The sequence below is a fragment of the Streptomyces sp. NPDC051173 genome (assembly GCF_040689515.1).
GTDB lineage: Bacteria > Actinomycetota > Actinomycetes > Streptomycetales > Streptomycetaceae > Streptomyces.
This window is the reverse complement of sequence record NZ_JBFBBD010000029.1, coordinates 1-55,241: the sequence shown is the minus strand read 5'-3', so window position 1 is coordinate 55,241 and position 55,241 is coordinate 1. Positions and strand designations below refer to the sequence as shown.

The window sequence follows — 55,241 nt, the reverse complement described above, 5'->3', positions numbered from 1 at the left end:
CCCTTCCGGGCGGGACACCGACCCCCGCGCAGCAGGAGCTGGTCTTCGCCCGCAAGACCTACCGCTTCTACGAGGGCGGCCCGGTCGGGAAGGCCGACATCCTCCGGCTGCTCGGCAGGAAGGTCACCGGCATCGCCCCGCGCGACGTCGGGGACCTGAGCCTGGCGGAATTCGGGGAAATCCTGCGGTACTTCGGGCAGTACCCCAGCGACGAGCGGCTCCTGCCGAAATACGGCTATGCCTCGCCGGGCTCGCTGTACGCGACGCAGATGTACCTGGAGCTGTCCGGGATCGCCGGGATCGAGCCCGGCTTCCACTACTACCACCCCGTGGACCACCGGCTGGTGCTGATCGGCAGGGTCACCGAGAGCGACACCGAGAGCGAAACGCCCCGGATCAAGGTCCACTTCATGGGGAAGAGGCGGGCCGTCGAGCCGGTCTACAAGAACAACATCCAGGAAGTCCTGGAGATCGAGACCGGGCACATGGTCGGCCTCTTCGAGGAGATCCTCCCCGCCCATGGCCTGAACATCCAGGACCTGGAATTCACGCCCGCCGTCCGCGAGCACCTGGAGTGCGCGGAGGAGGACTACTACCTGGGGACGTACGAGATATCCGGGCGGGCCGTGCCGCGCCCGGACGACCTTCTCGACATCTATGTGCAGGCCCACCCCGGAAAGGTCGCGGACCTCCCGGCCGGGCAGTACCGCTACCGCGACGGCGACCTGGAGCGGATCTCCGCGGAACTGGTCCTGAAGAAGCACGTCATCGCCATCAACCAGCAGGTCTACGAGCGGGCGAGCATCGGCCTCACCGTGCTCGGCCGCACCCCCGAGGACTGGCGGAGCTACATCGACCTCGGCCGCGTCCTCCAGCGGCTGGAGATGAACGACGTGGACCTCGGCTTCATGTCCTCCGGCTACAGCTCCAAGACCGGCAATCCCCTCCCGTCGGCCAAGCGGATCGACGCGATCCTGAAGGCGAGCGGCAGGGAATCGGGCCCCTCCTATTTCTTCGTCGGCGGCCGGGTGAGCGAGGAGCAGCTGCGCGGCCGGGGGATGAAGGAGGACACCGTCCACATGAAGGGCCCGGCCGAGCTGGTCCGGGACGACCTGGGCAATTTCCTGCCGGACTACATGATGCCCAACCGCGTCCTGGTCCTGGACCGGATGCCGCAGACCGCCAATGGCAAGGTCGACTTCAAGGCCCTGGCCGAGCGGGACGTGGAGCTCGCCGACCGGCCCTTCGTCGCCCCCCGCACCGGGACCGAGAAGCGGATCGGCGAGCTCTGGCAGAAGGGCATGAAGCGGGACTCCGTATCGGTCCAGGACGACTTCTTCGAGGCCGGCGGCAATTCGCTCATCGCGGTCGCGCTCATCAACAGGATCAACCGTGAGTTCGGCTGCTCGCTGCCGCTCCAGGTGCTCTTCGAGTCCCCGACCGTCGAGAAGCTCGCGCGCAGGGTCGACGGCGAGAGCGCCGGGACGTCCTCACGCCTCGTCCGGCTGCGGCGGAAGGGCTCCCTCAGCCCCGTCTTCTGCTGGCCCGGCCTCGGCGGCTACACCATGAACCTGCGGCTGCTGGCCGGCCGTGCGGAGACCGGCCGGCCCTTCTACGGCGTGCAGGCACACGGCATCAACCCCGGCGAGACGCCTTACGACACGATCAGGGAGATGGCCGCCGCCGACATCGAGGAGATCCGGCGGCAGCAGCCCGAAGGCCCGTACACCCTCTGGGGATATTCCTTCGGGGCCCGCGTCGCCTTCGAGACCGCCTACCAGCTGGAGCAGGCGGGCGAGCGGGTCGAGAACCTCTTCCTCATCGCGCCCGGCAATCCGAAGGTGCGGACGGCGGAGCTCCGCAGGGAGTCCACCTACGCCAACAAGGCGTACGTGACGATCCTCTTCTCCGTCTTCGCGGGCGCCATCTCCGGGCCGCTGCTGGAGAAATGCCTGGAAGTGGCGCACGACGACGAGAGTTTCGCGGCGTTCATCGGCGAGAACTCCGAGGGCCTCGACCCCGCACTCGTGCGCCGGGTGACCAGGATCGTGCACCGGACGTACTCCTTCGAGTACGCCTTCCACGAGCTGGCCGAGCGCCGCCTCGACGCCCCGGTCACCCTCTTCAAGGCGCGCGGCGACGACTACTCGTTCATCGAGAACAGCAGCGGATATTCCGCGACGGAGCCGACCGTGATCGAGCTCGAAGCCGATCACTACAGCTTGCTCAAGGACCCCGACATCGCCGAACTCACCGACGGGATCGGCCACCGGCTGCGCGCCGGGAGGGAGCAGGAGAACTATGCCGCACATTAACCTCAAGCACTTTCCCGCACCGCTCACCGAGGAGCGGCGGAGCGAGCTGGTCGCGGATCTGACCGCCGCGGTGCGACGGGCCTTCGGGTGCGACGAAGGGGTGATCTCGATCGGCCTGGAACCGGTCGCGGAAGCGGACTGGAACGAGCGGGTCTACGCCCCCGAGATCGTGGGCCGCAAGGACCTGCTGCACAAGACGCCGAACTACTGACGAACCACCCCGGGGGACGGCCGGACGCCCGGCCCGGCCGTCCCCCGGAACCGCAGCCCCATGACGCGAAACGAGAAGTGACAGTGCGCAACAACAACGCGAACGTACCGCTGGTATTCACCGAAGAGGTGTCCGACGCGATCGGCTCCGGACTCCCTGTGGTGGCCCTGGAGTCGAATGTCATCACCCACGGGCTGGCCTATCCGCACAACGCGGAGACCGCCCGGAAGGTGGAGGCCGCGGTGCGGGCCGGCGGTTCGGTCCCGGCGACGATCGGCATCGAGGACGGCCGCATCCTGGTCGGGATGACCGACGCGGACATCGAGCGCTTCGCACAGGCCCCCGGCATTCCCAAGGTCAGCAGCCGCGACATGCCCGTGGCCATCGCCCGGGGCGGCATGGGCGCCACCACGGTCGCCTCCTCGCTCGTGGCCGCGCGGCTCGCGGGCATTCCCTTCTTCGCCTCCGCGGGAATCGGCGGGGTGCACCGGGGCGCCGAGCGGTCCATGGACATCTCCTCGGACCTGATCCAGTTCACCCGCTCCAAGGTCGCCGTCGTCTGCGCCGGGGCGAAGAACATCCTCGACCTCGGGCTCACCATGGAATTCCTGGAGACGCACTGCGTTCCCCTGGTCTCCTACAAGTCCGACGACTTCCCCGCCTTCTACTGCCTTTCCAGCGGATACCGCAGCCCGCACCGGATCGACGACGAAAAGGTCATCGCCCGGGCCATCGAGGCACATTGGGCCCTGGGCAACGACAACGGCTTCCTGGTCACCAGCCCGGTCGACGAGAAGGACGCCATCGACAGCCGCGAGGTGGAGCAGGCCATCGAGGACGCCGTGCTCGCCGCCGAGAAGGAGGGCGTGCGCGGCAACGCCCTCACCAAATACCTGATGCACGCGGTCGACAGGGTCACCGAAGGCCGGTCCGCGAAGGCCAACATGGCGGTGCTCATCAGCACGGCGGAGGCTGCCGGCCGGATAGCCGCCGCACACGCCGAACTGCTTCGCGAACGCGGCTGATCCGCCCGCCCCCCTTTACCGGACCGCCTCACATTCTTAGGGACCGACTGAAATGACAGACGTCGTAGTCTTCGATCTGGACGGCACGCTCGTCGACACGCCCCGCGCGATCGTGGAGACCTTCACGGCGGCTTTCGCCGCCATGGGCGTGGCCGCGCAGGACCCGTCGGCGGTGCGCGCCACCATCGGCCTGCCGCTGGAGCAGGCGTTCAGCAAGCTCATGGGCATACCCCTGGACGACGCCCGGGTCGCCGAGGGCGTCCGGCAGTACCAGCGGCTGTTCCGGGAGATCATCCTTCCCCGGGCCGGGGAACTGCTCTTCCCCGGAGTCGCCGAGGGCCTGATATCCCTGCGGGAGAAGGGACTTGTGCTCGCCGTCGCGACGAGCAAGTTCTACGCGAGCGCCGACGCGCTGCTCACGGCCGCCGGCCTGCGGGACCTCTTCGCCGTCGTGATCGGCGCGGACCAGGTGAGCAAGCCGAAGCCCGACCCCGAGTCCGGCCGCGCGGTCATGGAAAAGCTCCAGGTGACCGCCGGGGAAACGGTGATGGTGGGCGACACGACCCACGACCTGCTGATGGCCAGGGCCGCCGGAATGCGCTCCATCGCCGTCACCTACGGAATCCACGGCATCGAAGAACTGCGGTCCGCCGGCCCGACCTGGATCGCCGACTCCTTCGACGACGTCCTGACGTGCATCGCCGCGGCATACCCCGCCACGGGCGAGGGCCGGTAATCGTGCTCGGACGGTCGAAGGACCGGCTTCTGGACGCCCGGCGCGCTGCGCGCCCCGGGCGTCGTCATCGTCATCGCCGGAACGTCCTTGTCCAGGGTGACAAGCGCGGCCCGGGAGAAAGGCAAGGGAAATGACTGACGCCACTGTGGTCGAGCAATTGCTGAACGACCGTACGTACCACATCGAGTTCAACGGTCACCTCAGCAACCACGTCAAGCACGCGGTCATCGCCCTCGACGGCCTCGGCGCGAGCCCCGAGCAGATCAAGGCGTACTACGAGAACTACGCGCGGCTGACCACGTACGGCTACGGCCTGGAACCGCCGAAGGAGTCGAAGTACGAGATCACCGAGGAGAACTGGCGGGAATTCCTCGGACAGCGCACCAGCTTCTCCGCCTATTGCGCGTTCTTCGAGCGGCGGGAGAAGGAGCTGGGCACCGACGAGCTCCTGCGCCGGTACGTCCCCGCGCTGCTGCCCGGCTGGGTGGGCGCCTTCACGCACGCCACCATCCACCTGGGCTGGGCGATCGACGCGAAGAACCGCTGGATGACCGTCGAGGGCCTCGCGTACATGGCCTTCTCGTACGTCTCGTGCCACCCGGAGCGGGCGGAGGACGGCGGCGCCGGGGGCGAGCGCGCGGTGGACTCCCTGCTCCGCGTCGCGGGCGCCTGGGAGGACGACCGGGACGCCCTCCAGAACTGGGTCCGGGAGCTGGTCGGCGACACCGCCGTCGGCATCGCCGAGGGCATCCACCCCGAACTCGCCCGGTCGGGCCTGCAGTACCGCATCGCGCGGCTGCTGGGAGCCGGACACCCGCTGATCCACCGCACGCCCGCCTGGATCGACGAGCAGGACGCCGAGGAGAGCTGGGAGCAGCTCCACTATGTGGTGTCCCTGCTCTATCTGGCCGTGCCGGGTGACTTCGTCCTCCTGCACCTGATCACCTCCCTGCACGCGATGGAGCAGATCGCGAGCCGGCTGCCCGCCGAGCAGCGCAAGCACGTCGTCAAGTGCTTCTGGACCGGCATGCTGTGCGTGATCTTCTCCGGCGCCGACTTCCCGGCCCGCGCGAAGCTGGCGGGCCTGCACGCGGCCTTCCGGGACGCCGTCGACGCGGACGTCCCCGAGGTGTGGGACCAGGACTGGCGGCACACGGTCCTCCGCGCCTTCGAGGAGGACGAGGAGCACAACCCCAAGCTGGTCTACGTGATGCGGCGGATGTGGCGGCGCACGGGCCGCCGGTCCGTCTACCGCGTCACCGCGGGGCAGTTCACGGTGACGCCGGGCCTGCCGCCGTCCTTCGAGCAGCCGCCGACGGAATAGCGAACAGAGCGGGACGGCGCCGTACGAGGCGCCGGAGAACACATCCGACTGCGGGGAGAGAAGCCATCATGTCCAGCACGACCACAGCGACGGAGCCGACCGTGTCGATCGAGAAGTACCTCGGCGAAAATGTGCACCTGCTGCCGCAGACGAAGCAGCTGCGGGCCCTGCACACCGTCATCCGTGACCGCCACGCGCGCCGGGAGGACTTCGTCTTCCATTCGGAGCGGATCATCCGCATGCTCATCGAGGCCGGTCTCGACCTGCTGCCCTTCGAGGAGCGCGTCGTCGAGACGCCCGTGGGCCGCGAATACCACGGCCTGCAGTTCTCCGGAAAGCTCTGCGGCGTCCCGATCATCCGCGCCGGGGAGAGCATGGAGGGCGAACTCCGCGCCGTGTGCCGGGGCATACGCATCGGCAAGATCCTGATGCAGCGGGACAAGGTCACCAAGCTGCCGAAGCTCTACTACTCGAACCTCCCGGACGACATCGCCGAGCGGCACGTGCTGCTGCTGGAGCCCATGCTGGCCACCGGCGGCACGGCGCTCGCCGCGATCCAGCTCCTGCTCGATCACGGGGTGAAGGAGGAGAACATCGTCTTCATCAACTTCATCACCGTGCCGGAAGGCATCGCCACGGTCTGCGAGCGCTTCCCGAAGGTGCGGATCGTGACGTCCGCGATCGAGGAGCGGCTGAACGAGAACGCGTACATGATGCCGGGCATCGGCGACTTCGGGGACCGGTTCTACGGCACCGACGCGTGACGGGACCCGGCCTGTCGTACGGTGCGGCCCGATCCCGCGCCGTACGACGGGCGCCCGGCGCGTCAGGGCTTGCGCGCCTCGATGCCCACCGTCCGCGCCGGCGACGGCGCCGCGCGGGTGCATACGTTCGCGACATATCGGGATCGTCACCGAACATCCGCGGTGACGCCACCGGATTTCCCGGTGCCCGGGGACGCGCGCCCCGGCGGCGTCCCCGGGATGCCGGGCGGGCCGGAAGGTGCCCGCCCGGCGGACGGCGTTATGCCGACCGGGGGTCAGAGGTCACTTCCAGGCCTTGTGGGCGGTGTCCCACTTCTGCCAGTGGCCGTTGACCTTGCGCTTCCAGCAGTGCGACCGCTCGTCCCACTGGGCGTAGGTGCGGGAGTCGGCGTCGTAGCGCTGCCAGCAGTTGGCCTTGGCGTCCCAGCGGTCCTTCTTCTTGTCGACGCCCTTCTCCCAGCCGAGGTGGACGCCGGCGGCCTTGCCGTGCTCGCCACCCTTGCCGTGGTCGTCCTTGCCGTGGTCGTCCTTCCCGTGCTCGCCCTTGCCGTGCTCGTGGCCCTTGCCGTGGTCACCCTTGCCGTGCTCGCCCTTGTGGCCGTGCATGGCCGGGGCCTGGCTGGCCGGGGTCGTCGGCTGGGGATTCTCGCCGGCGAAGGCGGCGGTGCCGGTCGCCGCGGCGATTCCGGACAGCAGGGCGGCGGAAGCGGTGACAGCCGCGATACGGCGCATCGATGCGCGAGACATGCGTTCTCCTTGCTATGGGCCCCGTGGGCGTTGCCCGGCCACGGGAGCCGTGCTCTTGGTGCGCGAGCATTCTTGGTGCCGCGGGGCCCTGGGAAGGGAGAACGGACCGGTTTCCTTCATATGGGTGGACATCGGCCGGCGGCCGTGTCGTGGCGCGTCGCGGGCTCCGGATGCCGGGCGGCAGCGGCAGCGGCAGCGGCAGCGCCGGGAGGTGGCGTGACTCCCTTCATCCGTACGGGACTTGGCGTGAATCGGGCGGCTGGGCCGATTCGTGGCCATGAATGCCCAGGCGGATATGTGAACATGCGGTGACTCACCCGAAAGTGGCCAAGTCCCGGCTCCCTCCGGTGGATTGGCGCCTGCCCGGCACCTTGCCGCCACTGTGCCGCTCCGTCGGCACCCTGGCTTCTTCGGACCCCTCGGCCTACCTTGGCCCCGCTGGGCACATCCCTCGCACGACTTGCCATGTCTCTTCCGACGCCTTGTCCGATGACTTCAGACACGAGGTGAGTCATGTACGTCCGTCGCACGCGCCCCCGGCGATTACGCCGGCTGGGAATCCTCGCCCTGCTGCTCGGTGTCGTGGCCGCCCTGGCCTCCGGGACGGCACGGGCACTGCCCGACGGTGCCACCGGGCACCGGCCGCCCCTCGTGCGGCCGGTCGACCCGCAGCGGTGGCGCAACCCCGATGACATGACGTGGGCCGAATACCGCGCGGTGCCCGGCACGGACTGGGCGAACCCGGAGGTCCGGCCCACCCGGCGCACCTTCAAGGGCGCGCTGGTGCTGCTCGACTACCCCGACGAGGACTTCTCGGTCACCAAGCCGGCGGGCTCCACGCTGTTCGGCAATCCGCAGAGCACCGCGACCGGGCTCCCCCGCGCGCGCGTACCCGCCTTCTACCAGGACTTCCTGAACAAGCCCGGCCCGCTCAACCACGGCCACACCATCAACGAATACTGGATGGAGGACTCCGGCGGGCGCATCGGCGTGGACCTCACCGCCTTCGGCGCGTACCGCATGCCGTGGAAGTCGTACCAGTACGGCATAGACGACGGGATGAACCCCGGCGCCTGCCCGCTGCGGGACACCTGCGGCAAGGACATCCGCGCCGACGGCAAGCGCGCCTGGGCCGCCGACGTGGGGGAGAGCAGGACGGCGGACTTCGACTTCGTCTTCTATCTCACCGCCGGACAGGACGAGTCGTCGGTCTGGCAGGAGTTCGGGCAGATGAGGTTCCGGGGCCCCGGGGACGTGCCGGCGGCCTGGGGCCCGCCGTCACCCGTGCAGGGCGGGGGGAACGCCGCGCGGACCCGCTACGTGCCCTGGACCTCCTGGCAGGCGGCCGCGCGCATCTGGCCCGACGCCGAGAACGGCTCGTCCGTCCAGGCCGAGAGCTCCGGAATGGCCACCTACGCCCACGAGTTCAGCCACATCCTGGGGATCGGCGACAACTACAACAACCCCTACGGCACCCCGCTCAGCCGCTCCTACACGGGGATCTGGGGCATGCTCTCCCGCGGCTCGTTCAACGGCCCGGGAGGCCCGCACACGCGCTGGCGGATACCGGCCACCGCCGGGGGCTCCATGGGCGCCGAGCACGTCCTGCGGGACAAGATGAAGCTGGGCATCGTCGACGAGAAGAACGTCCTGCGGCTCGACCGTGACGCCCTCAAGGACTCCGGCCCGGTCGTGGCCCGCGTCACCGCGCGGTCGGCTCCGCCCGGCGAGAAGGGACTCGCCGGGATCGACGTGACCATGGGCCGCGACCTCTCGCCGTCCTGCGACCGGAACACCGATCCCCTCTGCGACGGCGGCGGTTACGACAACTACACGCTGGAGGTCGTCGACCGCATGGGCATGGACTCCTTCACGCCGGACAGCGGCGTCCTGCTCACCAAGACCAAGAACGCCGACCGGGCGCCCTTCGCCTGGGTGATCGACGCGCACCCCGAGGACATCGGCCTGGTGGACTTCCGGCGCCCCGACGGCACCCAGCAGAAGATCACCATGGGCGACTACCGCCAGCTCGGCGACGCGCTCTTCCACGCGGGCGCCGACAGCGGCAGTTCGTACGAATACGTCGACGAGGCCAACCGGCTGCACTTCTACGTCCTCGACGTGCGGCGCGACGCGAGCGGCGTGCTCTCCTACGGCGTCGGTGTGAAGTCCCTCGACGGCGCCGGGACGCAGGCCCGCGGAGTGGGCCTCGGCAAGGGCACGGCGAAGGGCGACGCGGCGGACGGGCGGGCCCTGTGCACCTTCGCCCTCGCGAACACCGGCGCGCCGCGGTCCACCGACATCTACCGCCTCTCGGCCACCGCCTCCGGCCGTGGCTGGTCCGCGTGGCTGCCCGACCGGCTCACCTCGGCCACACCCGGAACCCCGGTTCCCGTGGACGTCGCCGTGGCGGCGAAGGCGGGCGCCGCGCACAAGGGCACGGTCACCCTCACCGCGCGCTCCGAGAGCGACCCGCACAAGACGGCCCGTGCCACCTGCTCGCTCAAGAAGTGAGGCACCGGTCCCGAGCTCCGCACGGCCGGCGCCCCCGGCCGTGCGGACAGGACCCGCCGTCACCGCCGCGAGTAGTCCGGCAGCAGATCCCACGCCTTCGTGTCGTACCGGTACGTGTACTGCGGGCGGGTCTTGACCGCGCTCGTACGGAACGGCTGCCCCCGGTCGTCGACCCGCAGCGTCCCGCGCCGGTCGCCGCTGCTCCACTCCAGCTCCAGATACCACGTGATGTCCTGGTCGCCGGTGTGGGCGCGGACGTCCAGCACCTGGGGGTCCGTCGAGCTCGTCCGGTAGGGGAAGTCGGTCGCGGGGATCGTGATGTCGCCCTGCTTGCCGGCCACGGCCCGGGCTTCCGGCCGGCCGCGGTCGAGGTCGACGTCGAAGTGGGACGGGGCGATCCCGCTGCCGCAGCCGTCGCCCATCACATAGGCGTTCCACGCGAGCGGCGCCGCCCGCTTCACCACGCGTACGTGCAGCGCGCGCAGGACGACCGCCTCGCCGGTCTTCCCCTGCACGGCCACCTCGATGCGTATCTGGCCGCCCGGCACGGCCCGCAGCGCGGTCGCCCAGTCGCGCGCGTCGTCCCCGGCGGGGGGCTCGGGGACCTGGGCGGGCAGGCGGCCGGACACGTACAGCTGGTCGCAGTGGTCCGGCAGGACGTACGGGCGGACGTCGACGGACAGGGGCGCGCCGGCCGGCTCCGCGGACCGTTCGCCGTCGGGCTCCGTCTCCTCCCGCGGCGCCGCGGTCGTGCCGCCGTCCGGGCTCGGGGAGGCGTCCGGACGGGCGGAAGGCGCGGTGCCGCCGGGCGACGGGCTGCCGGAGGGGGCGGGCGCGCGCCCGGACGCGCGGTGCGTGGCATCGGCGTCAGGGCCGGCCGCTGTCGCGTTCGTCCCGGCGCGGTGCGCGGGCGGAGAGTTGGTGGCCGCGTAGCCGGCGACGACGGCGGTGGGTACGAGCACGGCGACCGCGGCGGCTATGAGCGCGAGACGACGGCGGGAGCGGGGGGCTCCGCCGGTGCTCCGGGCCGGGGCGGTGGCGGGAGTGGTGGCGGGAGCGGTGGCCCTGGGCTCGTCCGTAGGCGCGGGGCGGGCCGGGACCCGGTCCGGGCTCGCGGGGCCGGCGGCCGGGCCGGCGGGTTCGGGGTCCGTGGTGCTGGTGGGCCCGGCCGCGACGGCGGCCGGAGGCGCGGACTCCGTCGAACGGGCGGGCTCCGTAGGACCGTCGGGCTCGGCGCCGACCGGGAGCGGCGGCGTGTGCGCGGTTCCGGCCGGGGTCCGGTCCGGGCTCGCGGTTCCGGCCGGGCCGGTGGGTTCGGGGTCCCCGGCTTCGACCGCGTCGGCGGACTCGGCCGAAGCCGGCGTCGCCGGCCGGGGCGTACGGGCCGGCTCCGGCGTGCTGTCGGGCTCGGCCGGGGTCCCGGCGCCCGCTCCCTGCGCCTTCCGGCGCCGCGCGTCGTCCGCCAGGATCCAGCGGCGGTGCAGGTCGACGAGCTCCTCCGGCGACGCCCCGCAGAGCCGGGCGAAGCGCTCGACGGGCGCGTACTCGGTGGGCACGGCGGCACCGTTGCAATAGCGATGCACCGTGGACGTGCTCATGTGCAGCCGTTTGCCCAGGGTGCTGTAGCTGTGGCCCGAGCGCTCCTTCAGCTCACTGAGCCGGGCTGCGAACTCTCGTATCCCATCGGTCATACCGGCAATTCCCCGTCCCAGGACCGCGTTCCAGGGCGCGGATTCTCCCCAGCTCAGCCTATACGCAGCCGTTCCAGCGTCCCTGAAGCCCCGCCGGGCCTTGCCGCCGGGACGGAACGGATCACAGGCTGTGGACACGGAAGCGGCGCCCGGCGGACGGCCGGGCCGCGCCGTCGGACAGGAGTCGCCGTGCGGACCAGGATCCGCCTCCGCCTGGAAGCCGCGGATGTCGTGGCCCTGGTCGTGCTCTGCGCGTCCGCCACCACCACGCTCGCGCTTCTTGTCGGCCTCATCTGACGTTCCACGTCACCACATCCATCGGGAGACCACCATGCGTAACCTCAGCCTCACCGCCTCCGCCGTGCTCGCCGCCGCGGCCGTCGCCCTGACGGCCACCCCGGGCCAGGCCGCTCCGTCGTCGGGCGCGGTCACCGCCGCCTGCACCGCGGGGAACACCAAGGTGTCGGTGCGGACGGTCAGCCGGCCGATCAACCACGACCTGCTGACCGTCACCAACACCGGCCGCACGGCCTGCAACGCCTACGCCTACCCCTACCTGCGCTTCGACGAGGACCAGGCCGCGACCCAGGTCGTCGAGGACAGCCGGCCGCAGGCCGTGGTGACCCTGGCACCGGGCGGGTCCGCGTACGCGGGCATCGGCCTCTCGGCCGGCGACGGCAGCGGCGCGCACGGCCGTACGGCCGCCGAGCTGGAGGTCTTCCTCGCCGACGCCGACGGCTCCGCGGACGGGTCCGCCACGCTCTCCCTGCCCGAGGGCACGTGGATCGACGACTCGGCGGCGGTCACGTACTGGCAGTCGAACGCGGCGGACGCGCTGGTGTGGTGACCTCCCGTCGGGAGGCCGGGCTCACTGTCCGAGTGCGACCCGGACGAGCTTGATGACGACCAGGACCATCGCCGCCAGGAGGTACGCCCGCAGCGCCCCCATGCCGATCTTGCGGCCGGTGGCCATGACCGGGCGGGCGAGGGTCTCCAGCGGGGGCATCCGCCAGGTGTCCCTGCCGGTGCGGTCGATGGGGTCCTCCTTCGTCCCGGTGCGCCGCCGGGTGAAGGCGTAGCCGGCGGCGAGCACTCCCGCGACGCCGCAGGCGGCCATGATGTCGAGGATCGCGCCGGCGGTGATGTCGGGGAACAGGACGGAAGCGGTCAGGATGACCGAGAGGGTCACCAGGACACCGACGACCGCCGCGGTGAAGGCGTTGGTCTTGGGACCGTTGGTCCACGGCCCCAGGACCTGCTTGTCGTTGCAGAGCAGCAGCAGGAAGACCGAGGCGGACGGGAGCAGCACCCCGGCGAGGGTCTGGACGCCCTCGGTGAGCAGGCCCAGCGGGGAGCCGGGGATCAGCACGATGGCGGCGGCCGCGGCGACCAGCCCGGCGTAGACCGCGTAGAAGCCCTTGGCGCCCTTGATGCCGCGGTGCAGCGAGTGCTTCATGCCGAGGACGTCGCCGATGGCGTAGGCGGTGGACAGCGAGACCGCGAACGCGCCGATGATGGAGGCGTCCAGCAGGGCGATCGCGAAGAGCACTCCGGCGAGCTTCCCGGCGTGCGCCTCGATGCCGGTGGCCAGGCCCCCGGCGTCCGTGAAGTCGCCGAAGCGGCCGGTGCCGGCGAAGGCCGCGGAGGCGATGCCCATCATGGCGGCGGCGCCGATCACGACGACGCCGATGCCGAGCCAGAGGTCGGCCTTCTCGTACTTCATGAAGCGCGGGGTGATGCGCTTGTCGATGACGTACGACTGCTGGAAGAACAGCTGCCAGGGCGCCACGGTCGTGCCGACTATGCCGATGATCAGCAGCATGACGGTGGCCAGCTCGCCGGAGCCGCCGGGGATGACGGGGACGACGAAGTCGTGTGCCATCCGCGAGGACTTGGGGTGGACCAGGAAGTAGACGGGGACGAGCAGCAGGCTGCCCGCGCACAGGGCGATGGCGACCCGCTCGAAGCGGCGGAAGGACCCCGTGAACGCCGAGGCGATGATGATCGCGGCGGCCAGGATCACCGAGGCCACCTTGGGAAGCCCGAGATAGCCGGTCGCCAGGGTGATCCCGATGAACTCGGTGACGAGCGTCAGCGCGTTGAGCAGGAACAGGTCTATGACGGAGAACGCGCCCCAGAACTTCCCGAACCGCTCCAGGATGAGCCGGGCGTGCCCGACCCCGGTCACCGCGCCCAGCCGCAGGACCATCTCCTGGTTCACATAGAGCACGGGGATCAGCAGGAGGAGCGTCCACAGCAGGCTGGTGCCGTAGTTCTGGCCCGCCTGGCCGTACGTCGCGAAGGCCCCCGCGTCGTTGTCGCCGACCATCACGATCAGCCCGGGGCCGACGATGGCGAGGAGCGTCTTCAACTTGGCGGACAGGCCCCGGCGTTCGCCGTGGTCGTCCTGCTTGATGGTGCCGAGGGCGCCGCGGATGTCGCCGAGGTGGGCGTCGTCCAGCACCGCGCTGCGGGGCGCCGGGATCTCGGTGTCGGTGATCAGGTCGGTCATGGGGAGCCTCCCGGACGCCTGGGCAGGCGAGGAGTCGGTGGCGCGCGGACACGCTCCACCCACGGGCGCGCAGCACTGCGACCCGGGTCGGCCGGGGGCCGGGCGGGTGAGGGCGGTGGCGCGGTCGTGCCCGCGGGGAAGGTGGTTACCGTGTGCCGGAGAAGGGCGAGGGCATGCGGAAAGAGGGGCGACTATGGCCCGGACTACTGCAACTGCAATCCATGTCTCTCGCCTCCTTCCGGCCGGGACGCGCGGCGCGTCGACGACTCGGCAAGGAGCGGACCGGGCATGCCCCGGTTCACCCCAACTCGTCAGAGCTTTGGCACTGCACGGCGTGATCCCCTTCGGTGGGGAAGCCACTTGGGGTCACCCCTTAATTCGGGGAGACCTGTCCTGACCCTGGGCGTCTCTCGACGTCGTGGGGTCAGTGGCCTGTGTCCGTACAGACGCCTCACCGAACGAGGTGCCTTCTGATTTCGAACCTCCAGAAGCATAGACCCTTACTTGCGCAACCGCGCAACCGTTTGGCCAAGGCTTGACCTGGGCGGGATCCGGCGCCGGGCGGAGCGCCGCATTCGGTGCCCCGGGACCGTGGGTAGTCTGCTGCGCGACATCCGCACCACAAGGGGCTCATCGGTGGACCACGACAGCATGACCGCAGACCCCGTCGCCGTCGGGCACCGGCTGCACTGGCGCGGGGTGATCCGTACGCGGCGGGCCGTCGTCATCACCTCGCTCGCCGTCGGCGGGCTCGTCGTGTCGCTCACCTTCGGCGGACTGCTGGGCAGCCCCGGCAGCCACCAGTCGCTGACCTCCCGGGTGATCGCCGGCGTCAGCGCGGGGGTCTTCCTGGTGGGCGCCCTGATCGCGGTCCGCGGCGCGACGGACGACCTGGTGAAGCTGCTCACCGGCCGGATCAGCGACAACCGCTCCGCCGCACTGCGGGTGATATGCCTGCTGTCCGGCTACGCGCTGGTGATCCTGGGCGCCCTGAGCCTCCTCAGGGTGCCGTGGGGGAAGCTGCTGCTGGGCGGTGCGCTGACCGGTGTGCTGCTGGGCATCGCCGCCCAGCCGGTGCTGGGCAACATCTTCGCGGGCCTGGTGCTGATGGTCGCGCACCCCTTCACGATCGGCGAGCGGATCAGCGTGCAGTCGGGCCCGCTCGGCGGCCGCATCGAGGGCGAAGTCGCCGACATGACCCTGCTGTTCGTCGAACTGCGCACCGACGACGGCCGGACGCTCATCCCCAACAACGCCGTACTAGGCGCGGCCATCGGGCCGCCCCACCGCGAGTCGACGGCGGCGTGACGGCCTGACGGTCTGAGGGCGTCGACCGGGCGGAGTCCGTGACCCCGCCCGGTCCACGTGTCCTCAGGAGCGCGCCGGCGCCTCCTGCCGTGCCTCGTCCCCGTCCCCGGCCTGCTGCGCCGGGATGCGGCGTACGCACTCGATGAGGTAGTCGCCGCTGTCCTGGTCGAGGGTGACGCCGTGCGTCTCGCTGCGGAAGCCGGGGAAGCGCCGGTCGAAGGACTCCAGCGCCGTCAGATAGCGCAGCAGGGGCCCGTCCGGCGCGCCGGTGTTCTCACCGGGCATCAGGACCGGGATGCCGGGCGGGGTGACGGTGACCATCGCGGCGGCCACCCGGTCCGCGGCGTCGGCCAGCCGTACGCGCTCGGTGCCGCCGCGGATGAGGCGCTGGTAGCAGTGCTGCGGCGGGGTGACCGGCTCGGGCAGGTCCTGGAAGGCGGTGTCGAGCAGCTCGACCAGGCGGGCCTCCCGCAGATGGCCGTGCATCTCCTGGCACAGCCCGCGCAGCGTCCCCGCGGAGTAGCGCTGCGGGTACGCGGCGACCAGCTCGGGCAGCACGCGTTGCAGCGGTACGTCCTCGTCGTGGAGCGCCTTGAAGTCCATCAACGCGTCCATCAGCGTGCCCCACTTGCCCTTGGTGATCCCCATGGAGAAGAGGATGAGCGTGGTGTAGCTGTCGGTCTTCTCCACCACGATGTTCCGGGTGGCCAGATAGGCGGTGAGGACGCGGGCGGGGATGCCCCAGTCGCCCATCCGCCCGGTGGCGTCGATGCCGGGGCAGGTGAGGGTGACCTTGACGGGGTCGAGCAGGCAGTAGCCCTCGGCCAGGCCGGGGAAGCCGTGCCAGTCGGCGCCGGGTTCCAGCTGCCAGCAGGCCGGTTCGGTGCGCAGCAGCTCGGCGGGGGCGTCGGCGAACGGCACCCGGTCGCCGGTGGCCGGGTCCGTCACCGTCTCCGGCTGCCAGACGCCGAAGAACCAGGCCGGCCGGTCACCGGCGGCCGCGACGCGCCGGCCGACGCGCACGACGGTCTGCCGGAAGCGGACCGCCTCGGTCACCGCCTCGTCGATCAGCCAGCGGCCCTGCGGCCCGTCCATCATCGCGGCGGCCACGTCCAGCGACGCGATCATCGGATACAGCGGCGAGGTGGTGCCGTGCATCATGAACGCCTCGTTGAACCGGTCGTGTTCGACCGGCGCGCGCGGCGCGGGCTTCACGTGCACCATGGCGCTCTGCGACAGCGCGGCCAGCAGCTTGTGCGTGGACTGGGTGGAGAAGACGGTGGGGCGCTCGGGCCCGGGGAAGGTGTCGGGGCCCACCGCCATGCCGTAGCGCCCGGCGTAGAGCGGGTGGAAGCGGGCGTACGCGAACCACGCCTCGTCGAAGTGCAGCCGGGGCGTGCTGGGCGCGAAGGCCCGCGCCACCTGGACGGCGTCGTAACACAGGCCGTCGTACGTGGAGTTGGTGAGCACCGCGTACTGCGCCTCCGGCGACACCGCGCCCAGGGTCAGCGGGTTGCGGGCGATCCGGTCGGCGACCGCGCCCGCCTCGGTCCCCGCGGGCGGCAGGGGGCCCGCCAGGCCGTAGCCGTTGCGGGTGGGGACGAGATAGACCGGCCGGGCGCCGGAGAGCACGAGCCCGTGCAGCACCGACTTGTGGCAGTTGCGGTCCACCAGCGCGATCTCGTCCCGGGTCACGCTGAAGTGGCCGACCATGCGGTCGCAGGTCGAGTCGCCGTGCAGGACGAAGTACGTGCGCTCGGCGCCGAAGATGCGGGCCGCGTTGCGCTCGGCGTCGCCGACCGGACCGGTGTGCTCGAACAGCGAGCCGAGCTCCTCGACGGAGATCGACAGGTCGCTGCGCAGCAGCCGCTCCCCGAAGTAGTCGTGGAACGCCCGGCCGACCGGGGACTTGAGGAAGGCGACGCCGCCGGAGTGGGCCGGGGTGTGCCAGGAGTACTCGTGCGCGTCGTCGAAGCGGCGCAGCGCCTTGAAGAACGGCGGCAGCAGGCCCTCCTGATAGCCGCGGGCCGCGCTCGCGATCCGGCCGGCGATGAAGGGTGCCGTGTCCTCCAGCGGCCAGATGTAGCCGATCACCGTCTCGGCGACCCACAGCGGCAGATTGTCGAGGTCCTCGCCTGCCGTGACCAGGAAGACCGGCAGATCCTGGAAGCGCCGCCCGGTACGGCGCAGCACGTCGCCGCCGCCCGTCCCGCCGTCGCCCTCGCCCTGCCCCGGAAGGTCCCAGTCCACGACGGCGGCGGCCAGGCCCGCCTCGGTGCGCAGCACCGCCTGGGCGTCGTCGCTCGTACCGGCCCAGCGCACCTCGAACCCGCGGGCCTCCAACTCCCGCCGGATCCTGCGCAACTGCTCGGCCCCGGCACCTCCGCCCTCCGGCAACTCCCGTACCGCGAACAGGACCGTTCCGTCTGCCATGGCTGTTCCTCCGCGCGCCGCGCCGTATCGCCGTAATTCGCCGTAGGAACAACGGGCCGCCGGTCGCGACGACACCGGCCGGGGCGGGAATCCACTCCGACCGGCGACCCGAAGGAGTGGTTTCGGGGCGCTCTCGTCACTGACAGGGCGAACCGCCCGGAAGCATGGCGTACTTCCGCTGTCTTCCGTCTTCCTGCCCTCGCCCTTCTTGTCTTCCTTGTCTCCGTCCTTCTTGCTTGTCTTCGTCGGGAGTGTTCATGAAGGCTGTCCCCCTGAGCGCGGCACTGGCACTGACGGCGCTGGCCGTCTGCGCGCCGGTGTCCGCGGCCACCCAGCCCGTACGGGCCGAGCGCGTCACGCTCACCAACGCGGACAACGGCCGGACCGTGTCCGCGCACAAGGGTGACGACGTCGAGGTCACCCTCACCGGCTACCGCGAGCACGGGCTCACCTTCTCCTGGAGCGTTCCGGCGAGCGATTCCGCCGTGCTCCGCCGGACCGCGGGCGGCACGACCCCGAGGGGCGACGCCACCGCGCGCTTCCGCGCGGTGAAGAACGGCATCGCCGCCCTCAGCGCCCAGCGGCACTGCCGCGCGGACCAGGGCCACCTCTGCCCGCTCGTCGTCACGCCGTGGAAGGTGCGGGTGGAGGTGAAGTAACGGGAGGGGCCGGGAAGTAAAGGTAAGGGCCGGGGTGCACCCGGCCCTTCCCGCTGCCCGCCCCCGCACGCGCTCGCCGGCTACTTCCCCAGCGCCCCCACCCCCGCCTGGGCGAACTTCTCGTCGAGGTCGCCGCTCGGGGCGCCGGCCACGCCGACGGCCGCGACGGGGGCACCCTTCGCCTGGACCGGGGCACCGCCGGGCAGGAACAGGGTGCCGGGAATGTCCTTGAGGTTCGGGGTCTGGGAGAGGCGGCCCACCAGGGCCGAGGTGGGCGCGTTCCAGGAGACGGCGGTGAACGCCTTCTTCTCGGCGGAGGCGTACGACTGCGGGCCCGCCCCGTCGCCGCGGAGCATCACCATGGTGTTGCCGTCGCGGTCGACGACCGCGACGGAGACCTTCTGGCCCTCCTTGGCGGCGGCGTCGAGGCTGGCCTGGGCCGCCTTGGTGGCGGCGGCGATCGTCAGGTGCGTCGACCCGACGAGGTCGCGGTCGGCGGCGTCGGCCTTGACCGGGGTCCTGGACCCGGCCGCGGGACCCGCGGCACTGGCGGCGACGGAGCCGATCGTTCCGACGGCGAGGACGGCCGCGGTGGCGGCGAGGAGCTTCTTGGCGTTGGTCATGACTCGATCCTCCGGCCGGGAACGGGTCCGGCGCTTCGGCCCGGCGGCTGCTCGTCCCGAGCGTGACGGCGGACCCCCGTGTCAGCCGATCGGTTGATGCGAGGGGGGCTCCGCCGGGTGAGGATGGGGGAGTATGCGCAGGTCGAGGAGGGTCGGATGCGACGCGAAGGGCCGACGGCCGAGGCCACCGCCCCCGGGGAGCGGTGGCTCGCGGTCGTCATGCGCGCGGCGTTCTTCCTGCTGCTCGGCGCCTCGCTGGTGCGGTTCCTGACGCGGCACCCCGGCGAGCCGCACACCCCGTGGATCATCGGGCTGTCCGCCGGTCTCGCCCTGCTCTACGCGCTCGGCCCCCCACCGCTCGCGTCCCCCGCGCCGCGCCGGCTCGGCTGGCTGGGGGCCGTGGTCGTCGTCTGGATGGTGCTGGTGGTCCTCGCGCCGAGCTTCGCCTGGTGCGCGGTGCCGCTGTTCTTCACCGGGCTGCGCACCCTGCCCCCGCGCGCGGCGCTCGCCCTCGTCGCCGTGCTCACGGCCTTCGTGGTCGCCGCCCAGCTGAAGCTCTCGACGGGCCGCTTCGACCCGAACCTGGTCCTCGCCCCGCCCGCCGTGGCGGCGATCGCGGCCGCCGTCTTCGTCCACATGCAACGCCAGGCCGACCGCCAGCGGGAGCTGATCGACGACCTGATCCGCACCCGGCGCGAACTCGCTGCCACCGAGCGCCGCGAAGGCACCCTCGCCGAACGCCAACGCCTGTCGATGGAGATCCACGACACCCTCGCCCAGGGCCTGTCCAGCCAGCGGATGCTGCTCCAGGCGGCCGACCGGGTGTGGACGGCCGAGCCCGGGACCGCGCTCCAGCACGTCCGCACGGCCGCCTCCATCGCCGAGCGGAACCTGGCCGAGGCCCGCCGGTTCGTCCACGACCTCGCCCCCGCCGACCTCGCCGGCGGCGACACCCTGGAACAGGCCCTGCAGGCCCTGGCCGCGCGGGAGTCGACGGAGTCCGGCGGCCTCGCGGTGCGCTGCCACGTCGAGGGGACGCCGGCCGTCCCGCTGCCCGGACGTGTCGCTTCCGCGCTGCTGCGCATCGCCCAGGGCGCGCTGGCGAACGTACGGGAGCACGCGGGCGCCACGACGGCCACGCTCACCCTCACCTGTCTGGACGACCAAGTGGTCCTCGACGTCGCCGACGACGGCACCGGCTTCGACGTACGGTCCGTGGCCGAGCCCGCACCGGGCACGCGGGGGCACGGGCTGCCCGCGATGCGCGCCCGGGCCCGTACGCTCGGCGGCACCCTGACCGTCGAATCGGCCCCGGGCGAGGGCACGGTCCTGTCCGCCGCGATCCCCCTGGACGTCCCGTCATGACCGGAACCGCCGTCCGTATCCTGCTCTGTGACGACCACGCGGTGGTACGCGCCGGGCTGCTCGCCCTGCTAGGCAGCGAACCCGACATCGAGGTGGCGGGGGAGGCGGGCACCGGTGAGGAGGCGGTGGCCATGGCCGCGCGCCTCCGGCCGGACGTGGTGCTGATGGACCTCCAGCTCGGCCCCGGCATCGACGGCGTGGAGGCCACCCGCCGCATCTCGGCCACCGGCGTCCACGTGCTCGTCCTCACCACCTACGACACGGACGCCGACATCGCCCGTGCCATCGCCGCGGGCGCCACCGGCTATCTGCTGAAGGCCGAGCGCCCCGAGGAGCTCTTCGCGGCGATCCGTGCCGCGGCCCAGGGCCGCAGCACGCTGTCCCCGCCCGTGGCCAGCCGCGTCATGAACCAGATGCGCGGCGCCGCCCGCCCCGCCCTGACCCCCCGCGAACTCGACATCCTCGCCCACCTGGCACAGGGCCTCGGGAACCGCGACATCGCCCGCGCGCTGTTCATCAGCCAGGCCACGGTCAAGACGCATCTGGGCCGGATCTACGAGAAGTTGGGCGTGGAGACGAGAGCGGGCGCGGTGGCGGTGGCCAAGGAACAGAGGCTGCTTTCCTGAGCGCCGGGCCCACGGATGGGTCTTCTGAGCGCCGGGCTCACGGATGGATTTCCTCAGCGCCGGGGTCACAGACGGCCTTCCTGAGCGCCGGGCTCACAGATGGGCGCTGATCACACCGCCGGCGCTGAGCACGATGTACACGCCGTTGGCGTCGAGCCCGGCGTCGTGCTCGTTCGCCTCCAGCGTGCCGTCCACGGAACCCTCCTTGCCGATGATCTCCGCGCGGTACCGGAGCTCGCCGGTCTTCGTCACCTTGGCCGTCCAGCCGCCCGCGAGCTCGAAGGTGCCCGGTCCGTTGTGGCCGCCGCCCATCCAGGAGTGGATCCGGCCGTCCGGCGTGAGCACGACGAACATGTCGTTGGCGTCGAGCCCGGCGTCGTGCTCGTTCGCCTCCAATGTGGCCAGGACCGAACCCTGGTGGACGATCTTGGCGAGGTAGTGCTGGGCACCGAGCTCGTGTATCTCGGCCTTGCTGCCGTCCGGCAGGGGCTCGGTGTGGACCGGGGACGCCGCCTTGGCCGTACCGGGGTGCGCGCTGCCGGACTGTTTGCTCGCAGTGCTCGCTTTGTTGCCGGCCTTGTCACCGGTGTTCGTCTTGGCCTCGGAGCCCGTCCTGGCACCGGAGCCCTGCGCTCCGGCTCCGGCGGTGGGGCCCGTGCCGCCGGCCTCGGTGGCGGCCACGCTCGTGTCCGCGCGGCCCGCCGCGGGCTTCGCGCCGGCGTCGGCCGAGCCGGAGCAGGCGGTCAGGGTGAGGGCGGCGGCCGCGACCAGAGTCGCGGCGGCGACGCGCAGGGTGCGGCGACGAGTGGTGCGGGCAGTGATGCTGGAGCTCATTTCGGATCCCCCCGGGGGCAGTTGGTGCTGTTCTCTCCTCGGTACGTCACCCACCCTGAACGGGCCCGCTATCGCGAGACTGCCGTTTCACTAACACCCGGCTGACATCTGGGGCGTGAGCCGTGGGCGCGGGCTGTTTCGAGCCTGTTCGTGCGCGCGCTTCTGCTCGATGTCGTAGCGACGGCGCAGTTCGGCGATCGCCGCCCGGTCGATGTGCGGCCCGGAGTTGAGGATCTCGAAGAGTTCTTCGAAATAGCCCTCGTGGTCGGGCGGCGGCGATGCCTGGAGGAGCATTCTGGTGGGCTCTCCGGTGGGGTTGGCGAACGCGCGCGGGCAGCCCGGCGGGACGATGATCGCGGTGCCGGCGGTGGCACGGACGTACTGCTTCCCCGTGGGCGACGCCCAGTCCCGCCAGTTGTGGCGGGTACGCGTGCGTGGCTCGAAGGCCAGGACGTCGAGCTCGCCCTCGAGGACGTAGCAGAACTCCTCGCTGCGGGTGTGCAGATGGGCGCCGACGTCGAATCCCGGGTGACGAGAACCTCGAAGTTGGAGGCCGCTCGCGAGTGCTCGCCGGTGACCTTGAAGGTCACCTGCTGCGCCGCGGATACCAGGGTGCGCCCCTGCCCCGGGGGCACGATCAAGCCGTCGGGGGCGGTGAGCAGCGTCATCGGGCGGAACCTTTCGGGGCGGGGTGCCGGCCTTGGCGAGGTGGGCGGCCCGGTGACGGCGAGGGGCAGGGGGACGGTGCGGCAGGCCCGCGGGCCCGTGCGGGAAGTCCGGACGGGCCCGCGGTGTCACTCTGTCAGTGTGGTGCCGCTCGGGAAAGACTCAGCCACGGCCTTGAGCGGTGAAGACGACGGTGTACTCGGACGCGCTGATGGGGGTCATGCTCGCCATCCCGACGGCTCCTTCGTAGCCGTTCGCACCGCCCGTGATCGCCTCGACGTACTTGGTCTTGCCGTCGGCCTTCGGAACGGCCCCGACAAGGACGATCTGAAGCCCCGTAACGCTTCCCGCGTTCCAGACCAGGACGTCGGTGCACACAGCCTTGTCCGCAGCGGTGCCCGTCGCCGAGGAGGAGGCGTGGGGACCGCACTGCCGGTTCACCGCGCCGACGACCGCGCCCGAATCCTCATCGTGGACCGTTGCCACCCCGGACTGCGCCGCGTGTGCGTTGCTGAACTTCCAGATCTGTGGAGCGATTTGAGCGGTTGGGACTGAGCTTGCGGGGGTGGAGGTCGCCAGCGTGCAGGCCGCCCCCATGGTGAGAGCGGCGAGCACCACGTTGGCGTGCCGACGCAGCCAGGCGAATCGAGGCAAGGGGGAACTCCCGGTGAACTGCCGGATCCATGTGTCCGGAGTGGATGGGGGTCTCTGATCTGCCGAGTGCGGACAGACGCCGCCAGTGTTACAGGCGGTGAACGAAGGCCGACCCCGCCGACGCCGCCTACTTCGACCAGCGGAAGACCGCCTACGAGACCAAGGACCTGGCGCCGTACGCCAAGCTCATATCGGAGATGAAGAGCAAGTACGCGGGCACCCCGATCGGCGCCTCGGAGTCCATCGTCACCCCGCTCTCCGAGGGGCTCGGGCTGAAGATGCTCACCCCCGAGACCTTCCTCGACGCGATGAGCGAGGGCACCGACCCCACGGCCAAGGACAAGGCCACCATCGACGACCAGATCAAGAACAAGCAGATCAAGGTCTACGTCTACAACTCCCAGAACTCCACCCCGGACGTGCAGGCCCAGGTCAAGGAGGCCACGGACGCGGGCATCCCCGTCGCCACCGTCACCGAGACCCTGGCCCCCGCCGACGCCACCTTCCAGCAGTGGCAGACCACCCAGCTCCAGGGCATCGAAGAGGCTCTGGCCAAGGCCACCGGGCGATGATCAGGGCCATGGACCCGGCAGTCCGGGCCGCCGAGGCCCTGCTCCCCGTCCCTCGGCGGGCACCCGAACCCGTGCTTGAGCTGCGCGACGCCGCCGTGCGTGTGGGCGGCCGAACCCTGTGGTCGGGGGTGAACCTCACTGTCGGAGCAGGGGAGTTCACTGCCGTCCTGGGCCCGAACGGCGTCGGCAAGTCCACCTTGGTCAAGGCGGTGCTCGGGGCGCAGCCCCTCGCCTCGGGCGAGGTGCGCGTCCTGGGGACCCGTCCCGGTCAGGCCGGCCGCCGCGTCGGCTGTCTTCCGCAGCGCCGCAGCTTCGACGCCTCGATGCGGATCCGTGGCATCGACGTGGTCCGCCTGGGACTGGACGGCGATCGCTGGGGCGTGCCGCTGCCCCTTCCCGGCCCGCGCCGCCGGGCCGCCCGCGAACGCGTCGCCGAGGTCGTCGAGTTGGTGGGTGCCGCCGCCTACGCGCATCGGCCCATCGGACAGTGCTCCGGCGGTGAACAGCAGCGGCTCCTCATCGCCCAGGCCCTCGTCCGCCGACCGCTACTGCTCCTGCTGGACGAGCCGTTGGACAGCCTCGACCTCTCCCACCAAGGAGGGGTGGCCGCGTTGATCGGACGCATCTGCCACCAGGAGGGCGTGGCCGTGGTGATGGTGGCCCACGACGTGAATCCGATACTGCACCACCTCGACCAGGTCGTGTACCTCGCCGAGGGCGGTTCCGTCGCCGGTGCCCCACAGGAAGTGATCACTTCCGGAACCCTGACGGGACTGTACGGCGCGCCGGTCGAGGTGTTGCGGGCGTCCGACGGGCGGCTGGTCGTGGTCGGGCGGCCCGAGTCCACCGGGGGCGGCCATGGTGCCGGCTGACCCGCTCCGGTCGTGGAACCTCGTGGGTGACGTCCGGCAGATGTGGTCGTACCCGTTCATGGTCAACGCCTTCCGCGCGGGCGCGATCGTGGCCGTGGTCTCCGCGGTCGTCGGGTGGTTCGTGGTGCTGCGGCGCCAGACGTTCGCCGCGCACACCGTCTCCGTCGTGGCGTTCCCGGGAGCCGCCGGGGCCGTGTTCCTCGGAGTCGGCGCGGTCTCCGGCTACTTCACGCTCTGCCTCGCCGCCGCCCTGGTCATCGCGGCCCTGCGCGGCAGCGGCGACCGTGAGGAGTCCGCGCTGACCGGAACCGTGCAGGCCTTCCTCCTCGCCTGCGGGTACCTCTTCACCGCCCTCTACAAGGGACTGCTGGAGGGACCGCAGACGATCCTCTTCGGCACGTTCCTCGGCATCACCGCCACCCAGGTGACCGTCCTGCTCGGCGTGGGCATCGCCGTGCTCGCGGCGCTGGCGCTCATCGGCCGGCCGCTGCTGTTCGCCTCCGTCGACCCGCAGGTGGCCGCCGGGCGCGGCGTCCCGGTGCGGGCGCTGTCCGTCGCGTTCCTCGTGCTGCTCGGGGCGGCGACCGCCGAGGCGAGCCAGATCACGGGGGCGCTGCTGGTCTTCGCTCTGATGGTGATACCCGCCGCCACCGCGCAGACCCTCACCGCCCGTCCGGCGGCGAGTCTGCTGCTGGCCGTGGTGCTGGCCCTCACGGCCACCTGGGCGGGGCTGATCGCCGCGTACTACTCGCCTTATCCGCTGGGGTTCTTCGTGACCTCGTTCGCCTTTGCCGGATACGTCATCGCCCTGGGGCTGCGCGTGCTGCGCGCGGCCCTGCCGGGCCGGCCGGTCGGGGAGGTCGCCGGATGACCGTCCTGTCGGCGGCTTCGCCGCTGTCCCAGCCGTTCTTCCAACACGCCGTCCTCGCGGGCACGTTGATCGCGGCCGCGTGCGGCATGGTCGGCTACTTCCTCGTGCTGCGCGCTCAGGTCTTCACCGCGGACGCGCTCAGCCACGTCGCGTTCACCGGCGCCATGGCCGCCCTCGCCATCGGCTACGACCTGCGGCTGGGGCTGTTCGCCGCGACCATCGCCGTCGCGCTGCTCTTCGGCACGCTCGGCCGCCGGGCCCGCCCGGACGACGTCGTCATAGGGAGCGTCTTCTCCTGGGTGCTCGGCCTGGGCGCGTTCTTCGTCACCCTGTACACCACTTCCCGCAGCACGGCCGACGGCACCGCGGGCGTCAGCGTCCTGTTCGGCTCGGTCTTCGGCATCTCCGAGGCTCACGCGGCGACTTCCGCGCTGCTGGCCGCGGTTGTCTGCCTGGTGATGCTGATCGCTGCCCGCCCGCTGCTGTTCGCCACGGTGGACGAAGCCGTGGCCGCGGCCCGTGGTGTCCCGGTACGGCTGCTCGGTTACGGCTTCCTCGCCGTGGCCGGGGCCAGCGCCGCCGAGGCCACCCAGGCGGTCGGCTCCCTGCTGCTGCTCGGCCTGCTCGCCGCCCCCGCCGGGGCCGCGATCCGGCTGACCGACCGCCCGTACCGGGCGCTCGCCCTCTCCGTGGGCCTGGGGGTGACGGAGATGTGGGCGGGATTGTTCGCCTCGTACGCGGTGCCGCGAATGCCGCCGAGCTTCGCCATCATGGCCACTGCCACCGCCGTCTACGCCGCCACCTTCCTCATACGGCGCCCTGTTCCGCGTAATCGCTGAGGCTCGGGCGGAGGAGGCACCGCGATGACAGACGACCGACCGCAGGCCACTGAGCACGATGTCGCGCTGATCGGCCGCGCCACACAGCAGCGCGCCATGGTGCTGGGAGCCCTTGTCGTGGTGGAGGGCTTCATCAGCGCCCAGGCCCTGCACAGGCGGCTGGTGGCCGACGGCTCGCCCGTCGGCCTCTCCACGGTCTACCGCACTCTGACCGCGCTGGTCGAGGCCGGCCGCGCGGACGTCGTCCGCGCAGCCGACGGCGAGCGGCTCTTCCGCCACCGCCCCGGCCCCGACCACCGCCACTACCTGATCTGCACCGAGTGCGGACTCAGCCTGCCCGTCGAATCCGGCCCTGTGGAGAGATGGGCGGCCCGGATCGCCCGGACCTCGGGATTCGCCGACGTCCGGCACGCCGTCGAGCTCTCCGGCGTCTGCCCGGACTGCGATCGAAAAGCGGATCAGACGGCAGATCAGGCACAGGGACCCTGAAGGTCAGTGGTCGTCCCAGTGTCCGTCGTGCTGGGCGTGACGGTGTCCGTCGTGGACGTAGTCCACGTGGTCGCCGTGCGGCACGGCGACGTGCCCGCAGCCCGGCCGGTGCTGGTGGGTGTGGTCCTGGTGCACGGTGTGGCCGGCCTGCTCGCACTCGTCGGTGTGGTCCTCGTGGACGCGGTGCAGGTGCCCGTCGTGGACGTAGTCGACGTGGTCGCTGTGCGGTACGGCGACGTGGCCGCACCCCACACCGTGCTGATGGGTGTGGGGTGCGTGAGAAGTGTGAGTGCTGGTCAGCATGGCGAAGCCTTCCTTGCTCCCCCGTGATCGGATCCTTCCGACGGGAGAGCCTGCTCTTCCAGTGTCGACCGCGCCGGGGATTCACGAAAGTCGTCGGAGGTCGGCCGGAAACGCTCCGCGCCGCAGAAGACGACTCGGGCATCAAGGGGCCGCCGTCTCGGCGCGGTCCGCCGACGTGAATCCGGCGAGAGGGGGCTGGTCCTCTCTTCTCGCGGTCACTATCCGCGTCCGCCCCCTTGCGGTCAGGAACCGGCCGGGAGTTCGCTCGGATGGAAGGTTGCGCAATCGAAGAAGGAGTGATGACCGTGACCGTTCACACGCCGGCTCCGACATGCAGTGCGGGCTGCACCTGCGGTCCTGGCTGCGCCTGCGGATGCCAGTCCGGCGGCCCGTGCCAGTGCGGCGGTTAGCGGGCACCGCCCGCTGTGCCGAGGGGCCACAACGAGACAGATACCGGCACCCGTTCGCCGAGTGCCGTCCCGTCGGATCGACCCCGGCGGGACGGCTGACATCCGGCTTCGTCTCTGAGCGCTCAGGCGTGGACTGCCTGCGGCCCGTGATCGCGCTCGCATGCGGCGTCGTCCAGACCGTGGACGTCCCAGGCGGGGAAGGGATCGGACCATGACATCCCTGACTCCTCCGGCCGTACGAGACAGTCGGTCAACGCCCGGTGCAGCGCCTCCGGACGCAACTCCGTACCGATGAAGGCGAGCTCCTGGCCCTCCGGTCCGTCGTCCTCGCGGGTGCCGGCGGGCTCGAAGCGGGCCACGGCTCCGGCCTGCGACCACAACCCCGTCACCCGGTCCCGCCCGGCCAGCCGGAAGAATCCCTTGGAACGCAGGACGTGGCCGTAGGCCCCGGAGTCGAGTCCTTCGGTGACGAACGCCCACAGCCGCTCGGGATGGAAGGCCCGTCCGGCGCGGAAGACCGTCGAGGAAATGCCGTACTCCTCGGTCTCGGGGGTGTGGTCGCCGTTGAGTTCCCTGACCCAGCCGGGTGCCTGCTGGGCGCGGTCCAGGTCGAAGAGGCCGGTGCCGAGGATCGCCGACGGGTCCACCCGGCCGTGCTCGGCCGGCACGACGCGGGCGGCCGGATTGAGGCGGGTGAGCGCTGCCCGCAGCCGGTCGGCATCCGCCTCGGTGACCAGGTCGAGCTTGTTGACCACGATGACGTCGGCGAACTCGACCTGGTCCATGAGGAGGTCGCTCACCGTCCGCTCGTCGTCCTCGTACTGGTCGAGGCCGCGCTCCGCCAGGCCGTCGCCGCCCGAGAGTCCGGGGAGGAAATTCGCGGCGTCGACGACGGTGACCATGGTGTCGAGCCGGGCGAGGTCGCCGAGCGTCGCACCGTCGTCCCGGGGGAAGGCGAAGGTGGCGGCGACGGGCATCGGTTCGGAGATTCCGCTCGACTCGATGAGCAGGTGGTCGAAGCGGCCTTCGCGGGCCAGCCGGTCCACTTCCTCCAGGAGATCGTCCCGCAGGGTGCAGCAGATGCAGCCGTTGGTCATCTCGACCAGGCGCTCCTCGGTCCGCGACAACGCGCCCTCTCCGCCCCGCACCAGCGCGGCGTCGATGTTGATCTCGCTCATGTCGTTGACGATCACGGCGACGCGCAGCCCGTCGCGATTGGCGAGGACGTGGTTGAGCAGGGTCGTCTTACCCGCCCCCAGGAAGCCGGAGAGGACGGTCACCGGGAGTCGGTGATCAGTCATGGCCGTCAGCCCTCCGGGTGCAGCAGCCCGCGCTCGTACGCCTTGACCAGGCGCTGCGGCACCAGATGCACGGTGCCGTCCACGGTGATCGGGACCAACCGGGGAGTGCTCGCCTTCCACTGGGCGCGGCGGTGGCGGGTGTTGGAGCGGGACATCTTCCGCTTGGGCACGGCCATGGGAACGGGACCTCCGTCGTCGGTGCGTGCCGTCACGCTACATGAAAACGGAAACCGTTACCAAGAAGGGGAGGGGCTTTGGGCGGCTGCTGACGGCAACTGCAACCAAAACTGCAACCACGAACGCAGAAGACCCCGGCCGGTTTCCCGGTCGGGGTCTTCTGAAGTGCCCGGTGAGGCACTGTGCGGAGGATACGAGATTCGAACTCGTGAGGGGTTGCCCCCAACACGCTTTCCAAGCGTGCGCCCTAGGCCTCTAGGCGAATCCTCCGCCGCAAACAATACAAGACGTGGAGGGGTGCTCGCGAACACGTTCTGCCGAGGTGGGGGTGAGGTGGGGGAGGGGGCACGAGCAGGGGTGGGGATCGGCTAGGCTGGGGGCAAGCCCCTCACGTGGCGCTAACTCACCGAACTCCCCCAGGGCCGGAAGGCAGCAAGGGTAAGTGGGCTCTGGCGGGTGCGTGGGGGGCCCTTGCGTTTCCCGGGGGCCTGTCCGGGGCGGGCGGTCCCTGTGATCGAGACCACTTGTCAGTGGGGCCCGATATCGTCGTGGGTGTGTCGTCCCTCGCGCTATACCGCCGCTACCGCCCCGAGTCCTTCGCCGAGGTCATCGGGCAGGAGCATGTCACCACCCCGTTGCAGCAGGCGCTGCGGAACAACAGGGTCAATCACGCATATCTGTTCAGCGGGCCGCGCGGCTGTGGCAAGACGACCAGCGCGCGCATCCTCGCCCGCTGTCTGAACTGCGAGCAGGGCCCCACGCCCACGCCCTGCGGTGAGTGCCAGTCCTGTCAGGACCTCGCACGCAACGGCAGAGGCTCGATCGACGTGATCGAGATCGACGCCGCCTCCCACGGTGGTGTGGACGACGCCCGTGAGCTGCGGGAGAAGGCGTTCTTCGGCCCCGCCTCCAGCCGGTACAAGATCTACATCATCGACGAGGCCCACATGGTCACCTCGGCGGGCTTCAACGCCCTGCTGAAGGTGGTGGAGGAGCCTCCGGAGCACCTGAAGTTCATCTTCGCGACCACGGAGCCCGAGAAGGTCATCGGGACGATCCGGTCGCGTACGCACCACTATCCGTTCCGCCTCGTGCCCCCGGGCACGCTGCGCGAGTATCTCGGCGAGGTGTGCGGCCGGGAGGAGATCCCCGTCGAGGACGGCGTGCTGCCGCTGGTCGTCCGGGCGGGTGCGGGGTCCGTGCGTGACTCGATGTCCGTGATGGACCAGCTCCTCGCCGGCGCCGCCGAGGACGGTGTGACATACGCCATGGCGACGTCCCTCCTCGGTTATACGGAGGGCTCGCTGCTCGACTCCGTCATCGACGCCTTCGCCGCGGGCGACGGCGCCGCGGCGTTCGAGGTCGTCGACCGCGTCGTCGAGGGGGGCAACGACCCCCGCCGCTTCGTCGCCGACCTGCTGGAGCGGCTGCGTGACCTGGTGATCCTCGCCGCGGTGCCCGATGCCACCGAGAAGGGGCTCATCGACGCCCCGGCGGATGTCGTGGAGCGCATGCAGGCGCAGGCCTCCGTCTTCGGCGCCGCGGAGCTCAGCCGCGCCGCCGACCTGGTCAACGAGGGTCTGACGGAGATGCGCGGCGCGACCTCGCCGCGGCTCCAGCTGGAGCTGATCTGCGCGCGCGTGCTGCTCCCCGCGGCGTACGAGGACGAGCGCTCGGTGCGGGCCCGGCTCGACAAGCTGGAGCGCGGGGCGCTCGCTGGCGGCTTCACGGGCGGGGGCGCCCCCGCGGGGTACGTCCCCGGGCCCGAGGCCCACGGCGGGGCGCCCGTCCCGGGGCTCTCCGGGCCCGCGGCCGCGCGCGCGGCCGTCTCCGGAGGCGCTCCTGTGGCCCCCGCGGCCCCCGCGACCCCTGTGGCGACCGTGCCCCCTGCGGCTCCCCCAGCCGTAGCCCCGGCCGCAGCCCCACCCGTCGCCCCGCCCGCGGCCCCGGCCCCCGCCCAGCCCGCCCCCACCGCCGCTCAGCCGAGCGCACCGGCCGGAGCCTGGCCCTCCGCGGCCGCGCCCGGTTCCGCGCCTCAGCAGCAGACGGCTCCGGCCCCCGCCGCGCGGGCCGCGGGCGCCTGGCCCTCGGCCGCCGCTCCCGGCCAGGGAAGCGGCGGCGCGCAGCCCGCCGCCGGCGCGTGGCCGTCCGCCGCCGCGCCCGGTCAGGGGGCCGCCGCGCCCGCCCCGGCGTCGTACGGCGGCCCGCAGCAGGCCGCCCCGCAGGCGCAGCCCTCCGGGGACGCGAGCCAGGTGCGGCAGATGTGGCCGCAGATCCTGGAGGCGGTCAAGAACCGCCGCCGTTTCACGTGGATCGTGCTCAGCCAGAACGCGGACGTCGTCGGCTTCGACGGCACCACCCTCCAGATCGGCTTCGCGAACGCCGGCGCGCGGGACAGCTTCGCCAACAGCGGCAGTGAAGAGGTCCTGCGGCAGGCGATCACCGACGCGCTCAACGTGCAGTGGAAGGTCGAGCTCGTCGTCTCGCCCGGCGGTGGCGGGGGCGGGGGCGCTCCGGTCGTGAATTACGCGGGTACGCACGGTTCCGGCGGCGGCCAGGGCGCGCCCGCGCCCGCGCCCCCGGCGGCGCCGAGCTTCGCGGCGCGGCCCCCGCAGGCCCCCACGGCGCCGCCCGCGCAGGAGCAGCGCCAGGGCCCGCCCCCCGCGGCACCGGTCCACCGGGAGCCGGAGCCCCCGCCGGTCGCGCCGGAGGACGACATGCCGGAGGAGGACGACCCGGATCTGGTCGACTCCGCGCTGACCGGCCACGATCTGATCGTCCGCGAGCTGGGCGCGACGGTGATCGAGGAGATCGCCAACGAGTAGGTACGGGCGGCGCGGCGCCCCCGTGGTTCCGGCCCCGGGGGCGCGCGGCAGGCCCGCTCACGCCCCGCCCGCGGTCAAGCAGCGGATCGAACAGGATGCGCTGCCGTAGACCATAGGGCGCAGCCGACGGCGAACACGTAGGCTCGGGCTACCGAAGGTTTGACGTCGACAGCCAGGAGCGAAACCGTGATCCCCGGTGGTGGCCAGCCCAACATGCAGCAGCTGCTCCAGCAGGCCCAGAAAATGCAGCAGGACCTCGCCGCGGCCCAGGAAGAGCTCGCGCGCACGCCCGTCGAGGGCACCGCGGGCGGCGGTCTCGTGAAGGCCACGGTCACCGGCGCCGGTGAGCTCCAGAGCCTGGTCATCGACCCCAAGGCCGTGGACCCCGAGGCCGGGACCGCCGAGGAGAACGCCGAGACGCTCGCCGATCTCGTCGTCGCCGCCGTCCGTGACGCCAACGCGGCCGCGCAGCAGCTCCAGCAGCAGAAGCTCGGCCCGCTGACCGCCGGTCTGGGCGGTGGCCTGCCCGGCCTGCCGTTCTAGCACCGGCCCGAAACCGAGCCGGAACCGCTCCGGAGCCGGCTCGGAACCGGCCCGGGACCGTACGACAACCGCAGAAGCAGAAGGAGTGTTCGATCCGTGTACGAAGGCGTGGTCCAGGACCTCATCGACGAGCTGGGCAGGCTGCCCGGTGTCGGTCCCAAGAGCGCGCAGCGGATCGCCTTCCACATCCTCCAGGCCGAGCCCGCCGACGTCCGCCGGCTCGCGCACGCCCTGACCGAGGTCAAGGCGAAGGTCCGCTTCTGCGCCGTCTGCGGCAACGTCGCCCAGGAGGAGCGGTGCCGGGTCTGTCAGGACCCGCGCCGCGACCCCGCGGTGATCTGTGTCGTGGAGGAGTCCAAGGATGTCGTCGCGATCGAGCGGACCCGTGAGTTCCGCGGTCGCTATCACGTGCTCGGCGGGGCCATCAGCCCCATCGAGGGCGTCGGCCCCGATGACCTGCGCATCCGTGAGCTGCTCGCGCGGCTCGCGGACGGCAGCGTCACCGAGCTGATTCTCGCCACGGACCCCAACCTGGAGGGGGAGGCCACCGCCACGTACCTCGCGCGCATGGTGAAGCCCATGGGTTTGAAGGTCACGCGGCTGGCCAGTGGTCTGCCTGTGGGTGGCGATCTCGAATACGCCGACGAGGTCACGCTCGGGCGTGCCTTCGAAGGGAGACGACTTCTCGATGTCTGACGCAACGCTGCATGACGCCAAGCGCGATCCCGACGATTTCGCCGTCCAGATCGCGGATTCGATCGAGAGCTTCATCGTCGCCGTGACCGAGGTGTCGCGCGGTGACGAGCCGGACAGCGCCGTGCCCTTCCTGCTGCTGGAGGTCTCCCAGCTCCTCCTCACCGGCGGCCGGCTCGGCGCGCACGAGGACTTCTTCCCCGACGAGCGCTACGAGCCGGACGTCGGCCCGGAGCCGGACGTGGACGAGCTGCGCGAGCGGTTCGCCCGGCTGCTGGACCCCGTGGACGTCTACTCCGAGGTCTTCGACCCGTACGTCCCGCGCAGCGCGCCCGTCGGCTGCCGGATCTCCGACGACCTCGCCGACGTCATCACCGACCTGCGGCACGGCATGGCCCACTACCGCGACGGCCGCGTGAGCGAGGCGCTGTGGTGGTGGCAGTTCTCCTACCTCTCCAACTGGGGTCCGACGGCCTCCGCCTCTCTCCGGGCGCTGCAGTCGCTGGTCGCGCATGTGCGCCTGGACCAGCCGCTGGACGAGCTGGACGGGCTGGACACGGACGCGGCGGCCACCGAGGAGCAGCTGGCCGAGGAGGCGGGGCGCGTGATGGCGGCGGAGATAGGGGGCCCGCTGGGGCTGCACCGCGCCTGAGGTGCCGGGATCCGGCCACCGCGCCTGAGGCGCCCGGCTTCCGGTGCTCAGCCGCCGGACGGTACGGGCGCGCTCACCTCGTCCGGCAGCTTGCGGTCGCGGCGGAGCGTGAGGACGGCGTGGACCAGCAGGGGCACGGTGGCCACGCCCGTGATCAGCAGGGGTTTCCACACGCCGTGGACGTACCACGGTGACGCGGCGCCCAGCAGGGCGGCGAGGAGCGCGGCCGCCGACGGGACCGCGAGCTGCCGGGGCGAGGGCCGCGGGGAGTCCGTGGAGCGCCGGCCGAAGCAGTAGGCCGCCCACAGGGAGCCCGCGGCCGTGGGCAGCAGCGCCAGGGCGAGTGCGTACGGCAGGCGGTAGCCGTTCCGCGGGTTGTCGTGCGTGGTCTCCCGCAGGTTGTGGAAGTCGATGTAGCGGCTCTTCTGGTGCCAGTAGGTGACGGTCACGCGGTCGCCGGGCTGGACCTTGTGGAAGACGCGGGGCCGTCCGGCCATCCGGATGCGGTGATCGGTGCCGTCGTCCTGGGTGACCGAGAGCCACCACTGCGTCGACCTGCCGGAGGTGACCGTCTCGGTCCCGTCCACGGTGGCCGTCCTGGGCCGCAGGCACTTCTTCGACACCGCGTCGGCCCGGCAGGCGGCGGCGGCCCGGAAGTGCCGCTCCTCGGCCCGCGCGCCGGGCACGGTGACCAGCAGCAGATAGGCCGAGGCGATCGCGCAGACCGCGCCGGCCACCGCCGCGACCAGGGTCGACCGCCGCCCCGTGCGGGCCCTCGCGGGGGCGGGCGGGCGCTCGGCACTCACCGCGGGCCCCGCAGCATGCGCATGTTCCGCAGGGCGGAGCAGAAGTGCTTGATCATCATGCGGACATTTTCCCCCGGCCCTTTTGTGGATCACCGGTCGCCCCGGCCCCGGGGCGCGGGGGCGGCGCGGGGCTGCGGCGGGACTGCGCGGTCCAGGCCCGGGCGGCGGCAGGGGTGTGAGCTGGGTTACCTTCGAGCGTGGGAGCGGACGCGGCGGGCAGAGGGACCGGCGAGAGCGAAACCGTCTCAGCATGCGGTATCCGCATGGCCGAAAGCAGTCGCTCGTTAGACTGAGCCGACCGCATTACACATAGCTGCGAGGAGCGCACGTGGGCCTTGTCGTGCAGAAGTACGGAGGCTCCTCCGTTGCCGATGCCGAGGGCATCAAGCGGGTTGCCAAGCGAATCGTGGAAGCCAAGAAGAACGGCAACCGTGTGGTTGTCGTGGTTTCCGCGATGGGTGACACGACGGACGAGTTGATCGATCTCGCCGGGCAGGTTTCCCCGATCCCTGCCGGGCGTGAGTTCGACATGCTGCTGACCGCCGGGGAGCGCATCTCCATGGCGCTGCTGGCGATGGCGATCAAAAACCTCGGTCACGAGGCGCAGTCGTTCACCGGTAGCCAGGCCGGGGTCATCACCGACTCGGTCCACAACAAAGCGCGCATCATCGATGTCACGCCGGGGCGGATCCAGCAGTCCGTCGACGCGGGCAACATCGCGATCGTGGCGGGCTTCCAGGGTGTGTCCCAGGACAAGAAGGACATCACGACCCTGGGGCGGGGTGGCAGCGACACCACCGCCGTGGCGCTGGCCGCCGCGCTGAACGCCGAGGTGTGCGAGATCTACACCGATGTGGACGGTGTCTTCACCGCGGACCCGCGGGTCGTGAAGAAGGCCCGGAAGATCGAGTGGATCTCGTTCGAGGACATGCTGGAGCTGGCGAGCTCCGGGTCCAAGGTGCTGCTGCACCGCTGCGTCGAGTACGCACGCCGTTACAACATCCCGATCCACGTGCGCTCGTCCTTCTCGGGGCTCCAGGGCACCTGGGTCAGCAACGAACCGCGAGGGGACCAGCCGATGGAGCAGGCGATCATTTCGGGTGTTGCCCACGACACCTCCGAGGCCAAGGTCACGGTCGTCGGGGTGCCGGACAAGCCGGGCGAGGCTGCGACGATCTTCCGGGCGATCGCGGATGCCGAGATCAACATCGACATGGTCGTGCAGAACGTCTCGGCGGCGTCCACGGGTCTGACCGACATCTCCTTCACCCTGCCGAAGACGGAGGGCCGCAAGGCGATCGAGGCGCTGGAGCGGACGAAGGACCGGGTCGGTTTCGACTCGCTGCGCTACGACGACCAGATCGCCAAGATCTCGCTGGTCGGCGCGGGGATGAAGACGAACCCGGGCGTCACCGCGACGTTCTTCGAGTCGCTGTCGAACGCGGGGGTGAACATCGAGCTCATCTCGACCTCCGAGATCCGCATCTCGGTGGTCACGCGTGCCGACGACGTGAACGAGGCCGTGCGCGCCGTGCACACCGCCTTCGGCCTGGACACCGAGAGCGACGAGGCCGTCGTCTACGGAGGCACCGGTCGATGACCGGCACCGGCTCTGCGGCCCGTGTCCCCTCGGGGGGTACGGGCCGTAGGCCGACCCTCGCCGTCGTCGGCGCCACGGGCGCCGTCGGGACGGTGCTGCTGGGCATCCTGTCGCAGCGCGCGGACGTGTGGGGCGAGGTCCGCCTCGTCGCGTCCGCCCGCTCGGCGGGCCGGAAGCTGACCGTCCGGGGCGAGGAGACCGAGGTCCTCGCGCTGAGCGAGGAGGCGTTCGAGGGCGTCGACGTCGCGATGTTCGACGTGCCGGACGAGGTGGCCGCGCAGTGGGCGCCGGTGGCCGTGGCCAAGGGCGCGGTCGTCGTGGACAACTCCGGGGCCTTCCGCATGGACCCGGACGTGCCCCTGGTGGTGCCCGAGGTCAACGCGCACGCGGTGCGCCTGCGGCCGCGCGGGATCATCTCCAACCCCAACTGCACCACGTTGTCGATGATCGTGGCGATGGGCGCGCTGCACGCCGAGTTCGGGCTGAGCGAGCTGATCGTCTCCTCGTACCAGGCGGCCTCGGGCGCGGGGCAGGCGGGCGTGGAGGCGCTGCGGGCCCAGCTGGCCGCGGTCGCGGGCACGGATCTCGGCGGGAAGCCGGGCGATGTGCGGCGCGCGGTCGGTGACGACCTGGGGCCGTTCCCGGCTCCGCTGGCGCTGAACGTGGTGCCCTGGGCGGGTTCCCTGCGGGAGGCCGGCTGGTCGTCCGAGGAGCTGAAGGTCCGCGACGAGTCGCGGAAGATCCTGGGGCTGCCGGACCTGCGGGTCAGCGCGACCTGTGTGCGCGTACCGGTGCTCACCACGCACTCGCTGGCCGTGCACGCGCGTTTCGAGAGGGACGTGACCGTGGAGCAGGCGCACGAGATCCTGGCCAACGCGCCGGGCGTGGTGCTTGTCGACGACCCGGCCGAGGGGGAGTTCCCCACCCCCGCGGACGCGGTGGGCACGGATCCGACCTGGGTGGGCCGCGTGCGGCGCTCGCTGGACGACCCGAAGGCCCTGGAGCTGTTCGTCTGCGGTGACAACCTGCGCAAGGGGGCCGCGCTCAACACCGCTCAGATCGCGGAGGTCGTGGCGGCCGAGCTGAACGCCCCCTGATCCGGAGGATTCGTGAAGGTCCTGTGATCAAGTCGTTGGTCCAGACCTCTTGAGCTGGGCAGATGGTGTGTTCGACTATTCACACCCTGTCCGACGGTGTGGCCACGGCCCCGCACCGCAACCGCCGGCGGGGCGGGGAGCGTCTTTGATGCCGTCTCTCGGGGTGGCACCAAAATCGGGGCATCGAGGAAGAGCTGGTACGCATGAGGGCATATGACGCATCGTCGAGCGGTGTTCCGTCGGACGGGCTGCCTCACGCGTACAACCCTGACGGGGGGAAGCGTGTCCAACAGGCGTGGCAGAGGTCATCAGCATCGCAACCGCCCCGCGGCGCAGCAGTGCAGTGCGTCCGCGTCCGCGCACGCCGGGCGGTATGCCGGTGATCGCTCCCTGGCCGGCCACCCCGACCACCACCCAGCTGCCGCCCCAGCGTGGGGACGCTGACGAGGCGATGGCAGCGGGCACCACAGTCGACCACCTCACCGAGACCTACCGCGCCCATTACCGGTCGCTGCTCGGCCTGGCGGCACTGCTCCTCGACGACACCGCGTCCTGTGAGGACGTGGTGCAGGAGGCGTTCATCCGGGTGCACTCCGCGCGCAACCGCGTCCGGGAGCCGGAGAAGACCCTCGCCTATTTGAGGCAGACTGTCGTCAATCTGTCCCGATCAGCGCTCCGCCGCCGCATCCTCGGGCTGAAGCTGCTCTCCAAGCCGATGCCCGACATGGCGAGCGCCGAAGAGGGTGCGTACGAACAGCTGGAGCGAGACCAATTGATCACCGCGATGCGCGGACTGCAGCGCCGCCAGCGTGAGGTGCTCGTCCTCCGCTATTTCGCCGACATGACCGAGGCCCAGGTCGCCGAGACCCTGGGCCTCTCGCTCGGATCGGTCAAGGCCTACGGCTCCCGGGGCATCGCGGCCCTCCGTGTCGCCATGGAGGCTCCGGCATGAACGAGCAGTTTCCCGGCGGCCCCCCGCGCGGCGAGGGCCCGGCCGACGGCGGTCCGGGCGAGGGCCGGAGCGGGTGGCCGACGGTCCCCGGACCGTCCGAGCGCGAGTCGACGGGCCCGGCCGGGGTGCCCGGACCCGAGTCCCCCGAGTCCCCTGAGTCGCTCGACGAACAGGCCCTGCGGCGGCTGCTGCGCGGCGCGGTGGACGAGATCGAGCCCTCCGCCGACGCGCTGGAGCAGCTGCGCCGTGCCGTGCCCGCCCGGCGTACGCGCCGCCGCCAGGCGCTCGTCGGTGTCGCGGCCGCGGTGATCCTCGGTGGCACGGCCCTGCCCGCGCTCCTGCACGTCGCCGGCACCGGCATCGCCACCGACGAACGGCATGCCAACACCGCCAGCGCGCAGAACGCCCAGCAGGAGAGCGACGAGGGCCTGAGCGACGGCGTCGCCGAGGGCGGCGGGAGTCCGCGGCCGGACGCCCCCGCGGGCAAGGACCGGCGGACGGACGACGGCCGCAAGCCCGAGGGCGACAAGCCGGACAACGAGATCAAGCCGTCCGGCTCCCCGGGCGGCACCGTCCCCGACCCCGCGAACACCTTCGCCGCGGTCTCGCCCACGTGCGACCGCGATCAGCTGGGCAAGGGCTCCGGCACGGTCGGCGCCGCCGACAAGGACGGCCGGGTCTACGGCGCCTTCCGCGTCGTCAACGTCTCCCACTCCGTCTGTACGGTGGCGGGGCCGGGCACGGTCGCCGCCAGCGCGCGCGGCAGCGCGGACAGCGCGCGCGTCTCCGTCGTGGACCACACGCCGGGCGACGCCGCGACCGGGCTGCCCAACCCGACCGCGGAGCCCAGCGAGGTCATCCTCCAGCCCGGCCAGGCGTACGAGGTGAAGTTCGCCTGGATCCCGGCCTCCGACGGCGGCCCCAGCGGCTGCGCGAAGAACACGGGCGGGGCCACGCCCACCCCGGGGGGCAGCGCGGCGCCCTCGTCGTCGGCGGGCGCGTCCGCCGAGGGGAACAAGCCCTCGGTCTCCGACCCGCCTCCGCCGCCGCCCCCGCCGAGCGTGGTGCTCAGCCACACGCCGGACGTCGGCGAACCGGCGATAGCGGACACGAAGATCAACGAGGCCTGCGCGGGCACGGTCTACCGCACCGGCCCCCTGGCCACGGCGCCGTAGCGGGGGCTCGTGCCCGGCCCGGGATCCGGGGGTGCTGGCCGGGAGCGGGCGGCCTGCCCGTACCGTGGGGGTGTGTATCGGTTCCTGCTGACTTCCCGCTGGTGGGGGATCAACGCCTTCGCCGTGCTGTCCATCCCCTTCTGCCTCTTCATGGGCAGCTGGCAGCTCGGCCGCTTCGAATCCCGTGTCGACTCGCACCGCGCGGCGCAGACGCAGGCCGACGACGCCCGATCCGCGTCGGCCGAGCCACTGGCCGACCTGCTGCCGGTCAGCACCGTGACCTCCGGCCGCCGGGCCGTCGCCAGCGGCCGCTACGACACCGGGCACCAGCTGCTCGTCCCCGACCGGGACCTGAACGAGCGCAAGGGCTTCTACGTCCTCACCCTGCTGCGCACCGACGGCGGCAAGGCCCTGCCCGTCGTCCGCGGCTGGCTGCCCGGTGACCCGGACTCCGGGTCGGACGCCGCCGCCGTCCCCGCCCCGCCGGCCGGCCACGTCACCGTCACCGGCGCCCTCCAGTCCGCGGAGACCCCCGGTTCCAAGGGCGTGGGGGTCGGCAGCGGCCTGCCCAAGGGGCAGGTGGGCATCATCAGCGCGGCCACGCTGGTCAACCTCGTGCCGTACGAGGTCTACGACGCGTGGATCACGGCGCCCGAGGCCCAGGGAGCGATGACGCCCGTGCCCGCGGCCGCCGCGCCCGGCAGCGGTCTGGACCTCAAGTCCTTCCAGAACCTCGGCTACACCGGTGAGTGGTTCGTCTTCGCCGGCTTCGTCGTCTTCATGTGGTTCCGGCTCTTCCGCCGTGAGGCGGAGGCCGCGCGGGACCTCGCGCGCGGCATCGCCCCGGACGAGCCCGCGGGACCGGCCGGACCGTCCGGCCCCACAGGCGGCGACGGCCCTACGCCTCCGAGCGGTCCGGACGGCGGCCCAGGTGACGCTCCGCAAAAGCGATCTCCAGCCGGAGCTGCTTGACCCGCTCCTCCACCACCAGCGAGCCGTGGCCCGCGTCGTAGCGGTAGACCTCCAAGGGGTGGGAGCGCTCCTTCAGCCGGTCGACGTAGTTCTCGATCTGCCGGATCGGGCAGCGCGGGTCGTTCATGCCGGCCGAGATGTAGACCGGCGCGCGCACCTCGTCGACGTACGTCAGCGGTGACGACGCCGCATAGCGCTCCGGCACCTCTTCCGGGGTGCCGCCCAGCAGCGTGCGGTCCAGGGCCTTCAGCGCCTCCATCTCGTCGTGATAGGCCGTCACATAGTCGGCGACGGGCACGGCCGCCAGGCCGAGTGCCCAGGCGTCCGGCTGGGTGCCCAGGCCCAGCAGGGTCAGATAGCCGCCCCACGAGCCGCCCGAGAGGACCAGCCGCCCGGGGTCCGCGAGGCCGGACGCCACGGCCCAGTCCCGCACCGCCGCGATGTCCTCCAGCTCGATCAGGCCCACCCGGTGCTTGAGGGCGTCCGTCCAGGCGCGGCCGTAGCCGGTCGAACCGCGGTAGTTGACCCGGACCACCGCGAAGCCGTGGTCGACCCAGGCCGCGGGGCCGGCGGCGAACTCGTCGCTGTCGTGCCACGTCGGGCCGCCGTGGATGTCGAAGACCGTCGGGAAGGGACCCTCGCCCTCCGGCTTCTGCACCAGGGCGTGCACCTTGCCGCCGGGCCCCTCCACCCAGGCGTCGTCGACCGGGACCGAGTGCGGGGCGCGGCCGATGCCGCCCGGCACGCGCGGCGGCTCCAGCACGAGCTGACCGCTCGTGGACCGGACGGCGGGCGGTGTCGCCGCCGAGGACCACAGGAACTCCACCGTGCCGTCCGGGCGTGGCAGCGCTCCGGAGACGGTGCCCTCGGGAGTGTCGAGACGGCTGAGGGCGCCGTCGGCCAGCCCGTACCGCCACAGCTCGCTGCGGGCCTGGAAGCTGTGCTCGACGAGCAGCGCGGAGCCGTCCGGATACCAGTCGGCGTGCAGGTCACCGGGCAGGTCGAGGGCCAGGGCGGTCTCCTCGCCGGTCGCCGCGTCCCACAGCATCGGCTCCCAGCGGCCGCGCCGCTGGTGCCCGACGAGCAGCCGGGAGTCGCCGTCGACCGGGGCGAAGCCCATGGCCGTCAGCCCGAGCTCCTCCGTGCCGCCGCGGGTGTCGTCCAGCTCGGCGACGGTGGTGCCGTCGGTGCGGACGATGCGGATCGCCGAGTGCATGGCGTCGCCGTGCTCGGTGTGCTCGACGGCGATCAGGGTGCCGTCGTGGGAGAGGTCACCGACGCCCGCGGACTCCTCGTGGTGATAGATCTCGACGGGCTCGGCACCGGGGCGCGCCACATGGACCGTCGAGCCCCCCTTGTCCGTGGACCGGCCGACGACCGCGGTGCCGTCCCGGCCCAGGGCCAGGCCGCCGGGATAGGACGGGGCGAGGCCCGGCGCGGCCGGCTCGTCGGCCCCGCCGTGGAAGGGCTGGCGCATCCAGACGCCGAACTCGTCGCCGTCCGAATCGGAGAACCACCAGATCCATTCGCCGTCCGGCGACAGCACGCCGCCCGTCGTGCCGTTCGGCCGGTCGGTCACCTGGCGCTGCTCGCCCGTCGCGCGGTCCCAGGCGTACAGCTCGAAGGTGCCCGTCACGTTCGAGACGAACAGCGAGCGGTCCGGGGCGTCCTCCGCCCACTGCGGCAGTCCGATCCGCGGCGCGCGGAAGCGCTTCTCCCAGTCCGGCATGGCGGCCCGCGCCGCCGCCTCGCCCGTCGTGCCCCCCTCGCCCGTCGTGCCCTCCTCGGCCTGCGTGGTCCCGCTGGTCGGCCCGGCCCCGTTGCTCTCAGTCATGGCCCCATTCTGCGCCGCGGGTCCGACATCGTGGCGCGGGGTGCCACAGCCTGTGGATAACTTTCGCGGCCGAGGAGCCTCGGCGGTCCTTCCAAAGTGCCCTGTCGGTGCGGAATTTCAGCTTCCTGAAGCCGGTGGTGGCCCTGATCACCGGGGTCACGAGCGGTCGCCGCGGCTCGCGTGGACGGCCAGCCGCGAGCCCTCCTCGTCGTCGAAGTCCTCCAGGAACGCCGCGAGCACATCGGTGAGGTGCTCCGGCGACCGCGCGCGGAAGAGCACCGGCTGGTACTCCGAGACGCGGTAGTGCGTCCGCACCATGTCGGTCGGGTCCAGCTCGCGGATCTCGCACCCGCCCAGCTGCGCGAGCTCCCCGGAGGAGGAGAGCAGCGCCGCGCCGTATGCCTTGGTCTCCGCGCGGTCGGCCATCACGCCGAACTCCAGCGTGAACCAGTACACCCGGCTGATCAGGTCCAGGGCCTGGCGCGTGCGCACCCGCAGGGCCGCGCGCCCGAAGAGGCGGTAGAGCTCGGCGAAGGCGGGGGACGCCAGGTGGATGCCGTGCCCGAACACGTCGTGGATCACGTCGGGTTCGGGGGTGTACAGCGGTATCGACGGGTGCCGCACGAACTGCACGGCGTGGAAGTACCCGAGCTCCATCGAGCCGAGGAAGCGCCGGTTCTCCACGAATCCCCCGGTGGGTGTGAACGCGAACCCGGTCAACTTCCGCAGCTCGGCGCTCACTTCCTCGTGCTGGGGGATGTGGTCCGCGGGGACGGGGGCGGCCTCGGCGGCGTCCAGGACCGTGCGGTGCGCGTGCAGGCGGTGGGCGTCGGCCAGCGCCGCGTGGACCGCGCGCCAGGTCGCGTGCTCGCTCCCGGTGTACGTCACGTGCGGCGAGGGGTCGCCCACCCGGTGCCCGTGGGCCAGGCGCGCCAGCGCCGCGCGCCGCTCCAGGTAGCGCCGGTCGCGCCGCCCCGGGTGCTCCGCCGCTCTGCCCAGGCGCCCGTCCGGCGCGACCGGTGTCCGCATCCACGCATCGCTCATGACACACAGGGTGCCCATGGTGATCCGAACCGTAACCACTGCGATGTCCGGGACAACTGGTGGCCTACAGGCGCCTGTCGACCGGCGCGCAGGATACGCTTCGTCGAGGTTTGCCTAAAAATTTAACAAAGCCGGCAGATCGTTCGCGCTGTCCCAGGCATCCGCATCACCCGACCACCCGTCCTGTTCCAGAAAGCCGCGTGCATGACGACCCCGCCGTCCACTCCTCCTCCGCCGCCCGGGACAGAGCCGCAGCCCGGGACGGAATCCCCGCTCGTGGCGGAACCCCCGCTCGGCACAGAGCCGCTGTCGTCGCCTCTGCCGCCCGGCACGGAGCCGGCTTCCTCCGCGACGGAGTCCCTGCCGTCCGGTGCGGCGTCGGCCCCGTCCGTGACGGAGCAGTCTCCGGCCGGGGAGCAGAGTCCGCCGGCGGCCGGGACCCTGGCTCCCCCGGCACCCGGACCGCAGGTCCCTCCGTTCCCCGGGGCGCAGATACCCCCGCCGCCCGGCACGCAGCCTCCGCCGCCGTTCGGCGCGCCGCCGATGCCGCCGCCCGGCATGCACGTACCGCCGCCGCACTGGGGGCTGCCGCCGGCTCCGCCGCTCGGCTTTCCCCCGCCGCCGCCCGTGCTGCCCAGCAACGGCGCCGGGATCACCGCGCTGGTGCTCGGCTGCATCGCCGTGACGACCGGGTTCGTGTTCTTCCTCTTCTGGCTCACGGCGATCCTGGGCATCATGGCCGTCGTGTTCGGCATCGTCGGCTGGAACCGGGCGCGCAACGGCCTGGCGTCGAACAAGCCGATGGCGATCGTGGGCACCGCGCTCGGTGGCGTCGGCATCGCCCTGTCCGTCGTCGGTCTGGTGCTGACCGTCTTCCTCGTCGGCGAGGTCAAGAAGGGGATCGACCAAGACGCCAGAGACCGTGAGGCCTCCGCCGGTGTGGAGCCCACGCCGTCCGAGGAGGGGGACGAGGACGACGGTCTGACGAAGGCGGACACCCAGACTCTCGACTTCGGCGGGACGGCCCGTTACTCGGACGGCCTCAAGATCACGGTCGCGAAGCCGGAGAAGACCGAACTCAGCAGGTACAGCGTCAAGGAGGGGTACGTCGCCTACAAGGTCGAGGTGACCGTCGAGAACGGCACGGGCAAGACCGTGGACCTCGACCTCACGTCCGTCAAGGCGCGCGACGGCGACGGCGCGGGCCTGGAGCGCACCTATGACAGCGGCACCGGCTTCAGCCAGGGCGTCACCGGCCGCCCGCACGCGGGCAAGTCGGTCTCCGGCACCTACCTCTATCTGGTGCCCGAGAAGAAGGCCGGCGACCGCATGGAGGTCAGCGTCGAACCGGGCGTGGTGACCTACAAGGAAGCCGCCTGGAGCGGCTCGGTCAAGTGACGGGACGCGGCGTGTGAGGAGGGCCGGAGCGGTGTGCCGCTCCGGCCCTCCTCCGTTCCGCGCCCCTCTTCCGTGCTTACGCCCGGTCCGTTCCCGTGAGCCGGGTCAGAGCGTTCTCCGGGACGTGCGGCCGGCCCCCGGCCAGCACGAGGCGGACGTCGCGCAGGGCCTCCAGATCGTCCAGCGGGTCGCCGCCGACGACGAGCAGGTCGGCGCGGTAACCGGCGGCCAGGCGCCCGGTCTCCTCGGCGATGCCCAGGGCGCGCGCGGCGTCGACGGTCGCCATGTCGATGATCCGCGCCTCCGGGAAGCCCAGGTAGCGGAAGAACTCCAGGCTGCCCACCAGGTTGTCGAACTCCGCGCGCGGCACGCCCGCGTCCGTACCGGCGATCAGGGACACCCCCTGCTCGGCCATCCAGCGCACGCGCGCGAACAGCACGTCGGCCCGCTCGTACCCGAACCGCTCGGCGAACGCCCGCCAGTTGGGGCTGGCCGCCGGGCACACCTGGATCCCCTTGGCGGCGATGTCGGCGACGACGTCCTCACGGGCGTCGAAACCGCCGTCCGTCATCCACGTGCAGTGCTCGATGGTGTTCACCCCGGCGGCCACCGCTGCGGCGATCCCCTCCGTGCCGTGCGCGTGCGCGGCGACCGGCAGGCCGAGGGCGCGGGCCTCCGCCACCACGACGCGGAGCTCGTCGGCGGTGAACTGCGACTCCCAGGTCGCGTGCCCGCCCTTGGTCAGCCCGCCGCCCGTGGCCATGACCTTGATGACGTCGGCGCCGTCGGCCGCGTTGCGGCGCACCATCTCGCGGATGGCCTCCTCGCCCTCGACCTCACCGCCGAGGAACCAGCAGTGCCCGCCCGGCACGGTCAGCGGCCGCCCGGCGGCGAGGACGCGCGGGCCGGGCACGTCGCCCTGGGCGATCGCGTCCCGCAGCCGCATCGCGAGCCCGCCGCGGTCGCCGAGGTCGCGCGCCGTGGTGACACCGCTGCGCACCAACTGCCCGGCCCGCTTGGCCATGCCCAGGAGCAGACCGGCGTCGTCGCTCTCCTGGAGGGCGCCGACCGGGTCGGCGCCCGCGTCGAAGGCGAGGTGCACATGGCAGTCGATGAGCCCCGGCAGCACCGTGGCGTCCGGCAGCGATATCCGCCGCACGTCCCCCGGGACGGCCGCCTCGACCTCCGCCCGGGGTCCCACCGCGGCGATCCTGTCGCCCTGGACGAACACCGCGCCGTCCTCCACGTACCCGCCGCCGGGCTCCGTCAGCACCCGACCTGCCATGACCAAGAGGTCCATCACGCCACCATTTCCGTACGGGATCGCTTGCTTCATCTCTGTCCGCCGGCGGTCCGCCGACGCGGGGGCCGGACCGGGCTCACGTGGCCCTCAGCGCGTCCGACAGGGCCACCAGCTGCCGGACGTCGGCATCGAGTCCGTCGCCGTCCGGCATCGCCACGGGGATGGCCTTCTGCGCCGACTGGTCGTCCGGATCGTAGACCCGCAGCGCCAGCCGCAGCTTCTCCGCGAGCTCCTCGGGCGGGACGCTGTGCGGAGCGGCGTCGGCGAGGCCGAGGCGGGCGAGGTACGGGCTGATGCGCACCAGGCCGTCGCGGCACTCGATCACCCTGCGGTAGTGGCTCCGGTGGACGCTGCGGACGCGCAGCGCGTCCCGCCAGGGGTTGGTGGGGACGCGGCCGAGCGCGTCCTGCGGATACGCCTTGTGCAGCAGCAGCCAGAGCGGCCGCAGCCGGTGGTAGTTGCGGCGGTGCTGCCACCAGACGCGGAACGCCGCGAGGCGGGTGGCGATGCCGGGGTAGGTCACACCGATGACGAACACCGGGATGGAGAGCGCGAGGAGCAGCGCGACGCTCCGGGACAGCGGCCGCGGCACGTCCCCGCCGAGCCAGCGCACCAGGATGAACGCCGCCCGCGCGGCACTGGAGAGCACCATGCCGGCCATCGCCCCGGCGGCCAGCCACAGCCCGGTGGCCAGGGGCCGCACCGAGGCGCGGGCGTAGCGCAGGGTCCAGGCGAAGGCGGAGGCCAGCGCGTAGGACAGATAGAGACCGGCCACCAGATAGAAGAGGGCGACGTGCGTGACCCGCATGTCCGCGCTCGCGTAGACGTGCCCGGTCGCGTGGTTCGGTGTGAGCACGGCCAGCAGGGTGATCACGACGATCGTGACCGACAGGGGGATCAGCTCCCACCGGGCGCGCCTGCGGCCCCGGTCGCTGTCCGTCGCCGAGTAGAGGTAGAAGCACATCAGGCAGTAGACCGTGCTGAGCAGCAGTACGTTCTGCACGAGCTTGGCGGCGCTCGGGAGCGTGACGGCGTCGAAGGCGCGGGCGGTCACCGGGATGCCGAAGGGGAAGGCGACGGTCGCGCACGCGAGGCAGAGCGTGACGGCGCGCAGCGCGTGGTCGTGCGGTGCCTTCGACAGCTGGAAGGCCTTCCAGCACAGCGCGGTGACGAGGACGGCGCCGACGATGACGACGGAGGCGATCACAGCCACCCCTGCCGGTCTCCGAGGGCCGACTGCACCCGGCGCAGGGACGGGTCGCTCGCCGCTCTGGGGGTCACCCGGTCCAGGACGGAGGCCCATTCCAGGATGATGGTGGCGACCAATTCGGCCTCGCGCTCGTGCTGCTCGTCGTAGGACGTGCGGCGCAGGGCCCGCTTGATGGTCCCCAGGCACATGTCCGGAGCCATCTCCCGCCAGAATTCGTCGTCCGCGTCGTCGCTGTGGTGGTCGGCGAGAATGTGGCCGACCTCGTGCAGGATGATGTGATCCTGATGGATCTTGCTGGTCTCCTGCTGGTACAGGATGTAATCCGCGGACGCGGTGGCGATCCAGACCCCGAACGGGCCGGGCATCGGCAGTGAGTAGGGCACCAGGCGAATGGGCCGCCGTCGCCGCTCACCGAGGAGTTTGCACAACTCCTCCACGTCCAAGGGCGGCTGGATGTCCAGGGCGCGAAGCTCGCGCTTGCAACGGCGCCGCAGCTCTCGCTCTCTCACGTGCACTCCTCAGCCGGGGGAGTCCATTCCTCCCCGGCGTTCCGCTTGTTCCAGCCGGTAGACGACGTCCAGCAGATCCATGACCTGTTGGCGGCGTTCCTGGGACAGCTCACCGGCCCTCATTGCCATCAGCTTCACGTCTTTGCCGGCGACATCCTCTTCCCGGCGCTCCTGCGCGGCCTTGAGGAGCTCCAGTTGCTTCTCGACGCGGCTCGTCACCTCGTCGTCGAAGAAATACGCGGCGGGTACGCCGAAGAAGTCCGCGAGGGCCTGCACATGCTTGAGGGTCGGGTTCTGCTTCTTGTCCTTGCGAAGCTGCCAGATGTAGCTCTGCGAGATCGTGACGCCGGTCGTGCGAATGGCCTCGGCCACATGCTCGTTGCTGTACTCCTGGCCCCCTCTTGGCTTCACGCTGGCGAAAAGGTGATTGAGCTTGTCGGCCAGGCTACGGCTCGCCCGCTCGCTCATGACGCCTCCCACGGCATCGCCCTCTTCTCCACCCGTGTAAACGTACATGGACTCCGCCGTTCTCACCACAGTTGAATCGCCCTGACCTCCGGGCTAAGCTCCGCCGGGAGTTCCACTCAGGTGAATGTCGTGGATCGGCGCACTTGCATGTGAGTCTAGATCCGTGGAACTCGTGGCCGCTGAGAGGGGCGCCGCCCCGCCGGGTGACGGCGGACGGGGAACGGGCTCCGTTGGGGGGATTTGTAGTGGTACGACTGGTGGTCGCCGATGGTCAGGACGCGATGCGCGCGGGGGTCGTGAGCGTCCTGGAGAGGGATCCGGACATCGAGGTGCTGGGGGAGGCGCGCACCTGCGAGCAGGCCGTGGGAATGAGCGAGTCGCTCCATCCGGATCTCGTCGTGCTGGACGCCTATCTGGCGACGGCCGGAGGGATCGAGGCGACCCGGCGCATCGTGGAGCGGGGGTGCGACGTCCTGGTGCTGACGGCGCTGGGGCTGGCCGCACACGTCAGGCGCGCCCTTCAGGCGGGTGCCGTCGGATTCATGCTCAAGGACGCCACCCCGGCCCAACTCGTGCATGCCGTACACCTGGTGGCGAGCGGCCAGGGATTCATCGATCCCACCGTGGTCCGTTCCTTCGTGCACGCCGTTTCGGTGACGCCGCCGGAGACCTCGCCGGCCGTCGGACTGCCCGGCCTCGGGTCGCTGACCCGACGGGAACAGGAAGTCGCGTGCTATCTGAGCAAGGGCCTGTCCAATGTGCAGATCGCCCGCCGGATGCAGGTGGCGGAGAACACTGTGAAGACCCACGTGAGCCGCATCCTGGCCAAGCTGGGACTGAAGAGCCGGATCGAGATAGCCCTGCTGACCCAGGAACTCTCGTTGAGCGCGTGACGACTCCGCTTCCGGAGCCGTGAAATCCAGGGCCGTGAAAGGCCGTGAAAGGCCGTGAAAGGGCCGGATGCCGTGCGCACAGCACCGCATCCGGCCCGTCGTTCACCCGGCGGCGAAATTACGCGCCGGCGCTCCGGTTCTTGCGGCTCCGCCAGACGTTCCCGGCCGTGGCGAAGAGCACGACGGAGAGGGCTATGAGCACCGCGCGCGGCGCGGTCTCCTGGAAGACGACCGCGCCGACCGCTGCCACGATTCCGGCAAGGGCGGCGATGAGGACCATCGGGGAACCCCCGTTGGCCGACGCCTGCTGTTCCATGTGAGCTCTCCGTCCTCCGGCTGTCGCCGTCGTGCTGTTCCTTGTCACCGGGCTACCGTCAGCCCTGCCCGGCGAGGGCCGTTTCATTCCGCATCGACGCCGCGATGATTCCCAGCATCGCCTCTTCACGAGGCAGGATGCCGAGCCGGTTGAGCATCATATGTGCCTGGTGGAAAACGAGATGGCCGGTCGTGCGCGGCACTTGATGGCGCCGGGTGCGGCTCAGGTACGTCGTCAGCACCGCGGTCCAGGAATCCGTCCACTGCCGGACCACGGGGTCGGCGTCGAGGGCCTCCGCCCGCTGCCGCAGCCCCCGGTCGTCGCGCTCCGCACCGCGCCGGAGCAGATCACGCAGGACCGGGGCCTCGCTCCCGGCGTCCTGTGTCCACCACTGCAGGTGCCGCGGCCAGAACTGCGCCGGGCCGATCGCCCCCGCTTCCCCGACGGCGCTGGCGAGCAGCAGCGCCTCGCCCGCCCCGCGCAGCAGCAGCACCGCGAGCGCCGCGCGGTCGGGCAGCCTGGGGTAGGCGTTGGCCCACCGGGCCAGGTCGCTGGAGTGCGCGAAGACCTCCTCGGCGAGCCGGGTGCCCACGCTCCCGCCGTACTTGTCGTCCTCGGGCTCGTAGAGACTCACGTCCGCACCGTCCCGGCGCCCCTGGAAGGGCCGCAGGTCCATCATCGGGAACAGCGGGTCGTACTCCGCCACGCTCTCGCGCCCCAGCCGTACGCAGTCGGCCCGCAGGGACGGAAGGCGGCGGTGCAGGGCGTCCAGCAGGTCACGACCGCCGTGGAAGCGCACCCTCAGATGAGGGCCGTCCCAGTCGGTGTAACGGATGAAGAACCACCGGTCCGCGCCGGCCTCCGCGGCGAGGTCCACGAGCGGCGGCAGGAGCCGGTCGACGGACGCGTCCAGGCGCTCCAGGCCGCCGGGATACAGCCGCGCGTACCACCAGCCTCCGGCGTCCACGGCGGAGCCGGACGCGGGCGAGGCGGACGTGGCCGACACGGGTCGTGGCGACATGCTCATCGCTGCTCCAGCCGTGCGTAGGGGGCGGGGCCGTGCCCGCTGTCGCTCTCTCGTGCCGGGCGCGGCCGGTCCCAGCGCAGCAGCGACACGTGCTCGGTGGCGTGCCGCATGCCGTCGTCGTCCCGTACCCAGTGCCCGGCCAGTCCCGGCAGGGCCTCGGCCAGCCGCACGCTGGTGGCCGGGTCGAGGTCCCGGGTGTGGTGGACCGCCGCCCAGACGGCGTGCGGGCTGCGGAACGACAGCCACAGGGGCTTGCGGACGGCGGCCGACGCCGCGGAGGCCGAGCCGCTGAGGGACAGGAAGACCTCGTCCGGTATGCCGTGGCCCGTGCGCCATTGGTGCACACGGCGGAAGAACTCCTCGGCGCCCTCGCCGTGTTCCGGGCGTGGCATCTGGCCCGGCGCGAAGCGCCAGGTGCGCCGCCCCAGCACGAGCCGGCCCCGTTCGTCGGCGGGGAGTTCCTCCACCACACCTTCCGGAAGCGGCGGATCCGTGTCCAGGGGGCTGCGGGTGCAGCACAGCCGGGAGCCGTTGACCCAGGGATCGGCCAGGCAGAGCAGCAACCGCGCGACACCGGAGACCAGATGGGACGGGACGACGCCGAGGTACACGGGCGCGACGGCCCGGCCGAGCGCTCCCGTCATCTCCAGGGTGCCGTTCTCCGCGTCATGGTGGAGGGCGACAGGCGCGCCGCCGGGTGCCACGCCTTCGGAACCGGGCTCGCCCGGCCAGTGGAACGGCGGCAGGACGCCGTCGGCGGCGTAGTGCATGCCGTTGACGTCACCACTCAACGTGACCTGGAGCGGCTCGGCTTCGGGGAAGGCGTCGTCGGCCCAGGTGCGCAGCCCCTCGGTCAGGTCCGGTGCGCCGGGACGGTCAGCGGCCAGCAGTCTGCGGAAGCGAGCGACCAAACCACCCATTCCGGGGTTGTATTGGTTCACGACCAGCTTGTACCGTCCCGCCCGCACATCGTCGGCCGACTCGGCCGCGAGCTGGTACAGCACGGCCGTGGTCGGCGGCGCGCTGCTCCGGCCGACCGGTAGCCAGGCGCGCTCCGTGGGCGTGCCGATCGCCCGGTAGTCCGCCATCAGTGCGTGCGACAGCCGTTGTCCGTGGGCGGGATCCGCGGCCACCTCCCACAGGAACCGCACGACGTCGTCACAGCGGCCGCCCTCGCCGTACCGCTGCACGAACTCCTCGAGCAGCCAGTCGTAGAGGTAGGAGCGGAAGATGTAGGGGCGCACGGTCCGGCCCAGTTCGGCCAGATCGCTCCCGACGTGCTCACCGGGAAGCTCCACCGGGATGCCGGAGACCGCGTCCTCGTAGGCGGCGAACGGAGTCGTGGGGAGCGCCGCGTCGTCGGTGGTCCGTGTGACGGTCTCCAGGCGGTCGATGGCGGACAGCCGCTCCGGACCCGGCAGTTCGTGGAGGGCGTGCGTCTCCGCCTCCACCTCGCGCAGCAGGGCGGCGGTCCGGCCGGCCTCCGGGACGTCCAGGCGGTCGAGCGCCCGGGCGAGCGCCGACAGCGGACGCTCCTCGGCGTTCACCCAGGGAGTGACGATACGCAGCAGGCCGGTGTCCAGCAGCCGCACGTAGGCGGCGAAGGGATCCTTCCCGCCGATCCTTTCGAGGCACTCGGTCACTCGCATGCGCGGCCAGGAGGACACCTCCTCCACGAGCGGCGCGTAGAGGCCCGCGTCGGCCAGGGTGTCCGAGCGCCAGGCGAGTTCGGCCTTCGGGTTGTAGGACGGCGTCATGACGTACGGGCGCCCGGCGACGTACCGGACCGCGTCGTTGGGCTCGGCCTCGAAGGCCGCGGCGAGGAGCTCGTCCCGGCCGAGCAGGTCCAGCCAGGAGCGGACGTGCTGCTGGGAGACGTAGGTCAGCGCGCGGCCGTCGGCCGTACCGCCGTCGAGCGCGACTGCCGTCAGCCGGGAGAAGGGGCTGGTCTTGAGCGCCGCGCGGGACGCGTAGCCGAAGACCGCGCGGGACGCCTTGCCGTGCGGGTGCAGCGGCTTGCTCGTCAGATGGCGCAGCAGCCCGGGGGCGGCGTGCGCGAGCCCCTGGGACAGGCCCCGGTGGGTGAGCAGCTCGCGCAGCCGCCCGGTGGCGGCGGCGGTCTCCCGGGCGTACGCGGCGTCCGTCTCGGTCCGGGCCTCCGTGAGGCGGTGCATCCGGTCCAGCCAGCGGCGCGCGAGCTCGCGGGCCTCCGGGTCCAGGACGGCGTCCACCTCGCGCGCCCGGTCGCCGGTGAGGACGTACGGGCGGCCGTTGTGGACGGCGCGGCGCAGGGCCAGGACGGTGCGGCGCACGCCGGGAGCGTCGTCCAGGGAGGGGACCACCGCGTGCAGGGCGTCGGCCAAGGGGCCTGCGGCAGACCGCAGTTCCGCCTCCAGGACGGTCTCGGCGGCGAGGGAGGCGGAAGTCTCCCGCAGCGTCACGTCGAGGGCCTCGACCGGCAGGCCGTTGACCCGGTGCAGGGTGAAGGGCGACAGGGAGGGGACCAGACCGTCGGCAGGGGCGAGCCGGTCCGCGGGCGCGAGCTTGTCCACAGAGGCGAGCTTGTTCACAGAGGCGAGGGACGGGGCGGTCGTCATGCTCCGCGCACCGCCTCGATGATGTGCCACCAGGAGAGCAGCACCGCTCCGACCATGAACACCCCGTACGCCAGGCACAGTCCGCCGAACGTCAGATAGCCGGCCCGCTTCGCGCGGGAGGCGGTGAGCAGGTGGCTGGGCAGGGGCACGCGGGTGACCAGGTGCGTCAGATAGGCGAAGGAACGTCCGCGCAGATTGACGGAACCCATCGCCGACTCCAGGGCCTGGTAACCGTCCGACGGCAGCAGGGGATTGAGGTTGATCATCATCAGGAAGAGCTGGGAGTAGAGCAGCGCGCCGGCCACATCGGCCACGGCGCCGTGCGTGGACAGCAGCACCACGGCGGTCACGCCCGCCCAGATGGCGTCGCTGAGCGGCCCGGCCAGGGCGATGAGCACCCGGGGGGCACGGCTGCGCACACGGTAGGTGTCCGTCCGGTCGACGTACGCGACCGGCATGACGTAGAGCATCAGCGTGACGCCCGCTTCGCGCACGGGCACCCGGAGGTACTGGCACACCAGGGCGTGCCCGAGCTCGTGGACGGCGATCTGCGCGGCGAGCAGCAGCATGGCCAGCCACGCCCAGGAGGACAGGTGCGGTACGCCGCGTTCCGCGAGTGCCACGCAGACCGCTCCCGCGCCCGCGGCCACCAGCAGCAGCCAGCAGGTGACGACCGCCGCGACCGGCAGCCTCCGCAGCAGCCGGGCGACGGGCTCCAGGAGCACGTGCACCGAGCGCGTGAGGGCGAACCTCGGCATGCGCTGGCGCAGCGAGTGCTTCATCAGCCGCTGTCTGCGGTTCTGTCCCTGCGGCGCGAGGGTCAGCACGCCCGCCTGCCTCAGCTCCCCGAAGAAACGCATGACGGACGTCTCGATGTGCCCCGGGTCCGCGGAGGAGGAGGCCGTCACCCGGCGGACCACCTCGCGGGCCGTGGGAGCGTCGTCGAGGAGGGTCAGGATGACGGTCCCGGCGCGGGACAGGGCGACGTACTGCCCGGTCTCCGTGTCGAAGAGCAGGGGGCGCCCGTCGATGCCGTCCATCTGCTCGATGGAGTCCTTCAGGGCGAGCGGCGCGGTGTCGAGCCAGGCTGTGTCCTCGGGGGCCTCGGGGGCCTCGGGGGCCTCGGGGCCCTGGGGCGCCTGCGCACTGTGCCGCGCACCCGCGTCACCGGCCGCGGCTTTCGTACGGGTGGTGGCCGCTGCGGGGAGTCGCATGGCTGACCTCCTGGGGAATACTGACGGATGGCGCCGCCGGGTCGGCAATCTTGCACATTGCCGACCCGGCGGCGTTGCTCACGGCCTCAGCTCATGAGCGGTGCGGCGGCCTGAGTGATCAGCCCGCCGAGGAGAACGAGCCGGCGCTGGTGAAGCAGGCGGCCGGGCAGCTGGCGCAGGCGCCCGTGCCGAAGCTGCCGGCGGTGCCCAGCAGGGCCGCGTCGTCGAGCTGCTCGACGGTCATGTCCTCGACGCTGAGGTCGATCGCGAACGCGTCGGTGATCACCGAGTCGGTGCGGAGCATGGTGGAGATCCTTTCCGGAAGGTGCGGAGCCTCAGCTGGTGCAGGAGGCGGTGCTCGCGGTGGAGGCGGTCGAACCCGCCGAGCCGAGGCTGCTGGTCGAGGTCCACGTGCCGAGCAGCACGGTCTCGTTCAGCTGCTCGGCCTGGAGGCCGCCGAAGTCCTCGGCGAAGAGGTCGACCTGGATCTGGTCGTTCATGGTGACGTCCTTCTCTCTGAGGGCTCTTTGAGGGCTCTGTGAGAGCCGCTGAATCAGCCGGCGGACGAGGCGCTGGCGCTGGTCGCCGCGCTCGACGCCGGGCAGGCGAAGCTGGTGAACGTGCCGAATGAACCCCACGTCCCCAGCAGGGCCGCGTCGTCGAGGACCTCGGCCGTCAGGCCGGCGGCGTCCTCGGCGAACAGATCGATCGGGTCGATCTCACGCATGGAGTGCTCCTTTCAGGAGGGTCGGTTGTTTCCCGCGGTCCGGATCAGCCCTGCGAGCTGGCGGTACCGCTGGTCATGAAGGTCGAGCCCGGGCAGGTCAGGCAGCCCAGGGAACCGACCGTGGCGACGGAGGCGAGCGCGGCCTCGTTGGGCAGGGCGTCGACGACGAGGGAGGTGTCCTCGGCGAAGAGGTCGAGGGTCATCGGCTCGGTGTTCTGAGCGAGCATGTCGGTGTTCCTTCGGGTGGGAGGACGGGTGTCCTCGAGTGGAGCCGTGTCCTCGGTGAGGGCACGGAGTCTGTGGGGCGGGGGTGTTGGCGGGGGCGGGTTGCTTACGCCTGCGGCGCTTTGTTCCCCAGCCCCGCCCCTTCCCGAAACTGGGGCTTGTGCCCCAGACCCCCGGCTGCGGGTCCGTTGCCGCCTGCGGCGAGGGCGGCCTGCGGCCGCGTCCTCAATCGCCGGACGGGCTGGATGGTGCGGACCGTGGCCAACGCGCGGTTCGGGGGTCTGCCCCGGCCTGCTTCCGCTGCTCCTCGGGCAGGCTGT

At 71.7% G+C, this 55,241-nt stretch carries 52 protein-coding genes, 1 tRNA gene, 1 other RNA gene, 2 pseudogenes and 1 riboswitch (1 of these 57 running past the window's edge); of the genes and pseudogenes, 29 read left to right on the top strand and 27 right to left on the bottom strand.

The window, feature by feature from the left end; translation table 11 throughout:
* The 6 genes from AB0435_RS17625 to upp all read left to right on the top strand — a co-directional run.
* On the top strand, positions 1 to 2,315 hold the 3' portion of the coding sequence (locus AB0435_RS17625) for an amino acid adenylation domain-containing protein (protein ID WP_366427360.1). 1,555 nt of this gene lie to the left of the window's left edge; the window shows 2,315 of its 3,870 coding nt (coding positions 1,556-3,870); its start codon lies off the left edge, out of view; it ends in the stop codon at positions 2,313 to 2,315.
* Positions 2,302 to 2,526: a tautomerase family protein gene (locus AB0435_RS17620; protein ID WP_366427359.1), complete on the top strand. Its 225-nt coding sequence runs from the start codon at positions 2,302 to 2,304 to the stop codon at positions 2,524 to 2,526. Before AB0435_RS17625 ends, AB0435_RS17620 begins: the two co-directional genes overlap by 14 nt.
* Before the next feature lie 83 nt (positions 2,527 to 2,609).
* Positions 2,610 to 3,551: a pseudouridine-5'-phosphate glycosidase gene (locus AB0435_RS17615; RefSeq protein WP_366427358.1), complete on the top strand. Its 942-nt coding sequence runs from the start codon at positions 2,610 to 2,612 to the stop codon at positions 3,549 to 3,551.
* A 52-nt stretch (positions 3,552 to 3,603) separates the two neighbouring features.
* Positions 3,604 to 4,287 (top strand): HAD family hydrolase, encoded by a 684-nt coding sequence (locus AB0435_RS17610; RefSeq protein WP_366427357.1) that lies wholly within the window; start codon positions 3,604 to 3,606, stop codon positions 4,285 to 4,287.
* Positions 4,288 to 4,417: 130 nt separating this feature from the next.
* Positions 4,418 to 5,611, top strand: a complete 1,194-nt coding sequence (locus AB0435_RS17605; RefSeq protein ID WP_366427356.1) for a questin oxidase family protein — start codon at positions 4,418 to 4,420, stop codon at positions 5,609 to 5,611.
* A 131-nt stretch (positions 5,612 to 5,742) separates the two neighbouring features.
* The gene (upp, locus tag AB0435_RS17600) at positions 5,743 to 6,375 is read left to right on the top strand and encodes a uracil phosphoribosyltransferase (RefSeq protein ID WP_366004796.1); all 633 of its coding nucleotides are present in this window, start codon (positions 5,743 to 5,745) and stop codon (positions 6,373 to 6,375) included.
* A 282-nt stretch (positions 6,376 to 6,657) separates the two neighbouring features.
* Here upp and AB0435_RS17595 read toward each other — a convergent pair whose 3' ends face one another.
* Positions 6,658 to 7,122, bottom strand: coding sequence for a hypothetical protein (locus AB0435_RS17595; RefSeq protein ID WP_366427355.1), 465 nt, complete (start codon positions 7,120 to 7,122; stop codon positions 6,658 to 6,660).
* A 513-nt stretch (positions 7,123 to 7,635) separates the two neighbouring features.
* Here AB0435_RS17595 and AB0435_RS17590 point away from each other — a divergent pair.
* Entirely contained in the window at positions 7,636 to 9,636 is a 2,001-nt protein-coding gene (locus AB0435_RS17590) for a M6 family metalloprotease domain-containing protein (protein WP_366004759.1), read from the top strand.
* A gap of 59 nt (positions 9,637 to 9,695) precedes the next feature.
* Here the strand turns inward: AB0435_RS17590 and AB0435_RS17585 are convergent, their stop codons facing one another.
* Complete coding sequence (locus AB0435_RS17585) at positions 9,696 to 11,327, bottom strand: helix-turn-helix domain-containing protein (protein WP_366427354.1); 1,632 nt, start codon at positions 11,325 to 11,327, stop codon at positions 9,696 to 9,698.
* A 331-nt stretch (positions 11,328 to 11,658) separates the two neighbouring features.
* Between AB0435_RS17585 and AB0435_RS17580 the strand changes: the two genes are divergently transcribed.
* Positions 11,659 to 12,174, top strand: a complete 516-nt coding sequence (locus tag AB0435_RS17580; RefSeq protein WP_366004761.1) for a DUF4232 domain-containing protein — start codon at positions 11,659 to 11,661, stop codon at positions 12,172 to 12,174.
* A 21-nt stretch (positions 12,175 to 12,195) separates the two neighbouring features.
* Here AB0435_RS17580 and AB0435_RS17575 read toward each other — a convergent pair whose 3' ends face one another.
* A complete protein-coding gene (locus tag AB0435_RS17575; RefSeq protein WP_366004762.1) occupies positions 12,196 to 13,839 on the bottom strand; it encodes an NRAMP family divalent metal transporter in 1,644 nt (547 codons plus the stop codon).
* Between the two features lie 295 nt (positions 13,840 to 14,134).
* Positions 14,135 to 14,309: riboswitch (M-box (ykoK) riboswitch) on the bottom strand.
* Positions 14,310 to 14,490: 181 nt separating this feature from the next.
* Here AB0435_RS17575 and AB0435_RS17570 point away from each other — a divergent pair.
* A complete protein-coding gene (locus AB0435_RS17570; RefSeq protein ID WP_366004763.1) occupies positions 14,491 to 15,147 on the top strand; it encodes a mechanosensitive ion channel domain-containing protein in 657 nt (218 codons plus the stop codon).
* 63 nt (positions 15,148 to 15,210) lie between these two features.
* Here the strand turns inward: AB0435_RS17570 and AB0435_RS17565 are convergent, their stop codons facing one another.
* Entirely contained in the window at positions 15,211 to 17,580 is a 2,370-nt protein-coding gene (locus tag AB0435_RS17565) for an Orn/Lys/Arg decarboxylase N-terminal domain-containing protein (protein ID WP_366427353.1), read from the bottom strand.
* A gap of 257 nt (positions 17,581 to 17,837) precedes the next feature.
* Between AB0435_RS17565 and AB0435_RS17560 the strand changes: the two genes are divergently transcribed.
* The gene (locus tag AB0435_RS17560) at positions 17,838 to 18,239 is read left to right on the top strand and encodes a hypothetical protein (protein ID WP_366427352.1); all 402 of its coding nucleotides are present in this window, start codon (positions 17,838 to 17,840) and stop codon (positions 18,237 to 18,239) included.
* Between the two features lie 80 nt (positions 18,240 to 18,319).
* Here AB0435_RS17560 and AB0435_RS17555 read toward each other — a convergent pair whose 3' ends face one another.
* Positions 18,320 to 18,862 carry a heme-binding protein gene (locus AB0435_RS17555; protein ID WP_366004766.1) on the bottom strand — a complete coding sequence of 181 codons (543 nt, stop codon included), beginning with the start codon at positions 18,860 to 18,862 and terminating at the stop codon, positions 18,320 to 18,322.
* A gap of 156 nt (positions 18,863 to 19,018) precedes the next feature.
* Between AB0435_RS17555 and AB0435_RS17550 the strand changes: the two genes are divergently transcribed.
* Positions 19,019 to 20,227 carry a sensor histidine kinase gene (locus AB0435_RS17550; protein WP_366427351.1) on the top strand — a complete coding sequence of 403 codons (1,209 nt, stop codon included), beginning with the start codon at positions 19,019 to 19,021 and terminating at the stop codon, positions 20,225 to 20,227.
* Positions 20,224 to 20,853 carry a response regulator transcription factor gene (locus AB0435_RS17545; protein ID WP_366004768.1) on the top strand — a complete coding sequence of 210 codons (630 nt, stop codon included), beginning with the start codon at positions 20,224 to 20,226 and terminating at the stop codon, positions 20,851 to 20,853. The genes AB0435_RS17550 and AB0435_RS17545 overlap by 4 nt, the downstream gene beginning before the upstream one ends.
* Positions 20,854 to 20,946: 93 nt before the next feature.
* On the opposite strand, the gene AB0435_RS17540 is transcribed toward AB0435_RS17545, so the two are convergent.
* The 3 genes and pseudogenes from AB0435_RS17540 to AB0435_RS17530 form a co-directional block, all read right to left on the bottom strand.
* Positions 20,947 to 21,687, bottom strand: coding sequence for a hypothetical protein (locus tag AB0435_RS17540; RefSeq protein ID WP_366427350.1), 741 nt, complete (start codon positions 21,685 to 21,687; stop codon positions 20,947 to 20,949).
* Between the two features lie 90 nt (positions 21,688 to 21,777).
* Positions 21,778 to 22,355, bottom strand: a pseudogene (locus AB0435_RS17535) (cupin domain-containing protein).
* A 160-nt stretch (positions 22,356 to 22,515) separates the two neighbouring features.
* Positions 22,516 to 23,007 (bottom strand): hypothetical protein, encoded by a 492-nt coding sequence (locus tag AB0435_RS17530; RefSeq protein WP_366427349.1) that lies wholly within the window; start codon positions 23,005 to 23,007, stop codon positions 22,516 to 22,518.
* 116 nt (positions 23,008 to 23,123) lie between these two features.
* Here AB0435_RS17530 and AB0435_RS17525 point away from each other — a divergent pair.
* The 5 genes and pseudogenes from AB0435_RS17525 to AB0435_RS17505 all read left to right on the top strand — a co-directional run.
* A pseudogene (locus AB0435_RS17525) lies at positions 23,124 to 23,579 on the top strand (zinc ABC transporter substrate-binding protein); the annotation flags it as partial.
* An 8-nt stretch (positions 23,580 to 23,587) separates the two neighbouring features.
* Positions 23,588 to 24,451, top strand: coding sequence for an ATP-binding cassette domain-containing protein (locus tag AB0435_RS17520; RefSeq protein WP_366427348.1), 864 nt, complete (start codon positions 23,588 to 23,590; stop codon positions 24,449 to 24,451).
* Complete coding sequence (locus AB0435_RS17515) at positions 24,438 to 25,322, top strand: metal ABC transporter permease (protein WP_366427347.1); 885 nt, start codon at positions 24,438 to 24,440, stop codon at positions 25,320 to 25,322. The genes AB0435_RS17520 and AB0435_RS17515 overlap by 14 nt, the downstream gene beginning before the upstream one ends.
* Positions 25,319 to 26,161 (top strand): metal ABC transporter permease, encoded by an 843-nt coding sequence (locus AB0435_RS17510; protein WP_366427346.1) that lies wholly within the window; start codon positions 25,319 to 25,321, stop codon positions 26,159 to 26,161. Before AB0435_RS17515 ends, AB0435_RS17510 begins: the two co-directional genes overlap by 4 nt.
* A 24-nt stretch (positions 26,162 to 26,185) precedes the next feature.
* The gene (locus AB0435_RS17505) at positions 26,186 to 26,650 is read left to right on the top strand and encodes a Fur family transcriptional regulator (RefSeq protein WP_366427345.1); all 465 of its coding nucleotides are present in this window, start codon (positions 26,186 to 26,188) and stop codon (positions 26,648 to 26,650) included.
* A 3-nt stretch (positions 26,651 to 26,653) separates the two neighbouring features.
* Here AB0435_RS17505 and AB0435_RS17500 read toward each other — a convergent pair whose 3' ends face one another.
* The 4 genes from AB0435_RS17500 to AB0435_RS17485 form a co-directional block, all read right to left on the bottom strand.
* Positions 26,654 to 26,953 (bottom strand): hypothetical protein, encoded by a 300-nt coding sequence (locus AB0435_RS17500; protein ID WP_366427344.1) that lies wholly within the window; start codon positions 26,951 to 26,953, stop codon positions 26,654 to 26,656.
* A 532-nt stretch (positions 26,954 to 27,485) separates the two neighbouring features.
* The gene (locus AB0435_RS17495; RefSeq protein ID WP_366004771.1) at positions 27,486 to 28,664 is read right to left on the bottom strand and encodes a GTP-binding protein; all 1,179 of its coding nucleotides are present in this window, start codon (positions 28,662 to 28,664) and stop codon (positions 27,486 to 27,488) included.
* A 5-nt stretch (positions 28,665 to 28,669) separates the two neighbouring features.
* The gene (gene rpmF, locus AB0435_RS17490) at positions 28,670 to 28,840 is read right to left on the bottom strand and encodes a 50S ribosomal protein L32 (RefSeq protein ID WP_366004773.1); all 171 of its coding nucleotides are present in this window, start codon (positions 28,838 to 28,840) and stop codon (positions 28,670 to 28,672) included.
* Positions 28,841 to 29,026: 186 nt separating this feature from the next.
* Positions 29,027 to 29,111: transfer RNA gene (locus AB0435_RS17485), tRNA-Ser, on the bottom strand.
* A gap of 110 nt (positions 29,112 to 29,221) precedes the next feature.
* On the opposite strand from AB0435_RS17485, the gene ffs reads away from it, so the two are divergent.
* The 5 genes from ffs (at position 29,222) to AB0435_RS17460 (ending at position 33,554) form a co-directional block, all read left to right on the top strand.
* Positions 29,222 to 29,316, top strand: an RNA gene (gene ffs, locus AB0435_RS17480) — signal recognition particle sRNA small type.
* Positions 29,317 to 29,395: 79 nt separating this feature from the next.
* Positions 29,396 to 31,666: a DNA polymerase III subunit gamma and tau gene (locus tag AB0435_RS17475; protein WP_366427343.1), complete on the top strand. Its 2,271-nt coding sequence runs from the start codon at positions 29,396 to 29,398 to the stop codon at positions 31,664 to 31,666.
* Between the two features lie 186 nt (positions 31,667 to 31,852).
* On the top strand, positions 31,853 to 32,209 hold the full coding sequence (locus AB0435_RS17470) for a YbaB/EbfC family nucleoid-associated protein (RefSeq protein WP_366427342.1): 357 nt from the start codon (positions 31,853 to 31,855) through the stop codon (positions 32,207 to 32,209).
* Between the two features lie 96 nt (positions 32,210 to 32,305).
* Positions 32,306 to 32,905: a recombination mediator RecR gene (recR, locus tag AB0435_RS17465; RefSeq protein ID WP_336410574.1), complete on the top strand. Its 600-nt coding sequence runs from the start codon at positions 32,306 to 32,308 to the stop codon at positions 32,903 to 32,905.
* Complete coding sequence (locus tag AB0435_RS17460; protein WP_366427341.1) at positions 32,898 to 33,554, top strand: DUF5063 domain-containing protein; 657 nt, start codon at positions 32,898 to 32,900, stop codon at positions 33,552 to 33,554. The genes recR and AB0435_RS17460 overlap by 8 nt, the downstream gene beginning before the upstream one ends.
* Before the next feature lie 47 nt (positions 33,555 to 33,601).
* Here AB0435_RS17460 and AB0435_RS17455 read toward each other — a convergent pair whose 3' ends face one another.
* Entirely contained in the window at positions 33,602 to 34,360 is a 759-nt protein-coding gene (locus tag AB0435_RS17455) for a hypothetical protein (RefSeq protein ID WP_366004777.1), read from the bottom strand.
* Between the two features lie 328 nt (positions 34,361 to 34,688).
* On the opposite strand from AB0435_RS17455, the gene AB0435_RS17450 reads away from it, so the two are divergent.
* The 5 genes from AB0435_RS17450 (at position 34,689) to AB0435_RS17430 (ending at position 40,156) form a co-directional block, all read left to right on the top strand.
* Complete coding sequence (locus tag AB0435_RS17450) at positions 34,689 to 35,960, top strand: aspartate kinase (protein WP_116213049.1); 1,272 nt, start codon at positions 34,689 to 34,691, stop codon at positions 35,958 to 35,960.
* A complete protein-coding gene (locus AB0435_RS17445; protein ID WP_366427340.1) occupies positions 35,957 to 37,057 on the top strand; it encodes an aspartate-semialdehyde dehydrogenase in 1,101 nt (366 codons plus the stop codon). Before AB0435_RS17450 ends, AB0435_RS17445 begins: the two co-directional genes overlap by 4 nt.
* Before the next feature lie 373 nt (positions 37,058 to 37,430).
* Entirely contained in the window at positions 37,431 to 38,009 is a 579-nt protein-coding gene (locus tag AB0435_RS17440; RefSeq protein ID WP_366004779.1) for a SigE family RNA polymerase sigma factor, read from the top strand.
* A complete protein-coding gene (locus tag AB0435_RS17435) occupies positions 38,006 to 39,184 on the top strand; it encodes a hypothetical protein (RefSeq protein ID WP_366004780.1) in 1,179 nt (392 codons plus the stop codon). The genes AB0435_RS17440 and AB0435_RS17435 overlap by 4 nt, the downstream gene beginning before the upstream one ends.
* A 72-nt stretch (positions 39,185 to 39,256) precedes the next feature.
* Entirely contained in the window at positions 39,257 to 40,156 is a 900-nt protein-coding gene (locus AB0435_RS17430; protein WP_366427339.1) for an SURF1 family protein, read from the top strand.
* Here the strand turns inward: AB0435_RS17430 and AB0435_RS17425 are convergent.
* Positions 40,083 to 41,885 (bottom strand): prolyl oligopeptidase family serine peptidase, encoded by a 1,803-nt coding sequence (locus AB0435_RS17425; RefSeq protein ID WP_366427375.1) that lies wholly within the window; start codon positions 41,883 to 41,885, stop codon positions 40,083 to 40,085. The two genes, AB0435_RS17430 and AB0435_RS17425, sit on opposite strands and share 74 nt — an antisense overlap.
* Before the next feature lie 261 nt (positions 41,886 to 42,146).
* Positions 42,147 to 43,034 (bottom strand): phenylalanine 4-monooxygenase, encoded by an 888-nt coding sequence (locus AB0435_RS17420; RefSeq protein WP_366004782.1) that lies wholly within the window; start codon positions 43,032 to 43,034, stop codon positions 42,147 to 42,149.
* A gap of 558 nt (positions 43,035 to 43,592) precedes the next feature.
* Between AB0435_RS17420 and AB0435_RS17415 the strand changes: the two genes are divergently transcribed.
* Entirely contained in the window at positions 43,593 to 44,432 is an 840-nt protein-coding gene (locus AB0435_RS17415; protein WP_366427338.1) for a DUF4190 domain-containing protein, read from the top strand.
* Between the two features lie 76 nt (positions 44,433 to 44,508).
* Here AB0435_RS17415 and AB0435_RS17410 read toward each other — a convergent pair whose 3' ends face one another.
* The 4 genes from AB0435_RS17410 to AB0435_RS17395 all read right to left on the bottom strand — a co-directional run bounded on the left by AB0435_RS17410 (position 44,509) and on the right by AB0435_RS17395 (position 47,922).
* On the bottom strand, positions 44,509 to 45,732 hold the full coding sequence (locus AB0435_RS17410; RefSeq protein ID WP_366004784.1) for an amidohydrolase family protein: 1,224 nt from the start codon (positions 45,730 to 45,732) through the stop codon (positions 44,509 to 44,511).
* A 79-nt stretch (positions 45,733 to 45,811) separates the two neighbouring features.
* Complete coding sequence (locus tag AB0435_RS17405; RefSeq protein ID WP_366427337.1) at positions 45,812 to 46,942, bottom strand: MAB_1171c family putative transporter; 1,131 nt, start codon at positions 46,940 to 46,942, stop codon at positions 45,812 to 45,814.
* Positions 46,939 to 47,454: a hypothetical protein gene (locus AB0435_RS17400; protein ID WP_366004786.1), complete on the bottom strand. Its 516-nt coding sequence runs from the start codon at positions 47,452 to 47,454 to the stop codon at positions 46,939 to 46,941. The genes AB0435_RS17405 and AB0435_RS17400 overlap by 4 nt, the downstream gene beginning before the upstream one ends.
* Before the next feature lie 9 nt (positions 47,455 to 47,463).
* Positions 47,464 to 47,922 (bottom strand): helix-turn-helix domain-containing protein, encoded by a 459-nt coding sequence (locus AB0435_RS17395; RefSeq protein WP_366004787.1) that lies wholly within the window; start codon positions 47,920 to 47,922, stop codon positions 47,464 to 47,466.
* Between the two features lie 245 nt (positions 47,923 to 48,167).
* Here AB0435_RS17395 and AB0435_RS17390 point away from each other — a divergent pair, with 245 nt between their 5' ends.
* Positions 48,168 to 48,815 (top strand): response regulator transcription factor, encoded by a 648-nt coding sequence (locus AB0435_RS17390; RefSeq protein ID WP_366004788.1) that lies wholly within the window; start codon positions 48,168 to 48,170, stop codon positions 48,813 to 48,815.
* A gap of 118 nt (positions 48,816 to 48,933) precedes the next feature.
* Here the strand turns inward: AB0435_RS17390 and AB0435_RS17385 are convergent, their stop codons facing one another.
* From AB0435_RS17385 to AB0435_RS17350, 8 genes are all read right to left on the bottom strand, one after another.
* Complete coding sequence (locus tag AB0435_RS17385; RefSeq protein ID WP_366004789.1) at positions 48,934 to 49,131, bottom strand: hypothetical protein; 198 nt, start codon at positions 49,129 to 49,131, stop codon at positions 48,934 to 48,936.
* Positions 49,132 to 49,189: 58 nt separating this feature from the next.
* Positions 49,190 to 50,152, bottom strand: a complete 963-nt coding sequence (locus tag AB0435_RS17380; protein ID WP_366004790.1) for a lantibiotic dehydratase C-terminal domain-containing protein — start codon at positions 50,150 to 50,152, stop codon at positions 49,190 to 49,192.
* Between the two features lie 2 nt (positions 50,153 to 50,154).
* The gene (locus AB0435_RS17375; protein ID WP_366427336.1) at positions 50,155 to 52,755 is read right to left on the bottom strand and encodes a hypothetical protein; all 2,601 of its coding nucleotides are present in this window, start codon (positions 52,753 to 52,755) and stop codon (positions 50,155 to 50,157) included.
* Positions 52,752 to 53,969 (bottom strand): PqqD family peptide modification chaperone, encoded by a 1,218-nt coding sequence (locus AB0435_RS17370; protein ID WP_366427335.1) that lies wholly within the window; start codon positions 53,967 to 53,969, stop codon positions 52,752 to 52,754. The genes AB0435_RS17375 and AB0435_RS17370 overlap by 4 nt, the downstream gene beginning before the upstream one ends.
* A gap of 118 nt (positions 53,970 to 54,087) precedes the next feature.
* Positions 54,088 to 54,273, bottom strand: coding sequence for a thiocillin family RiPP (locus tag AB0435_RS17365; RefSeq protein ID WP_361522298.1), 186 nt, complete (start codon positions 54,271 to 54,273; stop codon positions 54,088 to 54,090).
* A gap of 31 nt (positions 54,274 to 54,304) precedes the next feature.
* Positions 54,305 to 54,469 (bottom strand): thiocillin family RiPP, encoded by a 165-nt coding sequence (locus tag AB0435_RS17360; RefSeq protein ID WP_366004793.1) that lies wholly within the window; start codon positions 54,467 to 54,469, stop codon positions 54,305 to 54,307.
* A gap of 53 nt (positions 54,470 to 54,522) precedes the next feature.
* Positions 54,523 to 54,696 carry a thiocillin family RiPP gene (locus AB0435_RS17355; protein ID WP_366004794.1) on the bottom strand — a complete coding sequence of 58 codons (174 nt, stop codon included), beginning with the start codon at positions 54,694 to 54,696 and terminating at the stop codon, positions 54,523 to 54,525.
* A gap of 44 nt (positions 54,697 to 54,740) precedes the next feature.
* Entirely contained in the window at positions 54,741 to 54,923 is a 183-nt protein-coding gene (locus AB0435_RS17350) for a thiocillin family RiPP (RefSeq protein ID WP_366004795.1), read from the bottom strand.
* Positions 54,924 to 55,241 lie beyond the last annotated feature (318 nt).

Excerpts from the sequence above, each read along its gene's own strand:
- AB0435_RS17620 (WP_366427359.1), top strand. The coding sequence starts at position 2,302 with ATGCCGCACATTAACCTCAAGCACTTTCCCGCACCGCTCACCGAGGAG.
- AB0435_RS17610 (WP_366427357.1), top strand. The coding sequence starts at position 3,604 with ATGACAGACGTCGTAGTCTTCGATCTGGACGGCACGCTCGTCGACACG.
- AB0435_RS17605 (WP_366427356.1), top strand. The coding sequence starts at position 4,418 with ATGACTGACGCCACTGTGGTCGAGCAATTGCTGAACGACCGTACGTAC.
- AB0435_RS17595 (WP_366427355.1), bottom strand. The coding sequence starts at position 7,122 with ATGTCTCGCGCATCGATGCGCCGTATCGCGGCTGTCACCGCTTCCGCC.
- AB0435_RS17590 (WP_366004759.1), top strand. The coding sequence starts at position 7,636 with ATGTACGTCCGTCGCACGCGCCCCCGGCGATTACGCCGGCTGGGAATC.
- AB0435_RS17585 (WP_366427354.1), bottom strand. The coding sequence starts at position 11,327 with ATGACCGATGGGATACGAGAGTTCGCAGCCCGGCTCAGTGAGCTGAAG.
- AB0435_RS17580 (WP_366004761.1), top strand. The coding sequence starts at position 11,659 with ATGCGTAACCTCAGCCTCACCGCCTCCGCCGTGCTCGCCGCCGCGGCC.
- AB0435_RS17575 (WP_366004762.1), bottom strand. The coding sequence starts at position 13,839 with ATGACCGACCTGATCACCGACACCGAGATCCCGGCGCCCCGCAGCGCG.
- AB0435_RS17570 (WP_366004763.1), top strand. The coding sequence starts at position 14,491 with ATGACCGCAGACCCCGTCGCCGTCGGGCACCGGCTGCACTGGCGCGGG.
- AB0435_RS17565 (WP_366427353.1), bottom strand. The coding sequence starts at position 17,580 with ATGGCAGACGGAACGGTCCTGTTCGCGGTACGGGAGTTGCCGGAGGGC.
- AB0435_RS17560 (WP_366427352.1), top strand. The coding sequence starts at position 17,838 with ATGAAGGCTGTCCCCCTGAGCGCGGCACTGGCACTGACGGCGCTGGCC.
- AB0435_RS17555 (WP_366004766.1), bottom strand. The coding sequence starts at position 18,862 with ATGACCAACGCCAAGAAGCTCCTCGCCGCCACCGCGGCCGTCCTCGCC.
- AB0435_RS17550 (WP_366427351.1), top strand. The coding sequence starts at position 19,019 with ATGCGACGCGAAGGGCCGACGGCCGAGGCCACCGCCCCCGGGGAGCGG.
- AB0435_RS17545 (WP_366004768.1), top strand. The coding sequence starts at position 20,224 with ATGACCGGAACCGCCGTCCGTATCCTGCTCTGTGACGACCACGCGGTG.
- AB0435_RS17540 (WP_366427350.1), bottom strand. The coding sequence starts at position 21,687 with ATGAGCTCCAGCATCACTGCCCGCACCACTCGTCGCCGCACCCTGCGC.
- AB0435_RS17520 (WP_366427348.1), top strand. The coding sequence starts at position 23,588 with ATGGACCCGGCAGTCCGGGCCGCCGAGGCCCTGCTCCCCGTCCCTCGG.
- AB0435_RS17515 (WP_366427347.1), top strand. The coding sequence starts at position 24,438 with ATGGTGCCGGCTGACCCGCTCCGGTCGTGGAACCTCGTGGGTGACGTC.
- AB0435_RS17510 (WP_366427346.1), top strand. The coding sequence starts at position 25,319 with ATGACCGTCCTGTCGGCGGCTTCGCCGCTGTCCCAGCCGTTCTTCCAA.
- AB0435_RS17505 (WP_366427345.1), top strand. The coding sequence starts at position 26,186 with ATGACAGACGACCGACCGCAGGCCACTGAGCACGATGTCGCGCTGATC.
- AB0435_RS17500 (WP_366427344.1), bottom strand. The coding sequence starts at position 26,953 with ATGCTGACCAGCACTCACACTTCTCACGCACCCCACACCCATCAGCAC.
- AB0435_RS17495 (WP_366004771.1), bottom strand. The coding sequence starts at position 28,664 with ATGACTGATCACCGACTCCCGGTGACCGTCCTCTCCGGCTTCCTGGGG.
- rpmF (WP_366004773.1), bottom strand. The coding sequence starts at position 28,840 with ATGGCCGTGCCCAAGCGGAAGATGTCCCGCTCCAACACCCGCCACCGC.
- AB0435_RS17460 (WP_366427341.1), top strand. The coding sequence starts at position 32,898 with ATGTCTGACGCAACGCTGCATGACGCCAAGCGCGATCCCGACGATTTC.
- AB0435_RS17445 (WP_366427340.1), top strand. The coding sequence starts at position 35,957 with ATGACCGGCACCGGCTCTGCGGCCCGTGTCCCCTCGGGGGGTACGGGC.
- AB0435_RS17440 (WP_366004779.1), top strand. The coding sequence starts at position 37,431 with ATGCCGGTGATCGCTCCCTGGCCGGCCACCCCGACCACCACCCAGCTG.
- AB0435_RS17435 (WP_366004780.1), top strand. The coding sequence starts at position 38,006 with ATGAACGAGCAGTTTCCCGGCGGCCCCCCGCGCGGCGAGGGCCCGGCC.
- AB0435_RS17425 (WP_366427375.1), bottom strand. The coding sequence starts at position 41,885 with ATGCCGGACTGGGAGAAGCGCTTCCGCGCGCCGCGGATCGGACTGCCG.
- AB0435_RS17420 (WP_366004782.1), bottom strand. The coding sequence starts at position 43,034 with ATGAGCGATGCGTGGATGCGGACACCGGTCGCGCCGGACGGGCGCCTG.
- AB0435_RS17415 (WP_366427338.1), top strand. The coding sequence starts at position 43,593 with ATGCACGTACCGCCGCCGCACTGGGGGCTGCCGCCGGCTCCGCCGCTC.
- AB0435_RS17410 (WP_366004784.1), bottom strand. The coding sequence starts at position 45,732 with ATGGACCTCTTGGTCATGGCAGGTCGGGTGCTGACGGAGCCCGGCGGC.
- AB0435_RS17395 (WP_366004787.1), bottom strand. The coding sequence starts at position 47,922 with ATGAGCGAGCGGGCGAGCCGTAGCCTGGCCGACAAGCTCAATCACCTT.
- AB0435_RS17385 (WP_366004789.1), bottom strand. The coding sequence starts at position 49,131 with ATGGAACAGCAGGCGTCGGCCAACGGGGGTTCCCCGATGGTCCTCATC.
- AB0435_RS17380 (WP_366004790.1), bottom strand. The coding sequence starts at position 50,152 with ATGTCGCCACGACCCGTGTCGGCCACGTCCGCCTCGCCCGCGTCCGGC.
- AB0435_RS17375 (WP_366427336.1), bottom strand. The coding sequence starts at position 52,755 with ATGACGACCGCCCCGTCCCTCGCCTCTGTGAACAAGCTCGCCTCTGTG.
- AB0435_RS17370 (WP_366427335.1), bottom strand. The coding sequence starts at position 53,969 with ATGCGACTCCCCGCAGCGGCCACCACCCGTACGAAAGCCGCGGCCGGT.
- AB0435_RS17365 (WP_361522298.1), bottom strand. The coding sequence starts at position 54,273 with ATGCTCCGCACCGACTCGGTGATCACCGACGCGTTCGCGATCGACCTC.
- AB0435_RS17360 (WP_366004793.1), bottom strand. The coding sequence starts at position 54,469 with ATGAACGACCAGATCCAGGTCGACCTCTTCGCCGAGGACTTCGGCGGC.
- AB0435_RS17355 (WP_366004794.1), bottom strand. The coding sequence starts at position 54,696 with ATGCGTGAGATCGACCCGATCGATCTGTTCGCCGAGGACGCCGCCGGC.
- AB0435_RS17350 (WP_366004795.1), bottom strand. The coding sequence starts at position 54,923 with ATGCTCGCTCAGAACACCGAGCCGATGACCCTCGACCTCTTCGCCGAG.